At 71.6% G+C, this 56,048-nt stretch carries 51 protein-coding genes (2 of these 51 only partly in view); 24 read left to right on the top strand and 27 right to left on the bottom strand.

What is annotated here, in order from left to right:
• The 5 genes in view from kdpC to ASG45_RS16040 are tightly spaced (at most 13 nt apart) and all read right to left on the bottom strand, a layout consistent with a single transcriptional unit that may run on beyond the window.
• Window positions 1–558: the 5' portion of a potassium-transporting ATPase subunit KdpC gene (kdpC, locus tag ASG45_RS00985; RefSeq protein WP_055832137.1), read on the bottom strand. The gene continues 27 nt to the left of window position 1, outside the view; the window shows 558 of its 585 coding nt (coding positions 1–558); its start codon is at window positions 556–558; the stop codon falls past the left edge of the window.
• A gap of 11 nt (window positions 559–569) precedes the next feature.
• A complete protein-coding gene (gene kdpB, locus ASG45_RS00980) occupies window positions 570–2,705 on the bottom strand; it encodes a potassium-transporting ATPase subunit KdpB (RefSeq protein WP_055832135.1) in 2,136 nt (711 codons plus the stop codon).
• The gene (gene kdpA / locus ASG45_RS00975) at window positions 2,705–4,378 is read right to left on the bottom strand and encodes a potassium-transporting ATPase subunit KdpA (protein WP_235561537.1); all 1,674 of its coding nucleotides are present in this window, start codon (window positions 4,376–4,378) and stop codon (window positions 2,705–2,707) included. Before kdpA ends, kdpB begins: the two co-directional genes overlap by 1 nt.
• Window positions 4,379–4,391: 13 nt before the next feature.
• Entirely contained in the window at window positions 4,392–4,478 is an 87-nt protein-coding gene (gene kdpF, locus ASG45_RS16045) for a K(+)-transporting ATPase subunit F (protein ID WP_191916518.1), read from the bottom strand.
• Window positions 4,478–4,642 (bottom strand): hypothetical protein, encoded by a 165-nt coding sequence (locus ASG45_RS16040; RefSeq protein ID WP_156459319.1) that lies wholly within the window; start codon window positions 4,640–4,642, stop codon window positions 4,478–4,480. The genes kdpF and ASG45_RS16040 overlap by 1 nt, the downstream gene beginning before the upstream one ends.
• A gap of 265 nt (window positions 4,643–4,907) precedes the next feature.
• Here ASG45_RS16040 and arfB point away from each other — a divergent pair, with 265 nt between their 5' ends.
• The gene (arfB, locus tag ASG45_RS00970) at window positions 4,908–5,345 is read left to right on the top strand and encodes an alternative ribosome rescue aminoacyl-tRNA hydrolase ArfB (protein WP_055832130.1); all 438 of its coding nucleotides are present in this window, start codon (window positions 4,908–4,910) and stop codon (window positions 5,343–5,345) included.
• A 32-nt stretch (window positions 5,346–5,377) separates the two neighbouring features.
• On the opposite strand, the gene ASG45_RS00965 is transcribed toward arfB, so the two are convergent.
• The 3 genes from ASG45_RS00965 to ASG45_RS00955 all read right to left on the bottom strand — a co-directional run bounded on the left by ASG45_RS00965 (window position 5,378) and on the right by ASG45_RS00955 (window position 8,912).
• Window positions 5,378–5,746, bottom strand: coding sequence for a PLD nuclease N-terminal domain-containing protein (locus ASG45_RS00965; protein ID WP_055832128.1), 369 nt, complete (start codon window positions 5,744–5,746; stop codon window positions 5,378–5,380).
• 102 nt (window positions 5,747–5,848) lie between these two features.
• Entirely contained in the window at window positions 5,849–7,891 is a 2,043-nt protein-coding gene (locus ASG45_RS00960; protein ID WP_156459362.1) for an APC family permease, read from the bottom strand.
• A 166-nt stretch (window positions 7,892–8,057) separates the two neighbouring features.
• Entirely contained in the window at window positions 8,058–8,912 is an 855-nt protein-coding gene (locus ASG45_RS00955) for a serine hydrolase domain-containing protein (RefSeq protein ID WP_055832123.1), read from the bottom strand.
• A 79-nt stretch (window positions 8,913–8,991) separates the two neighbouring features.
• Between ASG45_RS00955 and ASG45_RS00950 the strand changes: the two genes are divergently transcribed.
• Window positions 8,992–10,080, top strand: a complete 1,089-nt coding sequence (locus ASG45_RS00950) for a VanZ family protein (protein WP_055832120.1) — start codon at window positions 8,992–8,994, stop codon at window positions 10,078–10,080.
• 121 nt (window positions 10,081–10,201) lie between these two features.
• Window positions 10,202–11,455: a wax ester/triacylglycerol synthase domain-containing protein gene (locus ASG45_RS00945; protein ID WP_055832118.1), complete on the top strand. Its 1,254-nt coding sequence runs from the start codon at window positions 10,202–10,204 to the stop codon at window positions 11,453–11,455.
• Window positions 11,456–11,468: 13 nt separating this feature from the next.
• Here the strand turns inward: ASG45_RS00945 and ASG45_RS00940 are convergent, their stop codons facing one another.
• Window positions 11,469–12,881 carry an alpha/beta hydrolase gene (locus ASG45_RS00940; RefSeq protein ID WP_055832116.1) on the bottom strand — a complete coding sequence of 471 codons (1,413 nt, stop codon included), beginning with the start codon at window positions 12,879–12,881 and terminating at the stop codon, window positions 11,469–11,471.
• A gap of 71 nt (window positions 12,882–12,952) precedes the next feature.
• Between ASG45_RS00940 and ASG45_RS16425 the strand changes: the two genes are divergently transcribed.
• Window positions 12,953–13,552, top strand: coding sequence for a TetR/AcrR family transcriptional regulator (locus ASG45_RS16425; protein ID WP_082516402.1), 600 nt, complete (start codon window positions 12,953–12,955; stop codon window positions 13,550–13,552).
• Here the strand turns inward: ASG45_RS16425 and ASG45_RS00930 are convergent.
• Window positions 13,549–14,592: a LacI family DNA-binding transcriptional regulator gene (locus ASG45_RS00930; protein ID WP_055832112.1), complete on the bottom strand. Its 1,044-nt coding sequence runs from the start codon at window positions 14,590–14,592 to the stop codon at window positions 13,549–13,551. The two genes, ASG45_RS16425 and ASG45_RS00930, sit on opposite strands and share 4 nt — an antisense overlap.
• A gap of 111 nt (window positions 14,593–14,703) precedes the next feature.
• On the opposite strand from ASG45_RS00930, the gene ASG45_RS00925 reads away from it, so the two are divergent.
• From ASG45_RS00925 to ASG45_RS00895, 7 genes are all read left to right on the top strand, one after another.
• Window positions 14,704–16,044: an MFS transporter gene (locus tag ASG45_RS00925; protein WP_055832110.1), complete on the top strand. Its 1,341-nt coding sequence runs from the start codon at window positions 14,704–14,706 to the stop codon at window positions 16,042–16,044.
• A 52-nt stretch (window positions 16,045–16,096) separates the two neighbouring features.
• Window positions 16,097–17,242, top strand: coding sequence for a serine hydrolase domain-containing protein (locus ASG45_RS00920; protein ID WP_055832108.1), 1,146 nt, complete (start codon window positions 16,097–16,099; stop codon window positions 17,240–17,242).
• 73 nt (window positions 17,243–17,315) lie between these two features.
• A complete protein-coding gene (locus ASG45_RS00915) occupies window positions 17,316–18,278 on the top strand; it encodes an alpha/beta hydrolase (protein ID WP_055832106.1) in 963 nt (320 codons plus the stop codon).
• A 30-nt stretch (window positions 18,279–18,308) separates the two neighbouring features.
• Window positions 18,309–19,259, top strand: coding sequence for a glycoside hydrolase family 68 protein (locus ASG45_RS00910; RefSeq protein WP_055832104.1), 951 nt, complete (start codon window positions 18,309–18,311; stop codon window positions 19,257–19,259).
• Window positions 19,260–19,498: 239 nt separating this feature from the next.
• A complete protein-coding gene (locus ASG45_RS00905) occupies window positions 19,499–20,098 on the top strand; it encodes a hypothetical protein (protein ID WP_055832102.1) in 600 nt (199 codons plus the stop codon).
• Between the two features lie 65 nt (window positions 20,099–20,163).
• Window positions 20,164–20,910 (top strand): YcnI family copper-binding membrane protein, encoded by a 747-nt coding sequence (locus tag ASG45_RS00900; protein WP_055832100.1) that lies wholly within the window; start codon window positions 20,164–20,166, stop codon window positions 20,908–20,910.
• Between the two features lie 2 nt (window positions 20,911–20,912).
• A complete protein-coding gene (locus ASG45_RS00895) occupies window positions 20,913–21,488 on the top strand; it encodes a copper resistance CopC family protein (RefSeq protein ID WP_055832098.1) in 576 nt (191 codons plus the stop codon).
• 87 nt (window positions 21,489–21,575) lie between these two features.
• On the opposite strand, the gene ypfJ is transcribed toward ASG45_RS00895, so the two are convergent.
• The 3 genes from ypfJ to ASG45_RS16540 form a co-directional block, all read right to left on the bottom strand.
• Window positions 21,576–22,451, bottom strand: a complete 876-nt coding sequence (ypfJ, locus tag ASG45_RS00890; protein WP_055832096.1) for a KPN_02809 family neutral zinc metallopeptidase — start codon at window positions 22,449–22,451, stop codon at window positions 21,576–21,578.
• Between the two features lie 130 nt (window positions 22,452–22,581).
• A complete protein-coding gene (locus tag ASG45_RS00885) occupies window positions 22,582–23,619 on the bottom strand; it encodes a LacI family DNA-binding transcriptional regulator (RefSeq protein ID WP_055832094.1) in 1,038 nt (345 codons plus the stop codon).
• A 29-nt stretch (window positions 23,620–23,648) separates the two neighbouring features.
• Window positions 23,649–24,074, bottom strand: coding sequence for a hypothetical protein (locus ASG45_RS16540; protein ID WP_235560509.1), 426 nt, complete (start codon window positions 24,072–24,074; stop codon window positions 23,649–23,651).
• On the opposite strand from ASG45_RS16540, the gene ASG45_RS00875 reads away from it, so the two are divergent.
• Window positions 24,067–24,537 carry a hypothetical protein gene (locus ASG45_RS00875; protein WP_156459318.1) on the top strand — a complete coding sequence of 157 codons (471 nt, stop codon included), beginning with the start codon at window positions 24,067–24,069 and terminating at the stop codon, window positions 24,535–24,537. The two genes, ASG45_RS16540 and ASG45_RS00875, sit on opposite strands and share 8 nt — an antisense overlap.
• A 205-nt stretch (window positions 24,538–24,742) precedes the next feature.
• On the opposite strand, the gene ASG45_RS00870 is transcribed toward ASG45_RS00875, so the two are convergent.
• The 4 genes from ASG45_RS00870 to ASG45_RS00855 are packed head-to-tail and all read right to left on the bottom strand — an operon-like array spanning window position 24,743 to window position 29,829.
• Window positions 24,743–26,668 carry a glycoside hydrolase family 127 protein gene (locus tag ASG45_RS00870; protein WP_055832088.1) on the bottom strand — a complete coding sequence of 642 codons (1,926 nt, stop codon included), beginning with the start codon at window positions 26,666–26,668 and terminating at the stop codon, window positions 24,743–24,745.
• A 3-nt stretch (window positions 26,669–26,671) separates the two neighbouring features.
• The gene (locus ASG45_RS00865) at window positions 26,672–27,574 is read right to left on the bottom strand and encodes a carbohydrate ABC transporter permease (protein WP_156459317.1); all 903 of its coding nucleotides are present in this window, start codon (window positions 27,572–27,574) and stop codon (window positions 26,672–26,674) included.
• A gap of 1 nt (window position 27,575) precedes the next feature.
• On the bottom strand, window positions 27,576–28,481 hold the full coding sequence (locus tag ASG45_RS00860) for a carbohydrate ABC transporter permease (protein WP_235560510.1): 906 nt from the start codon (window positions 28,479–28,481) through the stop codon (window positions 27,576–27,578).
• Window positions 28,482–28,536: 55 nt separating this feature from the next.
• On the bottom strand, window positions 28,537–29,829 hold the full coding sequence (locus tag ASG45_RS00855; RefSeq protein WP_055832086.1) for an ABC transporter substrate-binding protein: 1,293 nt from the start codon (window positions 29,827–29,829) through the stop codon (window positions 28,537–28,539).
• Window positions 29,830–29,985: 156 nt separating this feature from the next.
• On the opposite strand from ASG45_RS00855, the gene ASG45_RS00850 reads away from it, so the two are divergent.
• On the top strand, window positions 29,986–31,005 hold the full coding sequence (locus tag ASG45_RS00850) for a LacI family DNA-binding transcriptional regulator (RefSeq protein ID WP_055832084.1): 1,020 nt from the start codon (window positions 29,986–29,988) through the stop codon (window positions 31,003–31,005).
• 94 nt (window positions 31,006–31,099) lie between these two features.
• A complete protein-coding gene (locus ASG45_RS00845; protein WP_055833115.1) occupies window positions 31,100–31,738 on the top strand; it encodes an isochorismatase family protein in 639 nt (212 codons plus the stop codon).
• 15 nt (window positions 31,739–31,753) lie between these two features.
• Here the strand turns inward: ASG45_RS00845 and ASG45_RS00840 are convergent, their stop codons facing one another.
• Window positions 31,754–32,968: an amidohydrolase gene (locus ASG45_RS00840; RefSeq protein WP_055832082.1), complete on the bottom strand. Its 1,215-nt coding sequence runs from the start codon at window positions 32,966–32,968 to the stop codon at window positions 31,754–31,756.
• A gap of 402 nt (window positions 32,969–33,370) precedes the next feature.
• Between ASG45_RS00840 and ASG45_RS00835 the strand changes: the two genes are divergently transcribed.
• Window positions 33,371–34,564: an NAD(P)/FAD-dependent oxidoreductase gene (locus ASG45_RS00835; protein WP_055833112.1), complete on the top strand. Its 1,194-nt coding sequence runs from the start codon at window positions 33,371–33,373 to the stop codon at window positions 34,562–34,564.
• Window positions 34,565–34,695: 131 nt separating this feature from the next.
• On the top strand, window positions 34,696–35,889 hold the full coding sequence (locus ASG45_RS00830) for a DUF4190 domain-containing protein (RefSeq protein ID WP_055832080.1): 1,194 nt from the start codon (window positions 34,696–34,698) through the stop codon (window positions 35,887–35,889).
• Window positions 35,890–36,154: 265 nt separating this feature from the next.
• Here the strand turns inward: ASG45_RS00830 and ASG45_RS00825 are convergent, their stop codons facing one another.
• Both ASG45_RS00825 and ASG45_RS00820 read right to left on the bottom strand, forming a co-directional pair.
• A complete protein-coding gene (locus tag ASG45_RS00825; RefSeq protein ID WP_055832077.1) occupies window positions 36,155–37,171 on the bottom strand; it encodes a LacI family DNA-binding transcriptional regulator in 1,017 nt (338 codons plus the stop codon).
• Between the two features lie 42 nt (window positions 37,172–37,213).
• Window positions 37,214–38,893: a glycoside hydrolase family 13 protein gene (locus ASG45_RS00820; protein ID WP_055832074.1), complete on the bottom strand. Its 1,680-nt coding sequence runs from the start codon at window positions 38,891–38,893 to the stop codon at window positions 37,214–37,216.
• A 350-nt stretch (window positions 38,894–39,243) separates the two neighbouring features.
• Between ASG45_RS00820 and ASG45_RS00815 the strand changes: the two genes are divergently transcribed.
• On the top strand, window positions 39,244–39,768 hold the full coding sequence (locus ASG45_RS00815) for an adenine phosphoribosyltransferase (RefSeq protein WP_055832072.1): 525 nt from the start codon (window positions 39,244–39,246) through the stop codon (window positions 39,766–39,768).
• A 92-nt stretch (window positions 39,769–39,860) separates the two neighbouring features.
• On the opposite strand, the gene ASG45_RS00810 is transcribed toward ASG45_RS00815, so the two are convergent.
• From ASG45_RS00810 to ASG45_RS00800, 3 genes are read right to left on the bottom strand one after another with little or no spacing between them, the layout of a single operon-like run.
• Window positions 39,861–41,771 carry an FAD/NAD(P)-binding protein gene (locus ASG45_RS00810; protein ID WP_055832070.1) on the bottom strand — a complete coding sequence of 637 codons (1,911 nt, stop codon included), beginning with the start codon at window positions 41,769–41,771 and terminating at the stop codon, window positions 39,861–39,863.
• Window positions 41,768–43,156: an NtaA/DmoA family FMN-dependent monooxygenase gene (locus tag ASG45_RS00805; RefSeq protein ID WP_055832069.1), complete on the bottom strand. Its 1,389-nt coding sequence runs from the start codon at window positions 43,154–43,156 to the stop codon at window positions 41,768–41,770. Before ASG45_RS00805 ends, ASG45_RS00810 begins: the two co-directional genes overlap by 4 nt.
• Window positions 43,153–44,358: an LLM class flavin-dependent oxidoreductase gene (locus ASG45_RS00800; RefSeq protein ID WP_055832066.1), complete on the bottom strand. Its 1,206-nt coding sequence runs from the start codon at window positions 44,356–44,358 to the stop codon at window positions 43,153–43,155. Before ASG45_RS00800 ends, ASG45_RS00805 begins: the two co-directional genes overlap by 4 nt.
• A gap of 357 nt (window positions 44,359–44,715) precedes the next feature.
• On the opposite strand from ASG45_RS00800, the gene ASG45_RS00795 reads away from it, so the two are divergent.
• From ASG45_RS00795 to ASG45_RS00770, 6 genes are all read left to right on the top strand, one after another.
• On the top strand, window positions 44,716–46,131 hold the full coding sequence (locus tag ASG45_RS00795) for an FAD-binding oxidoreductase (RefSeq protein WP_055832065.1): 1,416 nt from the start codon (window positions 44,716–44,718) through the stop codon (window positions 46,129–46,131).
• 27 nt (window positions 46,132–46,158) lie between these two features.
• A complete protein-coding gene (locus ASG45_RS00790; protein WP_055832063.1) occupies window positions 46,159–47,814 on the top strand; it encodes an ABC transporter substrate-binding protein in 1,656 nt (551 codons plus the stop codon).
• Between the two features lie 64 nt (window positions 47,815–47,878).
• Window positions 47,879–48,895 carry an ABC transporter permease gene (locus ASG45_RS00785; RefSeq protein WP_055832061.1) on the top strand — a complete coding sequence of 339 codons (1,017 nt, stop codon included), beginning with the start codon at window positions 47,879–47,881 and terminating at the stop codon, window positions 48,893–48,895.
• Complete coding sequence (locus tag ASG45_RS00780; protein ID WP_055832059.1) at window positions 48,892–49,740, top strand: ABC transporter permease; 849 nt, start codon at window positions 48,892–48,894, stop codon at window positions 49,738–49,740. Before ASG45_RS00785 ends, ASG45_RS00780 begins: the two co-directional genes overlap by 4 nt.
• Window positions 49,737–51,410: a dipeptide ABC transporter ATP-binding protein gene (locus ASG45_RS00775; RefSeq protein WP_156459316.1), complete on the top strand. Its 1,674-nt coding sequence runs from the start codon at window positions 49,737–49,739 to the stop codon at window positions 51,408–51,410. The genes ASG45_RS00780 and ASG45_RS00775 overlap by 4 nt, the downstream gene beginning before the upstream one ends.
• The gene (locus ASG45_RS00770; protein WP_055832057.1) at window positions 51,407–52,597 is read left to right on the top strand and encodes an aminotransferase-like domain-containing protein; all 1,191 of its coding nucleotides are present in this window, start codon (window positions 51,407–51,409) and stop codon (window positions 52,595–52,597) included. Before ASG45_RS00775 ends, ASG45_RS00770 begins: the two co-directional genes overlap by 4 nt.
• A gap of 171 nt (window positions 52,598–52,768) precedes the next feature.
• Here ASG45_RS00770 and ASG45_RS00765 read toward each other — a convergent pair whose 3' ends face one another.
• Window positions 52,769–53,779 (bottom strand): LLM class flavin-dependent oxidoreductase, encoded by a 1,011-nt coding sequence (locus ASG45_RS00765; protein ID WP_055832055.1) that lies wholly within the window; start codon window positions 53,777–53,779, stop codon window positions 52,769–52,771.
• Window positions 53,776–54,492: a GNAT family N-acetyltransferase gene (locus ASG45_RS00760; protein ID WP_055832053.1), complete on the bottom strand. Its 717-nt coding sequence runs from the start codon at window positions 54,490–54,492 to the stop codon at window positions 53,776–53,778. The genes ASG45_RS00765 and ASG45_RS00760 overlap by 4 nt, the downstream gene beginning before the upstream one ends.
• A 204-nt stretch (window positions 54,493–54,696) precedes the next feature.
• On the opposite strand from ASG45_RS00760, the gene ASG45_RS00755 reads away from it, so the two are divergent.
• Window positions 54,697–55,215, top strand: coding sequence for a GNAT family N-acetyltransferase (locus ASG45_RS00755; protein WP_055832051.1), 519 nt, complete (start codon window positions 54,697–54,699; stop codon window positions 55,213–55,215).
• A 158-nt stretch (window positions 55,216–55,373) separates the two neighbouring features.
• Here ASG45_RS00755 and ASG45_RS00750 read toward each other — a convergent pair whose 3' ends face one another.
• Together ASG45_RS00750 and ASG45_RS00745 are read right to left on the bottom strand one after the other, a co-directional pair.
• Complete coding sequence (locus tag ASG45_RS00750; protein WP_082516396.1) at window positions 55,374–55,949, bottom strand: GNAT family N-acetyltransferase; 576 nt, start codon at window positions 55,947–55,949, stop codon at window positions 55,374–55,376.
• Window positions 55,950–56,008: 59 nt separating this feature from the next.
• Window positions 56,009–56,048, bottom strand: the 3' portion of a protein-coding gene (locus ASG45_RS00745) for an ABC transporter substrate-binding protein (protein ID WP_055832049.1). The gene runs 938 nt beyond the window's last position; 40 of the gene's 978 nt are visible here — the last part of the coding sequence; its start codon lies beyond the right edge, outside the window; the stop codon is at window positions 56,009–56,011.

The following is a 56,048-nucleotide window of genomic DNA, read 5'->3' as shown; positions in this document are numbered from 1 at the left end:
CTCGACGACGTTGACGCGCGGGTCGCCGAGGTATCCGAGATCGCGGGGCAGGGTGTGCTCCGCGACGAGGGTCGACACCTCCGATGCCGGGATGCCGCGGGCCTCGGCGACCCGCTCGACCTGGCGCTGCGCGTTCGCGACCGAGATGTCGGGATCCAGTCCCGAGCCCGAGGCGGTCACCGCGTCGGCGGGGATCGTGCCGGCACCGTTCAGGTCGTCGAACGCCGCCTGGTGTTCCTGGATCGAGGCGATGAGGTCGCTGTTCTCCGGCCCGAGGTTCGACCCCGTCGAGGCCGAGGAGTCGTACCCCGCGGCAGAGGGACGCGACTGGAAGTACTGCGGCAGGGCGGTGCCGTCGGCATCCTGGAACGACTGGCCGACCAGCTGCGAGCCCTGGACGCTCCCGTCGGCCGAGCGGATGAGCGACCCGTTCGCCGCGAACGGCAGGGCGACCTGGCCGATCGCGGTGATGAGCAGCATGTAGCCGACGCCGAGGACGGCGGTGAAGACGAGCATCGCGCGGACGGCGACGCCGGTGGTCCGCAGGGTGGTGCGCATGACGGGGCCTTTCAGAAACCGGGGAGCAGGCTCACGACGAGGTCGATGAGCTTGATGCCGATGAAGGGGACGAGGACGCCGCCGAGCCCGTACACGAGCAGGTTGCGGCTGAGGATGCTCGAGGCGCTGGCCGCGCGGTATTTCACTCCACGCAGCGCCAGGGGGATGAGCACGATGATGACCACGGCGTTGAAGATGATCGCGCTGAGCACGGCCGAGGCCGGCGACGACAGCTGCATGACGTTCAGCACCGCGAGGCCCGGGAACACGCCCATGAACATCGCCGGGATGATCGCGAAGTACTTCGCGATGTCGTTGGCGAGCGAGAACGTCGTCAGCGCGCCGCGCGTGATGAGCAGCTGCTTGCCGATGCGCACGATGTCGATGAGCTTGGTCGGGTCGCTGTCGAGGTCGACCATGTTGCCGGCCTCCTTCGCGGCCGAAGTGCCCGTGTTCATCGCGACGCCCACGTCGGCCTGAGCCAGCGCCGGGGCGTCGTTCGTGCCGTCGCCGGTCATCGCGACGAGGTTGCCGCCCTGCTGCTCGCGCTGGATGAGCGCGAGCTTGTCTTCGGGCGTGGCCTCGGCGAGGAAGTCGTCGACCCCGGCCTCGGCGGCGATCGCCTTGGCGGTGAGGGGGTTGTCGCCCGTGATCATCACGGTGCGGATGCCCATGGCCCGCAGCTCGCCGAACCGCTCGCGCAGCCCGTCCTTGACGACGTCCTTGAGGTGGATGACGCCGAGTACGCGGCCGACGCCCGACGAGAGCGTCGCGACGACCAGCGGCGTTCCGCCCGACTGCGAGATGGCGTCGGTCTCGCTCTGCAGCTTCGCGCGCAACGCCTCGGCGACGGGGGCTCCGGATGCCGCGAGCCAGGCCACGACGGCGGACGCGGCGCCCTTGCGCACCTGCGTGCCGTCGACCAGGTCGAGGCCGCTCATGCGGGTCTGCGCCGTGAAGGGCACGGGTTCCGCACCCCGGGGCAGGTCGGCGACGATCCCCTGGGCTGCCGCGAGCTCGACGACCGACACGCCCTCGGGCGTGGGGTCGGCCTGCGACGACAGCGAGGCGTACTCCGCGAGCTCCGGCCCGCCGACGCCCGTCAGGGCGACGAACGCCGACGCGCGACGGTTGCCGTAGGTGATGGTGCCGGTCTTGTCGAGCAGCAGGGTGGTGACGTCTCCCGCGGCCTCGACGGCGCGGCCCGACATGGCGAGCACGTTGCGCTGCACCAGGCGGTCCATGCCCGCGATGCCGATGGCGCTCAGCAGGGCGCCGATGGTCGTGGGGATCAGGCAGACGAGCAGCGCGACGAGCACGGGGATCGAGACGGGGGATGCCGCGTACGAGGCGATGGGGTTCAGCACCAGCACGACGATCACGAACACGATCGACAGGCTCGCGAGCAGGATGTTCAGCGCGATCTCGTTGGGGGTGCGCTGACGCGAAGCGCCCTCGACGAGCGCGATCATGCGATCGACGAACGTCTCACCGGGCTTCGAGGTGATCTTCACGACGATGCGGTCGCTGAGCACGCGGGTGCCGCCGGTGACGGCGCTGCGGTCGCCGCCCGACTCGCGCACGACCGGGGCGGATTCGCCGGTGATCGCCGACTCGTCGACCGTGGCGATGCCGTGCACGATGTCGCCGTCGCCGGGGATGAGCTCGCCCGTCTCGACGAGCACGACGTCGCCGAGGCGCAGGTCGCCCGAGGGGACGTCTTCGGTTGCGGCGGCGGATGCCGAGGGGTCTTCGGCGGAGTACGAGACGACGCGGCGGGCCGAGGTGGTCGTGCGGGTCTTGCGCAGCGTCGCCGCCTGCGCCTTGCCGCGGCCCTCGGCGACCGACTCGGCGATGTTCGCGAAGAACACGGTGAGCCAGAGCCAGACGGCGATACCCCAGGTGAAACCGGCGGGGAGCGTGGTGTCGCCGCCTCCGAGGAACGGCTCGGCGAGAGCGATGAGCGTGGTCAGAGCCGCGCCCACCCAGACGAGGAACATCACGGGGTTGCGCCACTGCGCCGCGGGGTTGAGCTTCTTGGCCGCCCCCGGAAGGGCGGCGACGACCTGGGCGGCGCTGAACGCACGCCGCGGGGTGGGCTGCTCGGGATCGGCGGCGGGGGCCGGAGCGTGGGTGAGGGTGGACATCAGCGGGCAAGTCCTTCGGCGAGGGGTCCGAGAGTGAGGACCGGGAAGTAGGTGAGCGCCGTGACGATCACGGCGACGCCGGCGAGCAGACCCGCGAACTGCGGGCGATGCGTCGGCAGGGTTCCGGCGGTGGCGGGCACGGCATCCTGTGCCGCGAGGGCACCGGCCAGCGCCAGCACGAACACGATCGGCAGGAAGCGTCCGAGCAGCATCGCCACGCCGAGCGCGGTGTTGAACCACGGGGTGTTGGCGGTGAGGCCGGCGAAGGCCGAGCCGTTGTTGTTCGCCGCCGAGGTGAAGGCGTAGAGCACTTCGCTCAGACCGTGCACGCCCGGGTTGAGGATCGAGGTCGACTCCACGTCGTCCCGGATGCCGGGAACCCCGAAGCTCAGCGCGGTCCCGGCCAGCACCAGGGTGGGCGTGACGAGGATGTACAGGCTCGCGAGCTTGATCTCGCGCGGCCCGATCTTCTTGCCCAGGTATTCGGGGGTGCGGCCGATCAGCAGCCCGCCGACGAACACCGCGATCACGGCGAGGATCAGCATTCCGTAGAGCCCCGAGCCGACGCCGCCGGGGGCGACCTCGCCGAGCATCATGTTGATCATCGGCATCATGCCGCCGAGGGCCGTGTTGCTGTCGTGCATCGAGTTGACCGCGCCGGTCGAGGTCAGCGTGCTCGTCGACGAGAAGAGCGTCGAACCGAAGATGCCGAAGCGCACCTCCTTGCCCTCGAGCGAGCCGCCCGCGAGCTGGGGAGCGGTGCCGGCGCCGGCGAGCTCGGCCCACGTCATCAGGGCGGTGGAGGCCACGAAGATCGCCCCCATCACGCCCAGGATCATGTATCCCTGACGGTTGTCGCCGACGATGCGCCCGAAGGCGCGGGGCAGCGAGAACGGGATCACCAGCATGAGGAAGATCTCGAACAGGTTCGTCCACGGCGTCGGGTTCTCGAACGGGTGGGCGGAGTTGGTGTTGAAGAACCCGCCGCCGTTGGTGCCGAGGAGCTTGATCGCCTCCTGCGAGGCCACCGGCCCACCCGGGATCGACTGGGCGGCTCCCGTGAGGGTCGTGGCATCGGTGAAGCCGTTGAGGTTCTGGATGACGCCGCCCGCGAGCAGCACGACGGCCGCGACGATCGAGAACGGCAGCAGCAGGCGGTACGTGCCGCGCACCAGGTCGACCCAGAAGTTGCCGATCACGCCGCTGCGGCGATACGCGAACCCGCGCACCAGGGCGACGGCGACGGCGATGCCCACGGCGGCGCTCACGAAGTTCTGCACGGTCAACGCCGCGAACTGCACGGTGTAGCCGAGCGTCGTCTCGCCCGAGTAGGACTGCCAGTTGGTGTTCGCGACGAACGACGCCGCGGTGTTGAACGACAGTGCCTCGCCCGGTGCCTCGAGACCCAGCGAGAAGGGCAGCACGGTCTGCAACCGCATGATCGCGTAGACGAGGACGACGCCCACGAACGAGAACAGCAGCACCGAGCGCAGGTAGGCCTGCCAGGTCTGCGCGCTGCGGGGGTCCACGCCGATCAGGCGGTAGGTGCCCCGCTCGACGGCGAGGTCGCGCGCGCCGGTGTAGATGCGGGCGATGTAGTCGCCGAGGGGGCGGTACGCCAGTCCCAGGGCGACGATGAGGGTGAGGCTGGTCAACACGATGGACCAGATCATTCCGGCGTCCATGTCAGAACTTCTCGGGGCGGACGAGGGCGACCACGAGGTAGACGACGGCGGCGGCCGCGAGCACGGCGGCGAGGATCGTGAAGAACATCACGGCCGGTCCCCGCTGTTCTCGCGGGCTGTCGGGGCAGACGGCGGGGTGGGGCGAGGAGACGAGGCGCGGACCTCGGGGCCCAGCTTCTCGACCCCCTTCGCGACGAGGGCGACCAGCGCGAAGATCGCGACGGTCGCGGCGAGGAAGACGGCATCGAGCACGACGACTCCAGGATCGAGAACAGAACCGCGGGCGGACCGCGGGCGCCGCGGGGCGGCACGTGTTCCGATACAACCGGCGGGAGGTTCGGCATCCGGGCGTCCTCACGGTTTCCCTACGGGTGTGCGGCGGACGCATACGGCGCGCTTACGCGGGGGCTGCACGACTCCGGCAGAACGCGGTGTCGGGGCTCGCGGCCGCGCGGTGGGGTGGGGGTTGCAGGAGTCGTGCGCGCGCAGCGCAGTAGCCCGGGCGCATGATGGAGTCATGCTCGCGTCCGACGGTCCCGGTGTCGCGGTCACGGCGACGCTCGTGATCCCCGCGTCCGAGCTGTCGTGGCGGTTCTCGCGCTCGTCGGGCCCCGGCGGGCAGGGAGTGAACACCGCCGACTCTCGGGTGGAGGTGATGTGGGATGCCGTGGCCTCGACCGCTCTGTCGCGCGCGCAGCGCGAGCGGGTCCTGGACCGCCTGGGGAACCGCCTCGTCGACGGCGTGCTGACCATCGCGGCGTCGGAGCACCGCGCGCAGGCGCGCAACCGCGACGCCGCGCGCGACCGGCTCGCCGCGATCCTCGCCGAGGCGGTGCGGCCGCCCGCCCCTCCCCGCCGCGCGACGAAGCCGACGCGGGGCTCGAAGGAGCGCCGCCTTCAGGCCAAGCAGCGCCGCACCGACGTGAAGCGGATGCGTCGGCGACCGACCGACTGAGGTCGGAGGGCCGGCCCGGCCGCTCCGCCGCGTCAGCCGGCGGCGCCCCCGGAGCCGCCCTCGGCGCGGCGGCGGCGCACCTGCTCCTCGAGGTCGGCGAGGTGCATCTCGCGCTCGAGGTCGGCGATCTGCTGCTCGGTGGTGCGGGTCGCGCTCGGCGCCGCCGGCGCGGGCGTGTCCTTCTGCCAGCGGCGCGGGTCGCCGAACGACATCGGTGCGGAGCGCGCCTCGTACTCGCGACCGAGCGCGAACCACAGGATCGAGCCGATCAGCGGCAGCAGCACGATGAAGAAGATCCACGCGAACTTCGGCAGATGTTTCACCTGGTCGTCGCGCCGGGTGATGACGTCGATCAGGGCGATCACCAGGACGGCGACGGTCAGCAGGGCGAGTACTGGCATGGCATCCACCCTGTCGCAGAGTCGCGGCCGCGTCCACCGACGTGTCGCGGGCGGGCCGAACTCCGACGCCCCCACCACGAGGGCGGGGGCGTCGGACGGGACTCAGGATGCCGAGGGGGGCGGCGCCTTGCGCGAACGCGGCGTCGGGGTGTTGTCCACCGGCTGGCCGCCGCGCTGCTGGCCCGGCAGGGGGCGGGAGCGGCGACCGTAGATGACCTCCGACGAGTCGAGCAGCCACGGCACGAGGGTGATCGAGACGCCGTGCACGAGCATGAGCTGGTGCGCCAGGCGGCGCGAGCGCCGGTTGTGCAGGATCGACTCCCACCAGTGCCCCACGATGTACTGCGGCAGGTAGACGGTGACGATGGCCGAGCCGTTCTTCTCGCGGTACTTCTTGATGAACGTCGACACCGGCGAGGTGTACGTGCGGTACGGCGAGTCGATGATCACGAGGGGGATGGGCACCTCGTGCTCGGCCCAGTCGCGCTGCAGCCTCGCCGACTCCTCTTCGGTGATCGCGACGTGCACGGCGAGGGTCTTGTCGTGGTTGGCGGCCAGGGCGTAGTCGATCGCCTTCGACGTGGGCTTCTGCAGGCGGTTCACCAGCACGATCGCCACGTCGCCCGACGAGCCGAAGTGCACCGTGTCGTCCATCTGGATCTCGTGCTCGACGTCGCGGTAGTACCGGTTCACGCCGATCATCAGCACGGCGAGGATCGGGATGGCGATGAACACCAGCCAGGCGCCGTGCGTGAACTTCGTGACCGTGACGATCAGCAGCACGAGCACCGTCATCGCGGCGCCGACGGAGTTGATCCACAGGCCCGAGATCGCGGAGCGGCGCTCGATGGCCGCGGACTGCTGTTTCGCCGCCTCGGCGGGCAGCAGCGCGAAGGCGCGCAGAGCGCGCCGCCAGTGCCGCACCATTCCGATCTGCCCGAGCGAGAACGACACGAACACGCCGATGATGTAGAGCTGGATCAGCGTGGTGAGGTTGGCCTGGTACACGATCAGCACGCCGATGGCGACGATGCCGAGGATGATCATGCCGTTCGAGTACACGAGGCGGTCGCCGCGGGTGTTGAGCGCCTTCGGGGCGTAGCCGTCGCGGGCCAGGACCGCGCCCAGCAGCGGGAAGCCGTTGAAGGCCGTGTTGGCGGCCAGCAGCAGCACGCACGCGGTGGCGGCCTGGATGATGAAGAACGGGATGCTGCCCATGCCGAAGGTCGCCGCGGCCACCTGCGCCATGAGGCTCGGCTGCGGGTTGTTGGCGCAGTCGAAGCCGATGAGGTGGCAGGGGTTCTCGGCGTAGTGCACGCCCGAGATCAGCGCGAGAGCGGTGAGACCCGCGAAGAGCACGATGGCGATGCCGCCCATGAGGCTCAACGTCGTCTGCGCGTTGCGGATCTTGGGCTTGCGGAACGCGGGGACGCCGTTCGACACCGCCTCCACCCCGGTCAGCGCCGAGCAGCCGCTCGAGAAGGCGCGCAGCACGAGCAGGATGAGCGCCGCCTGGGTGAGCGACTCGGCCTGCACGGCGTAGTTGGCGCTCGAGGCCTCGGGAGCGTCGCCGAGGAACGTGCGGGCGAGGCCCACGACGATCATCACGCCGACCGACCCGATGAACAGGTAGGTGGGGATCGCGAAGACGCTCGATGCCTCGCGCACGCCGCGGAGGTTCACGATCACGATGAGGATCACGAAGCCGACGGCGATCTCGACGCGGAACGGGTTGAGTTCCGGCAGCGCCGAGATGATGTTGTCGACCCCGGATGCCACCGACACGGCCACCGTGAGCACGTAGTCCACGAGCAGGGCCGCGGCCACGACCACGCCGGGCACTTCGCCCAGGTTCTTGCTGGCGACCTCGTAGTCGCCACCGCCCGAGGGGTAGGCCTTGATGAGCTGCCGGTAGCTCAGCACCACCACGATGAGGAGCACCACGACGGCGACCGCGACCCACGGGCTGAGGGTCAGCAGGGCCGTTCCGCCGATGAGCAGGATCATCAGGAGCTCCTGCGGGGCGTACGCCACCGAGGAGAGCGCGTCGGAGGCGAAGATAGGCAGCGCCATCTTCTTGGGCAGGAGCTGGTCGTCGAGTTTTTCCGACGTCAAAGGCTCGCCGATAAGGATGCGCTTGGCCATCGGCGTCTCGACGCCGGGCTCGCGACTTTCTTCAGTCACGGCGCGTGACACTACGCGCACTGGACGGGCGGCGCAATCCGACGCGCACGTCGTTCATCGCATGGCAGTCAGACCGTGATCAACGCGACAACACGGTGCCGGGTCGGCTCGAGGCGCGAACCGTGGGTCAGGCCGGGGCGGCCGCCTCGGCGATGAACGCCGCGACCGCGTCGGCGCCGGCGTGGTCGTCGGCGCTGATGGTCACGACGGCGTCGCCGGCGAACACGACCATCTGCCCGTACGCCCCGTGCAGCCGCCACGCCGCGCCGGGTCCGTCCCACCCGGCCAGGGCGTACCGGCGGTACCCGTCGCCCGCGCTGCCGGTGTCGATCCAGGCCGAGTGCAGGGCGTCCACCGTCTCGGCCGGGACGAGTCGTTCGCCCTGCCAGACGCCGCGGTCGCGCAGCAGCAGGCCGAGGCGCGCCATCTCGTCGGTGCGCAGGGCGAGGCCCTCGCCGGCGAGGATGCGCCCGGTGCGACAGCGCTCCCAGGCGAGGTCGGCGAGGCCGAGCGGGGCGAACAGCCGGGGGCGCAGGTACTCCTCGACGTCGCCCGTGCGGTGGGCCAGCACGTGCATCGCGGTGTACGTGCTGGCGTTCGAGTACTGGAACACGCGGCCGCGCGACGGGCGCGAGAGGAACTCGGCGGCGAGGTCGGGCCAGTCGGTCATCATCGTCGGCGACCACGGCAGGTCGATGCCGCTCGACATCGACAGCAGGTGGCGCACGGTCACGTCCGGCACGGCGGTGGGGACGATGCCCGCGACGGGCTCGTCGAGATCGAGCAGCCCGTCCGCGGCGGCGATGCCCGCCGCGAGCACGCACACGGCCTTCGCGACCGAGTGGATCTCTTCGCGCTCGTCGGGCGTCCAGCGGTGCTCGGCGACGTCGTCGCCCACGCGCACGTGCAGCCCGTGGGCGCCGAAGCCGGTGTCGTCGATGTGGCGCACGAGCGCCGCGCGCAGGTCGTGGGCCGGGGTCATCCCCCCAGGCTACGGGCGGGCCGTGTCAACCCGCGGGGTCGTCGGGCGGCGACGCCGCACTGGTCTCTAGGATCGCGGGGTGAACGACATCGTGGGCTCGGGGCTGCTCGCCGTCATCGCGGGCGGGGTGGTCGCCGTGCTCGCCCTCGTGCCGTTCGTCGCCGTGAGCTACCGGCGCCGCGGGGGTCTGACGCTCTGGCGCACGCTGCTCTGGGCGGGGGCGGCGGTGTACTTCTGGGCGATCTGGACGTACACGCTCATTCCTCTGCCCGACGACGACCTCTACCGCTGCGCGGGAGTCAACCTGCGGCCGTTCGAGTTCGTCGACGACATCCGCGCCGCCGTCGCCGTGTCGGGGCGCTACCTGACCGATCCGACGGTGCTGCAGGTGGCGTTGAACGTGCTGCTCTTCCTGCCGCTGGGCTTCTTCCTGCGGGTGCTCGGGGGTCGCGGCATCCTGGTCGCCGGTCTCGTGGGACTCGCGACCTCGGCACTCATCGAGACGACGCAGCTGACGGGCGTGTGGGGCCTCTTCCCCTGCGCGTACCGCGTGTTCGACGTCGACGACCTGATCGTGAACACCTCGGGGGCCCTGCTCGGCTCGCTGGTCGCCTTCGCGGTGCCCGCGGCGCACCGAGGGGTGGCGAAGAGCCCGGATGCCGAGGTGCCCCGCCCCGTGACCCGCCGCCGCCGTCTGCTGGGACTGGTCTGCGACGTCGTGGGCATCTCGCTCGTCGGCGTCGCGGTGTCGGTTTTCGTGCAAGCGGTCACGGTGCTGCTGCTCGGCGAGTCGGCCACCCTCGCGACCGACGAGGCGGCCTCGTGGGCCGGGACGGTGGCGGGCGCGGCGCTCTGGCTGGGGGTCGTGCTGGTGACCGGCCGGTCGATCGGCGACCTCGCGACGCGCGTGCGGTTCACCAACGGCATCCTGCCGGTCTGGGTCGCCCGCCCGCTGCGATTCCTCACCGGGGCGGGCGCCTACGCGGTGCTCGCGGCGCTGCCGGCGCCGTGGTCGATCGCGGCGTTCCTGCTGGCGCTGGTGACCGGCGCACTTCTCGTGGTCTGGCCCGACGGCCGCGGCCTCACCGGCTGGATCGGTCGCCGGCGCCTGGTCGACGATCGGGCGGGCGTGGTGAGTCCCTCGGTCGACACGAGCGCATCCGGGTGACCCGGCTCGGTCTGTGCGGCGTCGACGACGGCGTGCGCGTGCACCGGGTTCCGCCCCCTCGGCGGGACACGGGCGAGGCCGCGCCGACCGACGCCGCGGACCGCCCGCTACCGTAGGCCGCATGGGGGAGCCGCTGTCGGCCGCGGATGCACGCATCCTGGCGCTGGAGTCCGATGTCGTGCGCGGGCATGCGCTGAAGCTGCTCGTGCTCGAGCCCGGCGAGGCCCTCGATCTCGAGGCGGTGCGCGAAAGCGTCGCCGCCCGACTGCCGGCCTTCCCGCGCGGGCTCCAGGTGATCGTCGACGACGGCGACGGACCGGCGTGGATCGAGGCGACCGACGTCGATGTCTCGCAGCACGTGCGCCGTCACGCGGCCGACGACCCCGCGGCGCTGCGCGCGGTCGTGGGCCGGCTCATGTCGGAGCCCCTCGACCGCTCGCGCCCGTTGTGGAGCGTCGACCTCGTCGGCCCCCTCGCCGATGGTCGAGAGGCGGTGGCGGTGCGCCTGCACCACGCCCTCGCCGACGGGCTCACGGCCGTGCGCTTCCTCGAGGCGGTGATCTTCGAGCCGCACGACGCCCCGGCGCACGAGGTCGGCCTGCGCGATCCCGACGCCCGCCCGACGCGGTGGAGCGAATGGGAACGGATGCCGATGACCCTTGCCCGCGAGCTCGCTCACCCCGGCTCGCACTCCCCGTTCGACCGCCCGATCAGCGCGCGCCGCGCCCTCGCCTTCGTCGACGTGCCGCTCGCCGAGGCACGCGCCGTCGGCGCCTCGCGCGCCGACCACGCCACGATCAACGACGTGCTGCTCACGGTCATCGCCGGGGCCCTGCGGCGGCGCCTCGTGCACCACGGGCACGTGCCGCGGCTCAACGCCCAGGTGCCCGTGAGCCTGCACGAACGCGGCGAGGACGCCGCGGCATCCGGCAATCGCGACTCGTTCGTCGACGTCGGCCTGCACCTCGACGAGCCCGACGACCTGCGTCGGCTCGACCTGCTCAGCGCCCAGACCCGCGCCCGCAAGCACGCCCACGACGCGCGCGCCCTCGACGAGCTGTTCCACGCGCTCGCCGCGGCCGGGTCGGCCGGCGCGCTGCTGCGCGGTCTCGCCGACGACCCGCGCGAGTTCGCTCTCGCCATCTCGAACGTGCCCGGGCCGCGCGTGGCGGTGTCGGTCGCCGGCCGCCGGGTGGGCCACGTGTACACGTCGTCGGAACCGGGGCCGAGGCACGCCCTGCGCGTGGCCGCGATCTCGAACGACCGCTGGCTCGGAGTGGGGTTCTGCGTCGACCCCGAGGCCGTGCCCGACGTGGAGCTGCTGGCCGATGCCGCTCACGACGCGTGGGAGTCGCTCCGCGCCGGGGACGCCTGAGACGCGCCCGGGGCTACAGCCCGAGGGAGGCCAGGAACTCCAGCTTCTTCGCGTTGTACGCGTCGGTCCAGCTGCCCGCGGCACCCATGAAGCCGTGCCCCAACGTTGCCTCCTCGGCGGAGGGGAGGAACACGGCGTTCGAGACGCCGAGCTCGTCGAGGCGATCGTGCAGGGCGGATGCCTGATCGGGGAAGGTGCCGTCGTTGCCGTCGGCGATGAAGGCCGGCGGGAAGTCCGCCGTCACGTGATCCGTGACCGACGCTTCGACCATCGCGGATTCGGAGGTCCCGACGAAGGCGCGTGCGGAGACCCCGAAGAGGAAGTCGTTCAGGGGGACGGGCGCTTGGGTCTCACCGGCTTTGTCGAGCTCGAGGGCGGCACTGTCGAGGACGACGGCCTTCAGCGCGCTCTCGAGGACGGGATCGACGCCGATGCGCTCCGCATACGCGGCGTTGGTCTGGACATTGGCGAACTGTCCCGCGAGTTGTCCGCCGGCGCTGCCCCCGCCGACCACGACGTCGTTCATGTCGAGGCCGAGTCGCTCGGCGTTGTCCTGGAGGAACGAGACCGCTTGGGAGATCTGCTCGATCATCTCGGTGTCACTCGCCGTCGGGGCGAGGGCGTAGTCGAGGCTCACGAAGTTGTACCCCGCGTCGGTGACCGGGTCGGCGATGACCGAGAAGCCCCCGCCCGGCGCGTTCGGGTCGCCCGTCGACTTCGATCCTGCGACCCAGCCGCCGCCGTGGATGTAGACGTACGTGGGGCGAGCGATCGAGGGGTCGTCGTCGGCGATGTAGAGGTCGAGGAAGCTGTTCGGATACTCGCTTCCGTACGAGATGTCGCTGGTGAGGCGGTCTCCGTTGTCGGTCACCGTGGTCGCGCCCTCCGGTCCTCTCGGGGTGAACGAGGAGGTCTGGCCGGCGAGCGATTGCAGGGTGACCCCGAGGCTGGCCGGAACGACGGAGATCGTGATGAGGGCGAGTGACACGATCGTCGCGACCGTCAGGAGGCCCGCGGTGGCGGTCGAACGGAGGAGGCGACGGCCACGGGTCGAGCGATCCGCTCCCTCGGCGCCGCGCGCGGCCCTTCGCGAACGACGGCCGAGGAAGCAGGCGAATGCGACGACGGCGGTGGACACCTGGGCGATCACGGCGGCCGGGTACCAGTGCGCGAGCATCCAGCCGAGCTGACCCACGACGCCCAGAGCCGCCACGACCGCCACGGCGACCGCGGCACGCGGGGTGCGGAAGGTCCGCCGGATGAGGATCGAGCAGAAGAGGACGACGATCACGAGACCGCCGTACACGGGCCAACGCAAGAAGAAGAGCTGCCCCCAGGCGGCGAACAGCGCGAGGATGCCGACGAAGAGCGGGGCCCACCGGGCCCATCGGGCGCGGAACGGGGAAGCGGGGACGGGGGAAGTCATGGGGCTCCTTAATTGCACTTGGCTGCAACTATACAGAGTAATGCAGTTATGCCGTTCGCTACCATCGACGAATGGATGCCGTTTCCCTTCGCGAGCGCTCTAAAGAGCGCCGTTATCGTGCGATTCTGCTGGCGGGAATGAGGCTCTTCGCCGAGCAGGGCTACGAAGCCACCACCGTCGCGCAGATCGCGAGGGAGGCGGAGGTGTCCACTCGTTCGGTGTCGGCGTACTTCCCGACCAAGCTCCACATCGCGACCGCGTCATCGGCGGCGGCGGCTCACCGTCTGATGGGCGCGTTCTCTTCGTGGGGCCCGGGTTCCTCCCTCGTCGACCTCGTCGACCGGTGGCTGCGTGACGAGCCGTCCTTCGTCCCCGACGAGGAGTGGCGGACGCGTGCCGCCATGCTGCAGCGGAACCCCGTTCTGCACGGAGCCGGTACAGACGAAACCGCACCGCTCGCGGCCGCGGCCGCGACGGCGATCGCCGACGAGCTGGACGTCGATCCCGACGACCCCGCTGTCCACGTCGTCCTCGGGATCATCTCCGGGGTCGTGTTGCGGTTCGAATTGATGACGGGATACGACCGCGAGAGCGGCGACGCGCTCGTGCTCGTTCGCGCAGCGCTGTCCGGGGCCCTCACTGCGCTCCGACGCGTGCGAGAGGACCGCTAGGCGGGTCGCTCGTCGCGGGAGCCCGCCGCCGGCCGTGAGGCGGAGGGGGCGGTCGAGGAGCGGGGGATCACCTCGACGATGCCGGAGTCCGTCGGCCCGGGAGGGATCCTCAGCCCGATGCTGTTCCCCACCCTCGCGGCGATCCCGCGGCCTTCGGCCTGGAGGTTGAAGCGCACACTGCTGAGCGGGGGGCTGCTGAAGGCGGCCACCGTGGTGTCGTCTCCGCCGATCACTCCCAGATCCTCCGGTGAGCGCAGTCCCATCGACGCGGCAGCCGTGAGGACGCCCAGGGCGGTGATGTCGTTCCACGAGGCGACGCCCCAGGGGCCGGGCGCCTTCGTCGTCCACGTTCGCAGGACGTCCTCGATCTGTCGGACGTCGCGCTCCACGACGGCGACCGCGGATCCGTCCACCCCCCGCTCCCGGCAGAACGCGCGGAACGCGGCGACTCGCGACGCGACGAAGGGGCGGCCGCGCGGCTCCTCGATCGCCAGGTACGCGATGCGCTCATAGCCCTGCTCGAGAAGGTGCGTCAGCTGGGCCTCCACGATGTCTGCTTGTCCGATCGCCGTCGCGCGAGTGCGATCGGTGCGGTCGAGGATCCACGCACCGACCTCGGGCACGCCCGCGGCCCGAAGGGCGCCGGCGTCGACGTCGCCCAGGGGGTCGAAGGTCACGACGCAGGCGGCTTCGACCTTGCCCAGCAGGCGGTCGAGAGCGCCTTGCCAGTGGGGTCCTTCGTACCGGACGGCGACGAGGCCGTACTGGCTGACGAGTTGCCCGATCTCCTCGAGAAGGAGTTCCAGTTGGCCGCCGACCTCCCAGTCGGGAACGAGGAGGAGGACGACGTCGCCCCGACCTCTCCGGAGCGCGTTGGCCGCCGGCGAGCTGATGTAGCCGAGCCGTCTCGCGACCTCGCGGACGTGGTCTCGAGTGGACTCGCTCACCTGAGCGTCGCGGCGGTCGTTCAGGACATAGCTCACGGTCGCGCGCGAGACACCCGCCTCGCGAGCGATGTCGACAGTCCGGATCCTCGCCACGGGTGTCCAGTGTAGTAGACACGTGTCGATTCTGAGTTGACACGTGTCTACCGAACCCATTAGCGTGACCTCCGCGCATGTCGTAGACACGTGTAAATCGAGGAGGATTTCATGTCACCGTCGTTCGATGCCGCGGCCGGCCACGCCGCTCCCGCAGAATCCCCGCCACGGCCGTGGCGGGTGGCCATTATCGCCGGGCTGGCGTCGTTCGTCGACGGTGCGGCGCTGAGCGTCAACGGGATCGCGCTCGTGATCTACCAGCAGACCATCGGCTTGACGCCCGAACAGGTGGGCCTGTTGACCGCTGTGGTGACCGTCGGCACGGCGATCGGAGCCCTGATCGGGGGTCGTCTCGGTGATCTCTACGGACGCCGGAAGGTGTTCATCGTCACGATGGCGATGGTCGTCGTCGGCACGCTGGGCCCCATCTTCTCGGGCGACTTCTGGCTGCTGTTCGTCGGGCTCGGGCTCGTGGGGCTGGGGGTGGGCGCGGATCTGCCGGTGTCGCTAGCCACCATCGCGGAGGCTGCCACCGAGAAGAACCGTGGGGCGATGCTCGTCTTCACGCAGGTCTTGTGGATCGCCGCGTCGCTCCTCGTCGTCATCCTCGCCGCCGCCATCGGTGGTCAGGGGCGGATCGCGGGGCAGATCCTCTACGGGATGGTCGCACTCGTCGGAGTCGTCGGGCTCGTCCTCCGCCTGACGCTCCCGGAGTCGGCGAGCTGGCTCGCCTCGCGAGAGGAACGTCGTCACGACCGGCGTGCGATCCACGTCGTGGGTTCTCGCCTCTCCGACCTCCTGTCGCCGCCGCTTCGTCGGCCGCTCCTGGTGCTCACCGCGTTCTACGCCCTCGTGAGCATTCCCGCGGGGATGCTCGCGTCCTACATCACCTACATCGCCGTGAACGTCGCCGGAGTTCCCGTCGAGCAGTTCGTCGCCTACACCGCGATCGCCTTCCCCGTGGGATTCCTCGCCCTCTTCGTCTTCATGAAGATCGTCGACACTCGATTGCGTCGGCCCTTCGTCTACGGGTGCGGCCTCTTGACGGTCGTCGTGCTGATCGTCCCCGTCGTCTTCGGGCTCAGCATCGTCTCGCTCCTCGTCGTCTTCACGCTCATCGGAGGGATCGGGGCGATCTGCGGCGAGCCCATCACGCGCGTGTGGTCGAACGAGTCGTTCCCCACGATGCTCCGTTCCACGGCCCAGGGGTTCATCCTGACCGTCGGCCGCCTTCTCCTGGCCGCCTCACTGACGATCGGCCCCGCTCTGATCGCGTTCTCCATCACCGGCTTCTTCGTCGCCCTCGCGGTCGTGCAACTCCTCGCCGTCGCCGTCGCGTACGTGGGCTTTCGAGGGGGACGCATTCAGAACGCCTTCACCGCCTCGAACGAGTCGTACGCCGACGTGGCATCCGTTCCCGTGGAAGGAGAGCGTCATGCTCCTCTCGTCTGATGAAAGTGTCGAGGCCAAGCCCGCTGGGCGGGGAGAGCGAACCTCCGCAAGGATGCCGCGAGGGTTCGCGGAGCCCGGCTACGGAGCGGTCGCCGACGCGTTCGCCGACGCTGCCGCCGCCAGCCCGCGCGGTGGCGCGGCGCTGACGATCATGGTCGACGGGCGTACGGTCGTCGATCTCCAGGCGGGGTTCGCGGACGCCGCAACTCACCGTCCGTGGACTCGGGACACCCCCACCGTCGTGTTCTCGTGCAGCAAAGGCCTGCTCGCCGCCCTCGTCTCCCGGCTGGTCATGGACGGGCTGCTCGATCTCGACCGTCCGGTGGCGAGCTACTGGCCGGAATTCGCGCAGGCCGGCAAAGGTGGCATCCCCGTGCGGTGGCTGCTGACCCACCAGGCCGGCCTCTCCTACCCGGTCGAGAACGTCAGCAAGGCCGACGTGGTGGCGTGGACCCCCGTGGCCGACAAGCTCGCGGCACAGCGGCCGCTGTGGGAGCCCGGCACCGGATGGGCTTACCACGCCCTCACGATGGGGTGGCTCATCGGAGAGGTCGTCCGGCGGGTCACCGGCCGCTCGGTCGGCGAAGCGTTCCGTGATCACCTGTGCGATCCGATCGGCGTCTCCGCATCGTTGGGAGCCCCGTTCGGGAGCAGGGTCGCGGTCGCCGACATGGCCGCCATCCCCGGATTTTCTCGTGACTCGCTGGCCGGTGTCGTCGGCGCCGAAGACATCGCGCGGTCGTTCACGCTCGGCGGCGCCTTCCCGATCGAGCTCGTCGGTCCGGGAGTGGGTTTCAACGATCCCGATCTGCAGAAGGCCGAGATCGCCGCCGGCGGAGTCATCGCGACCGCGGCGGATCTCGCGTCGCTCTGGTCGTCGGCGATCCTCCCGACGGCGGGAAGCACACCGATCGACCCGGCGGTCCTCTCCGACATGACCGCCCGGCGCACCTTCGGAGGGCCCGTCTTCGGTATCGCCGGGTCACCGACGCCGCGCTGGGGCACCGGCTTCATGATCGACTCGCCGGAACGGCCCCTGCTGAGCCCGTCGTCCTTCGGGCACGACGGCGCCGGGGGACAACTCGCTTTCGCGGACAGCGACAACGGGATCGGGTTCGGGTTCGTCACGAACGACCTCCGCGGCGACGGCGATACGCGCTCCCTCGACATCCTCACTGCGCTTCGAGCCACTCTCTGAGCGCGTGGCATCTCCGGAACGACGCTTCGTCTTCCGGTCGCAACTCCCATTCCCTTTCGAAAGGATTCCGGCCATGCCGATTCTCCCCGCCCTCCAGGCCGCCCTCGAGACCCTCCCACCGAGCTCGATCGATCTGAACGACATCCCGTCCGTTCGTTCCGAGGCCCTCGCCGCATCGGCCGGCTTCGCCGCGATGGTCGCCGAACCCGGCCCGGAGGTCGGCGCCGTGACCACCGCTCAGGTGGAGGTCGCCGATGGCACCATCGACGTGCGCATCTACCAGCCCTCGTCTCCCGGGCCGCACCCCCTCCACATCTACTTCCACGGGGGCGGGTGGATCGCCGGCGGCATCGACGACGCTTTCACCGACATCGTCGGGCGCGAGCGCGCCGGACTCGCCGGATACGTCACCGTCACGGTCGACTACCGGCTCGCGCCCGAAGTGACCTTCCCGATCCCCGTCGACGATTCCTACGCGGCGCTCCTGTGGGCGGTCGAGCACGCCGGCGACTTCGACGCGGACCCCCGTCAGGTGACGCTCGGCGGCGGCTCCGCCGGTGCGAACATCGCGGCGGCGGTGGCCCTGCGTGCGGCGAACGAAGGGGGACCCGCGATCTCGTTCCAGGTTCTCGAGGTTCCCGCACTCGACCTCACCTGCAGCAGCGACTCCTTCACTGCCTACGGTGGCGGTGAGTATCCGCTCTCCGCGGAAGAGATCCGTACCTACATCGGTCTGTATCTCGCGGGGCCCCTCGATGCCCTCAACGAGTACGCCTCCCCGCTTCTCGCGGAGGATCCGACGCGGTTCCCCCCGACGCATGTCACCAGTTCCGAGTTCGACCCGCTGCAGGACGACGGTCGACGTTTCGTGGAAATGCTTTCGGCGGCCGGCGTGGAGGCGACCTTCACCCTCGGCGAGGGGCAGGTGCACGGATCGTCTGGCTTCACCCGGATGCTTCCCGAGTCGGCGGCGTGGCGGGACGAGATCATCGCGCTCCTTGTGGCGCACGATGCTCGACGGGCGTGGACGGCCTGATGCGCCCCCCGCTTCGCACGGACGCGCACCGTGCTTGATCCCGCCGACCGGTGGGTCTGGGACTTCTGGCACGTCCGGGACGGCCCGACGCACCACCTGTACTACCTGCAGGCGCCCCGATCGCTCCGTGACCCCCACCTGAGGCACCGCAACGCCACCGTCGGTCACGCGACGTCGGAGGATCTCGTGAACTGGACCGAACACGGTACGGTCCTCCGCCCGGGCGGGCCGGGTGCACCCGACGCGACCGCGACCTGGACGGGTTGTGTCGTACGGGCGGAGGACGGGCGCTGGCGCATGTTCTACACCGGCGCCACGTTCCTGTCTTCGGACGGGGACGCCAACGTCGAGGTCATCCTCAGCGCCGTCTCCGACGATCTGCATCACTGGCGGAAGGACGTCTCCGTCGCTCTGCAGGCCGATGCGCGCTGGTACGAGACCCTCGGATCCTCGAGCTGGCCGGAGGAGGCCTGGCGCGACCCCTGGGTCTACCGCGGAGACGACGGACTGTGGCACATGCTCGTGACCGCTCGCGCCCGCCACGGTCGCGTCGACGACAGAGGGGTCGTGGGTCACGCGACGTCCGAGGACCTCCGTTCCTGGCACGTCCAACCGCCGCTCACCGCTCCAGGCGAGGGATTCGCCCACCTCGAGGTCGTCCAGCGAATCGTTCTCGGGGGGCGGCCGATGATCGTGTTCTCCGCGCACTCCGCCGTGATCTCCGCGGAACGTCTCTCCGCCGGAGCGCGGACGGGAGTGTGGACTGCGCCGTGGGACGCCTCGATCGACCTTCGCGATGCGCAGAACGTCGACGCCCCCGACCTCTACAGCGGTCGGATCATTTCGACGCCCGACGGCCCCGTGCTCTTGGGCTTCCTGCTCGATACCGACGGGATGACGCCCCGTGGCATATCCGATCCCATGCGGCTCGACGGCGCCCTGTTCGCCGGATCGAGCGAAGAGACCGCCCTCCGCCCTTGATCGCGGTGCGCGCCCCCGCGGTACCGCGTTGCGGGAGCGGATCTTCCCGATCCGCGTGAACCGCGGCCAGCCGGTCGGGCGCGTGCGTGTGCACGACCGTGGAGAGTTTCGTCGACACGCCGGTGCGGGATGCCGCGGGCGGGGGTGTCCGTGACGCCGCCGGCCACCGTGTCTCGACGGCGGAGCACCTGGCCCAACGGGCGCTGGGCCGCCGCCTAGGCTGGGACGGAAGGAGTCGCATGTCGTCGAGAGCAGGTCGCGCCGCCCGCGCGGGGCGCGGTGTCGCCGCCGCGGCCGTGGCGACCTTCCTCGCGACCGTGTCGCACGCCTCGGTCGGGTCGCAGCTGCCGCCCGCGCTGAACGTCGGCATCGCACTGTTCCTGGCGGCGCCCGTGTGCGTGCTGCTGGCCGGACGCGCGACGTCGTGGTGGCGTCTGTCGGCGGCGGTTGCGTTCAGCCAGGCGCTGTTCCACGGCATCCTGACCCTCGACCTGCGGGGCGACGGCGTCGCCGCCGGCGGCGGGCACCACGGGGGAGCGGCCGCGCTCTTCGACGCCACAGCCATCCACGGGGCCGCAGCTCACGCGTCGCACTCGCCGTGGATGTGGGCCGTGCACGCCCTCGCCGCGGTGGTGACGATCGTGGCGCTCGGCCGCGGGGAGCGGGTCGTGCAGGCGATCGCGCGCTTCGTTATCGCGGCGCTGTCGGTGCTGCGCCCGCTGCGCGGCCTCGGTCCGCGGGCGGATGCCGTTCCCACGGTGCCCGCGCCGCTGCTGCTGACGACGCCGATGACGGTGTTGTCGCCGATGAGGCACCGGGGTCCGCCGCTCGCGGCCTGACCTCGACCCCTCATTTCGCGCGTGAAGCGCCACTTCGGCGTGCGCACTCTGCAGAAAGCAGCACCATGTCCCGTACCCCCTTCCTTCGTCGTGCCCTCGTCGGCCTCGCCGCCGGCGCGGCCCTCGCGATCGCGGTCCCCCTCGCGGCATCCGCGCACGTCACCGTCAACCCCGACACCGCCACCCCGGGCAGCTACGCCACGGTCAACTTCCGCGTTCCCACCGAGTCCGAGACGGCGTCGACCGTCAAGCTCGAGGTCACCCTGCCCACCGACACACCGCTGAGCGCCGTGCTCGTGCAGCCCGTCCCGGGCTGGACGGCCACGGTCGAGAAGGGCGCCCTGCCCGCGCCCGTCGAGGTCGACGGCAACACCCTCACCGACGCCGCGCTGAAGATCGTGTGGCAGGCCGACCCCGGCGTCGGCATCGGCCAGGACCAGTTCCAGGTCTTCTCGGCCGTGCTGGGACCCGTGCCTGACACCGGTCACGTGGTGCTGCCCGCCGCGCAGACCTACTCCGACGGATCGGTCGTCGACTGGGCCGCGACGCCCGACGAGGTCGCCGCCGATGACACGCTCGAGCCGGCTCCGGTGCTCTACATCAACGACACCCCTCCCACGGGCGCGCACAGCCACGGCACGGCGTCCGCCGCGCCGTCGCACGAGCACGACGCCGGTGAGGCGTCGGCCTCGGGCTCGGCATCCGACTCGTCGGGTGTGGCGCTGGGACTCAGCATCGCCGCGCTGATCGTCGCCGCCGCCGGAGCGGTGCTCGGCGCCCTCGCCCTGTCGCGTCGCCCGAAGCGCAGCTGACCGTGCGGGCACCGCGCGCCCTCGGGCGCTCCCTGGCGGTCGCGGCGATCGCGCTGGGCGCCGTGCTCGGCGGGGCTCAGGCCGCGTCGGCGCACGACAGCCTGGTCTCGACCTCGCCCGCCTCCGGCGACACGGTGTCGACGGTGTCGGAGGTCACCCTCGACTTCAGCGCCAATCTGCTGGGGTACGACGGCGGCAACATCGTCGTCGTGCTGGGACCCGACGGCCGGCACTACGAGGCCGACTGCGTCGCGCTCGCCGGGCCCACGCTGAGCGTGCCCGTCGAGCTGGGGGCACCCGGCGACTACACGGTCGAGTGGCGCGCGGTGTCGTCCGACGGGCACCCGGTCTCGGGGACCTTCCCGTTCACCTCCACCGCCGCGGGCACGTCCGTGGGGTCGGACGACTCGCCCTGTGCGAGCGCCGTCGGCTCCGCGGCTGCGCCGGCCGAGTCCGCGTCATCCGAGACCGGCGGACCGTCGGGCCTCACGGTGGGGCTCCTGGTCGGCGGCGGCGTCGTGGTTCTGGTGGGCGTGCTGGTCGTCGTCATCGTGCGCACGCGTCCGCGGGAGGAGTGAGCCGGTGGCCGGGGAGCGCTGCTCCCCGGCCACCGTTCGCGGAAACGTGTCGAGTGGGATGCCGCACGCGGGCGCCGGGGGCGCGACCTACAGGCTCTGCCCCGGCACCGAGAACGTGTCGCAGGCGTTCACGCCGCCCTCACGCCCGGTGTCGAACCAGCGCTGACGTTGCTCGCTCGAGCCGTGCGTCCAGCTCTCGGGGTTGATCGCCCCGCCCGATTCCGCCTGGATGTGGTCGTCGCCGACGGCCGAGGCCGCGGCCAGCGCATCCGTGATCTGCTGCTGCGTGGGCGGCTCGAGGTACGGGGTGCCGTCCTCGTCGACCTGCTCGCCCACCGCGGCCACCCAGGCCCCCGCGTAGCAGTCGGCCTGCAGCTCGGTGCGCACGCCGTTGCTGTCGGGACCTGTGCCGTCGTTCGGGTACTGCTCCATGACGCCGGTGAGGTTCTGCACGTGGTGGCCGTACTCGTGGGCGAGCACGTACAGCTGGGCCAGCGGGCCCGCCGTGGTGTCGTACTGCTCGCGCAGCAGGGCGAAGAACGTGGGGTCGACGTAGACCGTCTGCTCCGGCGGACAGTAGAAGGGCCCGGTGGCGTTCGAGGCCGTGCCGCACTGCGTCGAGGTCGCACCGTCGACGATGATCAGCTGCGGCGGGGTGTACCCGTCGAGGCGCTCCTGCCAGAACTGGTCGACGCTGAGCGAGGCGGCCGCCAGTCGACACGAGTCGTCGGTGTTGGCATCCTGGCCCGTCTGACAGCTCGTCAGGGCCTCACCCCCACCCGCGGGGGCCGCGGGCGCCTGGCCGCCGCCGATGAGCCCGGTCAGGTCGGTGCCGGTGAACAGCGAGAAGAGCAGCACCACGATGGCCCCGAGGCCGACCGTTCCACCGCCCACCGCGGCGATCGTGCCGCCGCGGCGCTTGGCGGTGTTGTTGCCGACGCGGGCGTTGTCGTTGAAGGTCACGTCCGTCACCGTAACCGGGGTGGGGCCCACGCCGGCAGGGGCTGGACTTCTCGGCCGCCCCTGCTTCCGCGTGCGGGCGTCGCGCGCCGAGGGCGTCGAGCCCACGGGAGTCGTCAGAACCCGGGGGGCCTCAGACGATGCGTCGCACCGCCGCGTCGGCGGGCGGGGGTGCGGTGCTCTCGCGCACGACGAGCTGGGGCCGCTCCGATGAGAAGCGACGCCCGGTCTCGCCGGCGATCTCGTTGAGCAGCAGTTGCAGGCCGCGGCGGCCGAGGCCGGCGAAGTCCTGGTCCACCGTCGTGAGCGGCGGCGTCCACAGCGCGGAGAGCGGGTGGTCGTCGAAACCCGCCACCGAGATGTCGTCGGGAACCCGGCGGCCCGAGGCCACGATCCCGCGGATGACGCCCATGGCGATCTCGTCGTTGCCGCAGAACACGGCGGTGACCGAGGGATCCTCGGCGAGCCGCCGACCGATCTCGATCCCGGACCGCGGGTCCCAGGTCGCGTCGCTGAGCGCGGGGATGACCGCGCCGCGACGTTTGAGGGCTCGTCGCCAGCCGGTCGTGCGTCCGTCCTCGCGCCGCGACGGCGGCACGCGCACGTGGTGCACGGTGGCGTGCCCCAGATCGAGCAGGTGGTCGGTGAGTTCTTCGGCCGCGCGCGACTCGTCGAGCACCGCCTGCCGCAGACCCGACTCGCGCACCCCCGACAGCGCGACCAGCGGCAACGACGCCGGGATGCGGTGCAGGGCGGCGACACCGGGCGGGTCGAACTTGAGCACGCAGACGCCCGCGAGCGGCTGGGCCAGGGTCGCGGCGATCGCCCGGTCGATCTCGCCCTCGTCGGTGCTCTCGACGACGGTGATCATGACCGTGTAGTCCTCGGCGCGGGCGGCCTCTTCGATACCGCGGATGGTCTCGGCGTAGCCGTACTGCGACGTGTCTCCGGCGATGACCGCGATGACCTGGGCCTTGCGCGACGCCAGCACCCGGGCGGCGGCACTGGGGCGGAAGTCGAGGGCCGCGATGGCCGCCTCGACGGCCTCGCGCTTCGACGTGCTCACTTTCGCCGCGCCCGTGAGCACCCGCGAGACCGTGGGAACGGACACCCCCGCGCGCGCAGCCACGTCGGCGATCGTCGCCGCCTTCGTGCGGGGGGGGGGGGCCATCGTGCTCCGTCGGTGTGGAGCGGCGAAGGTCATTTGACGGCGCCGCTGGTGATGCCCGAGATGATCTTGCGCTGGGCCACCATGAAGGTGATCAGCAGAGGCAGGCTCATCAGAATGATGTAGGCGAAGATCAGATGCCAATTCTGAAGGTACAGACCGGCGCTCGCCACCTGGTACAGGTTCAGCGGGAGCGTGTCGAGCCGGCCGCCCACCACGAACAGCGCGTAGAAGACGTCGTTCCAGTCGTCCGGTCCATTCGGTGTGCTCGGTACCCGCGTTGCCCTGGCGGCTCTGCCTGAGTTCGCGCCGGGCGAGACGCGATCGATCAGCGCGACCGTACACGACGTGTGGCCCACTTTTGCCACCGAGGTGCAGACACGTTTCGACCCCGTGGCCATCGATACCTCAGGCATCTCGGGGGCACCGGCTGTGCGGCAGACGACCACGATGAGCATCCCGTGGTCTCAGCTCGGAATGCTCGCGGTACTCGTGCTCGCGGCCGTGCTTCTCATGTGGCGCGGCCGAGCGAAGAAGGCGTCCGTGCAGCGGATGATCGAGAACGCCCGCGAGGAAGGCCGACGTCAGGGTCCTCCCACGCTGCGGGGGTCGCTCCTGATCGTCGGCGTTCTGGCTGCCGGTATCCTCTCCTCGCCTCCCGCGCCGAGCTGGGCGGACACGCCCGCGGGCGAGGTCTCGGTGCACGTCGACGTGACGCCGCTCCCAACGCCCCTGCCCTCGCTGCCGATGCCTTCGCCGACGCCCACGAATGCCGGATCCTCTCGCTCACCCTCCGGCTCGCTCGCCGAGAGCGGCAACGCGGCCGAACCGTGGCTCGCCGTCGCTGCGTCCGGGGGGCTCCTGCTCGGGGTCGGCGGCGTGTGGACCGCCGCACGCGCACGGGTCCACGACCCGCGCTGACCGATCGCCGGCGGGTGCGGCGACGCAGCGATGAGGGGCCCACTCCCGGAGTCGTCGTTTCGCCACCGACCGGACGGCGGCACTCCTCGGCGCGGTATCCGCGAGAAACCCCGCCCCCTCCGAACCGCCGAGGAGGACGGGGCCCGGAGAGGGGCGGGGCAGGGAGTTCGCCGGGACACCCCCACGGCATCCCGGCGAACGGTGGTCAGGCGGTGGGTATCCACACGCGCATCGCCGCCGGTCCCCGCTGAGCCCACTGGTGGTACGGGACGAGGGGCACGGTGTGATGCGGGTGGTCCGCCGGAGGAGGGAACGAGCCGTACGGCCAGGCGGCATCGTGGACCGGCTGCTCGACAGCGGTGACCCACAGCCGGCCGTCGTGCTCGTGCACACCGTCGGCGACGTCGACTCGCACGGTGTCGAACTCGGCGGTGGGCACGTCGACGGACTCGAGCGCGTACACCTCGGGTCCGCGCTCCACGGCGACGCACCCGCGCACGGCGTCGATCCGCGAGTCGGCCGAGCGGAAGCGCGCCGTCATCGGCAGCGTCAACTCCACGACGTCGCCGGCGCGGAAGGCCCGACGCACGGTGACCGTGCCGGTGCTCGCCTCGCGGCTCTCGTCGGCCGTGGCGGTGACGAGGCGCACGGTCGCGCCCGCGGCCCATGCCGGCACCCGCAGCGAGAGGGCCCAGGGGTGCGCGGTATCTTCCGTGATCCGCACGCGGACCGTTCCATCGAGCGGGTAGGCCGTCTCGATGTCGAAGGCCACGCGCTGGCCGTCGGCGAGCATCGTGCGCACCTCCGCCGGGGCGTACTGGTGCACCTGGATGCCGTCGGCGTCGGCGGTGGCGATGTAGGCGTCGAGGCTCGCGAACGTGCGGGCCACGTTCGGCGGGCAGCACGACACCTCGAACCAGGGCGCGCGAAGCGACGACGAGGCACGGAGGGACGTGCCGTTCGGATCGGCCGGGATGCCGGGAACGCGCTGGTGCAGCGTGTTCGAGTAGTAGAACGACTTCCCGTCCTCGCTCGGCGAGGTGGCCACCACGTTGAACAGCGTGCGTTCGATGAGATCGGCGTACTTGGCGTCGCCCTCGGCGAGCAGGAGGCGCCACGAGAACATGATCGACCCGATGCCCGCGCAGGTCTCCGAGTAGGCGCGATCCGGCGGCAGCTCCCAGTCGTCGCCGAAGGCCTCGTCCTGGTGATGCGAACCCTGTCCGCCCGTGATGTACGTGCGGCGCGCCACGGTGATCTCCCACTGATGCCGCAGCGAACCGAGCAGATCCGCGTCGTCGCGTTCGACGGCGATGTCGACGGCTCCCGCGGCGAGGTAGTTGGCCCGCACCGCGTGACCATGCAGCACCGTGGTCTCGCGCACCGGGACGTCGTCCTGGAAATAGGACCGCCCCCACTCGATGTCCTCGAGCGTGCGGCGGCCGCGACGGTCGACGAACAGGTCGGCCTGTTCGAGGTAGCGCGGCTCTCCGGTCACCCGGGAGAGCTCGGCCAGGCCCACCTCGACCTCCGGGTGTCCGCAGACCTCGGCACGCCCGTTCGGGCCGAACCTCTCGTAGACGAGGTCGGCGGCACGACGCGCGACGCCGAGCAGACCGTCGTCGGAGCCTGGCCGGGTGCGCTCGCGCGCGACGGCGGCCTGGAAGAGGTGGCCCAGGCAGTACAGCTCGTGCCCCCACTCCAGGTCGGACCAGCGATCGCCCTGACCGGTGCGGCCGAACCTCGTGTTGAGGTAGCCGTCGGGCTCCTGTGCGGCGGCGACGCGGGCGACGACGGCGCGGAACGTGCGCTCGAGGTGGGCGTCGTCCCCACGCCCGATCTCCCAGGCTGCGGCTTCGAGGTACTTGTACACCTCGGAGTCGGAGAACTCCCGGCCGCGGCGGCCCGCGGGCAGGGTTCCGGCCGCGGCGCGATCGAAGTTGGGCAGCCAGCCCTCGGATTCGAGGCGACCGAGCACGTGTCCCAGGGTCGCGGCGGCGTTGATCCGCTGACGCTCGCCCCAGAAACCTCCGGTGATGCGGACCTCGTCGAGGCCGAGCGGACGCAGCGTGCCGCGGCTGGGCGAGACGGGTGCGACGGGTTGCACGAGTGGGGGGGTGGTGATGGTCATTCTTTATCCCTTGAAGGCGCCCGACATGAAGCCGCGCACGTAGTGACGTTGAAGGATCAGGAACAGCACGATGCAGGGCAGCGCGAGCACCACGACTCCGGCTTCGGTGACGCCGTAGTCGATGACGCCCATCGTCTGGCCGCGGAGATTCGCCACGGCCAGCGGGAGCGTGATGCGGGACTGGTCGTTGATCAGGATGAGGGGGGCGATGAAGTCGTTCCACGCCGTGAGGAAGGCGAACAGCCCCACGGTGATGAGCCCGGGCTTGACCGCGGGCAGCAGCACCCGCCAGAGGGCCGAGAAGCTCGTGCAGCCGTCGACCAGGGCCGCCTCGTCGAGCTCGCGCGGCACGGACTCGAACGAGATGCGCATCATGAACATCGAGAACGGCAGCTGGAACATCGTCAGCACCAGGGCGACACCGACGAGCGAGTTCTGCAGGCCGACCGCGTTCAGGATGACGTACAGCGGAATGAGCAGCGTGGCGTAGGGGACCATGAGGATCGCCAGCACCGACAGGAACAACAGGTTCTTCCCGGGGAACTGGAAGCGTGCGAAGGCGTAGCCGCCGAGGAACGACACGACCAGGGTCAACACGACCGTGAGCACCGAGACGAAGAGCGAGTTGCCCAGGTAGACCCAGATGCCCGACTGGAAGTTGGCGAGGGTCGCGTAGTTCGCGAAGCCCCAGCCGTCGGACTGGCTCGTGCCGGCCTGCGGGCTGACCGAGGCGACCCCGGTCCACACCAGCGGGTACAGGAAGATGATCGCGACGGCGCCGGTGAAGATCTTCGACGGCAGACCCCACAGCAGGGCTCCCGACGGTCGGCGTCGATCCCGTGAACCAGGGGCCACGATGGCCCGCGTGCTGGCAGTGGCGGCGGGGGAGGGAGTGGTCAGGGCCATGTCAGGCCTCCTCGGGACGACGGAACGCGCGCAACTGCACGGCATTGATGACGACCAGGGCGAGCAGGATGATCACCGACAGCGCAGCGGCGACGCCGAGGCTGTTCTGGCCTTGGAAGGCGATGTTGTAGATCAACTGGACGACCGTCATGGTGCTGTTGTCCGGTCCGCCCTTGGTGAGGATGTAGAACTGGTCGAACGCCAGCAGCGACCCCGTGACGCACATCACCGTGGTCAGCGCGAAGGTGGGGCGCAGCAGCGGCACGGTGATGTCGCGGAAGATCTGCCAGCGGGAGCCGCCGTCGATGCGGGCAGCCTCGTAGATGTCCTCCGGGATGCCCTGGAGCCCGACGAGCAGCAGCAGCATGTAGAAGCCCGCGAAGCGCCAGACGATCAAGAAGACCGTCGACCACAGGGCCCCTTCGGGGGTGCCGAGGAACGTGACGCCCCACGACTCCATCAGGCCCGAGAACGGACCGGCGATGGGGGAGTACAGCACGTAGAAGAGCAGGGATGCCGAGGCGAGACCGAGCGCGCTGGGCAACAGGAACGCGGTGCGGAGGAATCCCTTCCACGCGGTCGATTCCTGCACGAGCAGGGCGAGGCCGAGCCCGAGACCGATCAGCAGCACCGTCGTGATCAGCGTGTAGAGCACGGTGAAGCGCACCGAGTCCCAGAACAGTCGATGATCGAGCGCCTCGACGAAGTTCTCGGGGAAGTTCGGACCCATGTTGCCGCGCAGGAGCGGCCAGTCCGAGCCGGACATCTGCAGCACCAGCAGCAGAGGGATGACGAAGAGGGCGATGATGAACAACGCCGTGGGGGCGGCGTACAGCCACCCCTGGACAGGTCCTCCGAGCGCGGAGCGCTGGTAACGCGAGCGCCGGGGAGTAAGAGTGCGGGCCACGATCTTCCTTCCGGGGGTGTGGGGGTGCCGTTCGGGCGACACCCCCACAGATGGGTTACTGCGAGAGGATCGCGGTGATCTCTTCGTTGTCGGCTTCGACCGAGTCGCCGTCGTTCAGCACGGCGTTTCGGACCAGGGTCAGCCAGGGGCTTCCGGGCGCGTTGAACGCCTGCTGGAAGTTCAGCGCCACGGGGGTCTTGCCCTCGCCGGCGACCTCGTTGATGGCCACCTGGCGGGGGTCCTTCGACGAGAATTCGTTGTCGGCCAGATCCGAGCGGGCGACCGTGCTGCCGTCCTTTGCCAGCACGCCGACCTGCGCGTCCTCCGACGTGAGCCACGACAGGAAGTTCCACGCCTGCGGGGACTGCTTCGAGTCCTTGGAGATGCCGATGCCGTCACCGCCCACGAAGGTGGATGCGCCGCCGTCGACGCCCGGGATGCCCGAGACGCCCGCGTCGAACTCGAGTCCCGACAGCAGGGTGGCGGGGAACGGCATGATGCCGACGTTGCCCTCCTGGAAGCCGGCGACCCACGTCGCACCGGTCTCATCGGCCGAGCCGGGAGCGACGGCGCCGGAGGACTCGAGGTCCTTCCACGTGGAGTAGACCTCCTGCGCGGCGTCGCCGGCGAGCAGCGACTCCGTGCCGTCGGCGTTCAGGACGTCCTCACCGGAGGCCCAGACCGACGGGAACCAGGTGAACAGAAGGCATCCACCGCAGTTCAGGCCCGTGGAGGTGCCGGACACGCCCGGCTTGCCGAGGGCCTGCACGGCCTTCGCAGTGGCGGCGAAGTCGGCCAGGGTCTCCGGCGCCTTCTCCGGGTCGAGGCCGGCCTCGGCGACGAGTTCCTTGTTCCACATCATCACCGAGAGGTCGAGCACGAACGGTAGAACGTGCTCCTTACCGTCGAGGGTTCCCGCGCTCAGGTGGCCCTTGTTGATCGAGTCCTTGTACGAGAGTCCGTCGATCTGGGCGGTCACGTCCTGGAACAGGCCCTGCTCGACCCAGTTGGGCACGTAGACGATGTCGGCGGCGAAGAGGTCGGGCAGGCCGCCGGAACCGGCTGCGGCACCCACCTTCGCCACGTAGTCGTCGTTGGGGACGACGGTCAGTTCGACCTGGTTCTCGTGGCTGGAGTTGTAGGCCTCCACCAGCTGCTTGGCCTGCTTCTCGAGCGGCGCGCGCGTCCACAGGGTCAGCGAGGTGCCGTCGTCCACGCCTTCGGCGGGGATGTCGGCGGGGACGGCGTTCGTGGAGGGGGCGGAGCAGCCGGTGAGGGCGAGCGCTCCTGCCAGCACGGCGGCAGCGCCTCCCCGCCAGAGAATGGTGCGACGTCGGGTAGTGGTCATTGCGGGTCTCCTTGGCTCATCGGTGAGCGGCCTCGCGCAGGCGTCCGTGCCCACGGCTCCCGCTTCGAAATCTTCGAAAGCGGTTTCGCCATTCTGTCCCCGACGTGGGCGGCTCGTCAACTGCGCTCCGATAACCTTTTAGCAACGGGAGGCGCGATGTCGAAGAGAAAAAGCGGGGTACCGACGCTCAGTGACGTCGCCGAAGCGGCCGGAGTGTCTCTGTCTACCGCGTCGAAAGCGTTGAACGGTCGAGGCGATGTCGCCGCCGCCACCCGTGCGCGGGTCGAAAGTGCCGCTTTCGAGCTGCGGTTCACCCCGAACCCCCTCGCGCGGGGATTGCTGGCCAGCAGGTCGGGCACGGTCGGTCTGCTGACCAACGACCTGGAGGGCCGTTTCGTGCTGCCCATCCTCGCCGGAGCAGAAGACGCCCTCGGCGCGGGCAGCGTCAACGTGTTCCTTTGCGACGCGCAGGGTGACGCCGTGCGCGAGCAGCATCATCTCCGCGCGCTGTTGAGTCGCCGGGTCGACGGCATCATCGTCGTGGGCAGCCGCACCGACGCCCGTCGCTCCCTCGGACAAGAACTCTCCGTCCCGGTCGTCTACGTGTACAGCCCCTCCGATGACGATCGAGACCTCTCTCTCACGCCCGACAACCTCACCGGCGGTCAGCTGGCCATCGAGCATCTGGTCAGCTGCGGCCGCAAGCGCATCGCCTTCATCGCGGGGGATCAGAGCTACCGGGCGGCGACGGATCGGTGGGAGGGCGCCCAGGCGGCGCTGCGTGCGGCCGACCTTGAGCTCGTCGGCGCACCGATGTACTCCGAGTGGTCCGAGCACTGGGGCCGCGACGCCGCGGCCACGCTGCTCGAGCGCTACCCCGAGATCGACGCCATCTTCTGCGCCTCCGACCAGTTGGCCCGCGGGGCGATCGACACGGCTCGGGAGCTCGGCCGCCGCGTTCCGGAAGACCTCGCCATCATCGGGTACGACAACTGGCTCCCCCTCGCCGCGAACTCACGGCCGGGACTCACGAGCATCGACGCCAACCTGGGAGAGCTGGGCAAGCAGGCCGCGGAGCGGATCTTCCAGGCGATCGACGGTGTCGAGATACCGCACGGCGTGCACCACCTCCCGGTGCGTCTCGTCATCCGGGGTTCCACGATCGCCCGCCGGTAGACGCCCTCGAGGGCGTCCGCCATCGGAGCGGGGCTGGGCCATCCTGGGGGGAGGCAGCCGAAGCGCTGCGACGACACCCCAGGAGCACATGAACATGAACACCCCCCGCCGCGCACTGATCCTCGTCGACGTGCAGCAGGACTACTTCTCGGGTCCGCTCGAGATCCGCTTCCCCCCGCACGCGCAGTCCCTGCCGCAGATCACCGCCGCGATCGAGGCTGCCACCGCCACAGGCATCCCCGTCGCCGCCATCCAGCACCTCGCCCGAGAGGGCGCTCCGGTCTTCGACCCCACGACGGACGGCTTCGCGCTGCACCCCGCGGTGGAAAGCCGTCTGGGACCGGATGCCAAACGCCTCACCAAGCGGTACGGCACGGTGTTCGCGGGCACCGACCTGCTCGACTGGCTGCGGGCGCACGAGGTCGACACGATCACGTTGGTCGGGTACATGACGAACAACTGCATCATCGCGTCGGCCGCCGAGGCCGAGACGCACGGCCTCGCCGCGGAGGTGCTGTCGGATGCCACGGGGGCGATCCACCTCGCGAACACCGCCGGCTTCGCCGATGCCGAGACCGTCCACACGACGCTGATGACGCTTCTGCACTCGAACTTCGCCGCGGTGGCGTCGACGGCGCAATGGCTCGATGCCGTCACCGATGGCACGGTCCTCACGAGCGACAACCTCGCGCAGTCCGCCATCGCGGGAGCTGAACGCGCCGCTCGGCGGTGACCCCGGTGCCGGGGCTCAGCCCAGGAACTCCCGCGCCGCCACGACCAGGTTCTCGACGCCACGGTCGATGGTCGGCTGCATGACGGGGGCGAAGTACGGCGAGTGGTTCGTCGGGATGTCGCGCTCGATGGTGCCGCCGGCCAGGGCATCGGCGAAGGCCTGCGGGTCGACGCCGCCCCAGAACCAGAACACCAGCGGAGCGCCCGACTCTCGCGCGAACCACGACACGTCCTCGCTGCCGGTGAACATGCCCGGGTCGACGACGCCGGCCTCGCCGAACGCGCGGTGGAATGCTCCGGTGAGCCGGGCCGTGGCATCCGGATCGTTGATCGTGGGGGGAAGGGTGTGGTCGGTCGAGATGGTGGGGGTCTGCTCGGCTCCGGATGCCTCGGCCTCGGCGCGGATGATGCGCTCGACCTTGCTCATCACGCGCGCGCGGGCGGCGTCGTCGGGGTAGCGCAGGCTGAGTTCGAGCTTCGCCTCGGCCGGGATGATGTTGTTCTTCAGCCCCGCGTGGATCGAGCCGACGGTGACGACGGCGACGTCGCGCGGGTCGACCTCGCGCGAGACGACGGTCTGCAGGCGCATGACGGTGGCCGCGGCCATGACGACGGGGTCGATCGTGGAGTGCGGGCGCGAGCCGTGGCCGCCGCGACCGTGCAGCACCACGGTGAGGCCGTCCGAGGCCGCCATCTGCGTACCCGGGCGCACGCCGATGACGCCGGCGGGCAGGGGGGTGACGTGCTGACCGAGCACGATGTCGGGCTTCGGGTAGCGCTCGAGCACGCCGTCGGCGATCATCGCCTGCGAGCCGGCGCCGTACTCCTCGGCGGGCTGGAACACGGCGACGACGGTGCCCGACCACTCGTCGGTCGTGGCGACGAGGCGTTCGAGGGCGCCGATGAGCGCGGTGACGTGCATGTCGTGCCCGCACGCGTGCATGACGGGAACGGCGTTGCCGGCCGGGTCGGTGCCGCGCGCGGTGCTGGCGTAGGCGAGGCCCGTCTGCTCCTCGACGGGCAGGCCGTCCATGTCGGCGCGGAGCCACACGACGGGGCCGTCGCCGTTGCGGATCGTCGTGACCACGCCCGTGCGCCCCACGCCCTCTTCGACCTCGAGGCCGAGGTCGGCGAGGTGGCGCGCGATGACGCCGGCGGTGCGCGTCTCTTGGAACGACAGCTCGGGGTGCGCGTGCAGGTCGGTGTACAGGCTTTCGAGGTCGACGCTCATGGATCGAGCCTAGTTCGCGCCTGCCCGCCCGTGTGGGGCCCCCGCACGCGCCGTGCTCCGGCCCCGCCGTGCCCGGCGCTATGCCGTGCCCCGCCCCGCCGTGCCCCGCCCCGCCGTGCGACGCGCCGAACACAGGTCCGGCGCCCCCCAACCGTTGAGTGTCCAAGACACGCCGCGTGTGCGGGGGCGGGTGCGGCGTTTCTTGGACCCTCGACGCAGCTTCGTCTCCGGGGGATGCGGCGCTACCCCCCCCTGTTGAGTGTCCAGAACACGCCGTGTGTGCGGGGGCGGGTGCGGCGTGTCTTGGACACTCAACAGGGGTTCGCGGGGGCGGCGATACCGGATGCCGTGGGGCCCCGCAAGCCGTCCGGTCCGGCCGAGTGCGACGGCGAGGCTGATCGCATGACCACCACACACTTCGACTACCTCATCGTCGGCGGCGGAATGGTCGCCGACACCGCCGCCCGCGGCATCCGCGAGATCGACCGCGACGGGTCGATCGGCATCCTGAGCGACGACGTCGACGAGCCGTACACGCGCCCGGCCCTGAGCAAGAAGCTGTGGACCGACGACGAGTTCACGTGGGACAAGGTGCCGCTGGGCACCGCCGACGACACCGGCGCCGACATCCGTCTGCGCACGCGCGCGACGGCGATCCGCCCCGACGCGCACGAAGTGGATGCCGACGGCGAGACCTTCGCGTACGGCAAGCTGCTCGTCGCGACCGGCGGAAAGCCGGTGCCCCTCCCCGTCGAGGACCGGTCGAACGGCGAGCGGGTGCTGTCGTTCCGCACCGCCGAGGATTACCGCCGCCTGCGGTCTCTGGCGCAGGACGTCGACCGTATCGCCGTCGTCGGCGGCGGGTACATCGGCTCCGAGCTGGCCGCGGCCCTCGTGCAGAACGGCGTCGACACCGTGCTCATCCACACCGGGGCCGTGCTGGGCGACGCGGTGTTCCCCGCCGCGCTGGCGGAGCGCTTCGAGAAGCTCTTCCGCGACGCGGGGGTCGAGATCGTCGCCGGCTCCAAGGTCGAGGGCGGAGAGGCGGATGCCGCGGGCGTGCGGCTCTCGCTCGAGAACGGCGACGAGGTGCGCGCCGACGCCGTGGTGAGCGGCCTGGGCATCGATGTCGCGACCGACCTCGCCGAAGGCGCGGGGCTCACGGTCGACGACGGCGTCGTGGTCGACGCGCAGCTGCGGTCGTCGGCCGACGACATCTGGGCCGCGGGCGACGTGGCCAGCTACCCCGATCGACTGCTCGGACGCCGCCGTGTCGAGCACGTCGACAACGCCAACGCGCAGGGCACGGCCGCGGGTCGCAACCTCGCGGGTGCCGCCGAGTCCTACACGCACACGCCCTACTATTACTCGGCCGTCTTCGGCATCCGGTACGAAGCGGTCGGAACCCTGGATGCCGAACTCGAGACCGTCGAGGACTGGATCGACACCGAACGGGGCGTCGTCTACTACCTCGACGACGGCCGTGTCGTGGGCGTTCTGCTGTGGAACGTCGAAGAGGCCCGCGATGCCGCTCGAGCGGTGCTCGCCGACGCCGACACCCTCACGCGCGACGACCTCGTGGGGCGCATCCGCTGACGGTGGCGCGGGCCACGGGGCTTTCGGCCCGTGGTCTGCTCGGCGGCGGCGTATCCGCGCGGCGCGGGTCGTCGCTAATGTGAACGCGTGCCGTGAGCCTGATCGCGATGCCACTCACCCGGGAGCTCTCTATGTCGTCTGCCCTGATCCATCTCTCCGTTCCCGTCGACGCGGCGCGCGACGCGGTCGCCGCCGCCCTCGGTGAGCAGGGCTTCCGCGTGCAGCCCACCGCGTCGGGCTCGCTCGACGTGTCGCGGGGGAGCCTCGGCACCACTCTCGTCGCCGGGGCGTTCGCCGGGCAGGACATGCACGTGCGGTTCGATGTGCACTTCGCGCCGGAGCAGGGCGGGGCGACGGCCGCGTTCGAGCACTCCGCCGCCGGCGGCTTCTTCAAGGGCGGGGCGATCGGCGCGGCGAAGTCGGGTGACGTCGTGAGCGAAGCGGCGCACGCCGTCGGTGTGCGCCTCGCGCAGCAGGGCCTCGTCGTCGGTGCCGTGCCCGCCCCGTCCGACGTGGCGGGCGACCCCGCCGCCGCCGACCCCGCTTCCGCCGACCCGGCGCTCGCCACCGCCTCCGGGTACCCGGGCTATCCCGGTGCCGCGGCGCCGTCGGCCGGATACACGGCCGGCGGGTACCCCGCCGGAGCGATCCCGCCGCCCGTCGACTACGCGAACCGCACCAACGTCGTCTCGATCGTCGCCATCGTTCTCGGCTTCGTCGTTCCCCTCGGCGGCATCATCGCCGGAGCCGTCGGCCTCGCGCAGATCAAGCGCACCGGCGAGAAAGGACGCGGCCTCGCCCTCACCGGCATCATCGCTGGCTCCGTCCTCACGGTGCTGACGACCCTCGGCGTGATCGCCCTGATCGTCTTCGCCGTCTTCGCCGAGAGCCAGTCCTCCGCCGACCCGTTCGTGCCGCCGTCGACGTCGGAAGACGGCGGAGTCACCATCGCCCCCGGCGAGCCGACGCCCGACGACGTCTACGTCCTCGCCGTCGGGGAGTGCCTCGACGCCCTGCCGAGCGGGTACGTCAGCGACGACAGCTTCGTCGACTGCGCGACGCCGCACAGCTACGAGGTGTTCGCCGCGTCCTCGCTCGCCGACGGACCCTTCCCGGGAGATGACGCCATCACCGCCCAGGCCGAAGCCGTCTGCGACGCGGAGTTCGCGAGCTTCATCGGACTCTCGTTCGCCGACTCGACCCTCAACGTCGACTACTTCGCCCCCGTGGGCGAGACGTGGGCCGAAGGAGACCGCGCCGTGTCGTGCCTGGTGTCCGATCCGGCCGGCGAGGTCTCGGGCAGCCTGGCGGGTTCCGCGCGCTGATCGCGGGGCGGGGGTTCCGCGCGGCAGAAGGCCGCGCGGGCCACGTGCGCGGCAGGACTCCGGCTCAGCGGCCGTTCTCCGGGCCGCGGAGCCCCGCACGCCCGGTTCTGCAGGAGGTGTGCGTCACACGGGCGCGGCGGGCGCCGCGGACCTCCGGGAACCTCCCTCCGGTCCTCGTGCGCAGTCACGCCCCGCAGAAAGCAACCGCCCTCGCCCGTAGCTCCGGGGTGGCACGTGGGCCCGGCGACCTGACCGGCCGCGGGGCTCAGCGCCCCGACTGAGCCGACGACGGTGGCGCCGTCGAACCGCGGTCGACGAGCTCGAACGGTAACGTGCCGCGACCCGGAGCGGGGTCGGCTCCCTCGAGCGCGGCGAGCACTGCTTCGGCGGCGCGCGCGCCCTGCCCCCGCGCGAATTGATCGACCGTGGTCAGGCTGAACCAGCGCCCCAGCTCGTGACCGTCGACGCCGATGACCGACACGTCCTCGGGCACGCGCAGGCCGAGCTCGCGCGCCGCGAGGATCGCCCCGATCGCCATCTCGTCCGAGGCCGCGAACACGGCGGTCGGTCGCTCCGCCGTCGCCAATACCCGCGTCGCCGCCGCCGACCCGCCCTCGATGGTGAAGTCGGCCGGTTCGACCCGCGGTGCCGACAGGCCCACGTCGGCGAGAGCGGATTCGAAACCCCGCCGACGCAGTCCCGGCACCGACGACGCGGCGTCGGTGGTCACGTCCGCGCCGATGTGCACGAGCCGGCGATGCCCGAGCTCGAGCAGGTGCGTCGTGGCCAGGCGCCCGACCGCGAGGTCGTCGACGGTCAGGGTGGTCAGCTGCGGGTGGGGCCCGGCGATGGCGACGATCGGAACGCCGAGGCCGCGAAGAGACGCCGACTCCTCGGCATCCACCTCGATCGCGATCGTGATCACGGCGTCGATGCGCCGGCGGCGCAGGTGATCGTCGAACACGCGGCGACGTTCGGTCGGGTCGGCGCTCACGCTGTACAGCGTGATGTCGAAGCCCTCGCGCACGAGGGCGTCGGAGATGCCGGCGAGTACCGTGCTGAAGAACCAGCGGTCGAGGAATGGCACGACCACCCCGACCGCCCGCGCCCGTCCCGTGGCGAGGCTCGACGCCGCGGCCGACACGACGTAGCCCAGTCGCTCGGCCGCGGCGAGCACGCGGTCGCGGGTCGATGTCGAGACGGGGCCGCGTCCGCTCAACGCACGCGAAACCGTGGCCGTCGACACCCCCGCCGCGCGGGCGACGTCGTCGATTCCGGCCACGGTCTCGCGTTGTCTCGTCGGATCGGTGCGGATGCGGGCGGCTCAGGCCGCCGCGATCCACACGGTCGTGTCGGTGGGCAGGCGCTCGCCGTCGAGGGGACCGCTCGCGATGAGCACCTCGCCCGCGGGCAGCTCGACCGGGGAGTCACCGAGGTTGGCGATCACGGTGAGCGTGCCGTTGCGCAGCGCCACGACGTCGTCGCCGTAGCCGTCGAGCCACTCGATGTCGCCCGCACCCAGGCCGCGCGCGCGGCGCTCGGCGAGCAGCGCGCGGTAGAGCGTGAGGGTGGAGGAGGGGTCGTCGACCTGCACGTCATGCGCGAGCTCGGCCCACTCGGCGGGCTGCGGCAGCCAGGCCTCGCCGGTGGTGTTGAAGCCGTACGCGGGGGCGTCGGCGGTCCACGGGATCGGCACGCGGCATCCGTCGCGTCCGTAGCGCTCGCCGTTCGTGCGGAACCAGGTCGGGTCCTGTCGGGCGTCGTCGGGCAGGTCGATGACCTCGGGCAGGCCCAGCTCTTCTCCCTGGTAGAGGTACGACGAGCCCGGCAGGGCCAGCATGAGCGAGGTGGCGGCGCGGGCGCGGCGCAGGCCCTTCACCGGGTCGGGCTTGCCGGGGGACTTCGGGCCGATGCCGGCGCCCTGCGGGTTCTCGGCCGTCAGCGCCAAGCGCGAGGCGTGGCGCACGACGTCGTGGTTCGAGAGCACCCAGGTGCTCGGGGCGCCCACGGCGGTGTACTCCGCGATCGACTCCGTGACCACGTCGCGCAGGGCCGCGGCATCCCACTTCGTTTCGAGGTAGTGGAAGTTGAACGCCTGATGCATCTCGTCGGGACGCACCCACAGCGCCGTCTGCTTCACCGTCGGCAGCCACGCCTCGGCGCAGAGCGCGCGGTCGCCGTCGTACTCGGCGAGCACCTCGTGCCAATCGCGCCAGACGTCGTGCACGCCCGGCTGGCCCCAGTACGGCACCTCGGCGGCGTCGCCGCCCATCGAGCCGCCCTCGGGGTCGGGCGTGAAGTCGGGCAGGCCCTCGGCCTTGATGAGGCCGTGCGCCACGTCGACGCGGAAACCGTCGATGCCGCGGTCGAGCCAGAAGCGCAGGATGTCGCGGAACTCCGCGCGCACCTCGTCGTTCGTCCAGTCGAAGTCGGGCTGGCTCTCGTCGAAGATGTGCAGGTACCACTGGCCCGGCGTGCCGTCGGCCTCGGTCACGCGCTTCCACATGCCGCCGCCGAAGACGGACTCCCAGTTGTTCGGCGGCAGGTCTCCGTTCTCGCCCTTGCCCTCGCGGAAGATGTAGCGCGCCCGCTCGGGGCTGCCCGGCGCCGCCTTCAGCGCCTCTTGGAACCACACGTGCTGATCGCTGGAGTGGTTGGGCACGAGGTCGACGATGACCCGGATGCCGCGCTCGTGCGCACCCGCGAGCATCGCGTCGAAGTCGGCGAGGGTTCCGAAGATCGGGTCGACGTCGCGGTAGTCGGCGACGTCGTAGCCCGCGTCCTTCTGCGGTGACCGCTGGAAGGGGCTGAGCCAGATGGCATCCACCCCCAGGTCGTGCAGGTCGTCGAGGTGAGCGGTGACGCCGGGCAGGTCGCCCAGGCCGTCGCCCGACGCATCCGCGAACGAGCGCGGGTAGATCTGGTAGATGACGGCGGTGCGCCACCACTCCGCGCCGGGCGCCGAGGCGAGGTCGGAGCGCGCGTCTTCCTGCGTGAAAGTCATGCGACCACGTTAGTGCAAGCGCTTGCAGTCGCGTGTCTCGACGGTGTCCCCGCGCCCCTTGCTCGTTGAGTGTCCGGAACACGCCGTAGTCGTCGGGCCGTACGCGGCGTGTCGTGGACACTCGACAGGGATGTCGCGCGGGGCGGCCGGCGCGCGTCGTGCGGGCGGCGGGGGTGGGCGTCGTACGGGCGGTGCTCGGCGCGTGCGCCCAGCGCCCTGCGCCCGCGCCCGGCGCCCGGCGCCGGGTGTTGAGTGTCCGAGACATGCCGCTCGCGGCGGGGCATGCGCGGCGTGTCCTGGACACTCAACGGGGAAGGGCGGGGGTGGAGCGCCGCGATTAGGCTGGGGCGGTGCCCGACGCCTCTGCTCTCGCCCGCGCTGAATCGCTCATCACGAGCATCCCCGACTACCCGAAGCCGGGGATCGTGTTCCGCGACATCACGCCGCTGCTGACGGATGCCGCGGCCCTGCGCACCGTCGTCGAGGCGTTGATCGAACCCTTCGCCGGCCGCTTCGACGCCGTCGCGGGGGTCGAGGCGCGCGGCTTCCTGCTCGCCGGCGCTGCGGCGATCGTCGCGAACGTGGGGCTGATGCCCATCCGCAAGGCCGGGAAGCTCCCCCGACCCGCCGCCGCGGTCGAGTACGACCTCGAGTACGGCTCGGCGACCATCGAGATGCACGACGACAATGCCGCGGGCGCCCGCGTGCTGCTTCTCGACGACGTGCTCGCCACGGGCGGAACGCTCGCCGCCGGCCGCGAGCTGCTGCAGACGGTGGGCAGCGAGGTCATCGGCATCGCGACGCTGCTCGAGATCGACGGCCTCGGCGGCCGCGAGGTGCTCGGCGGCGACGTGCACGCGGTCTTCCACGTCTGACGCCGCCTTCGCCCCGCCTCGTACCCGCCCCCAGCGTCGAGTGTCCACAACACGCCGCGCGGCCCATCGCACGCGCGGCGTGTCTTGGACACTCAACGAGAGGGGGCCGTCGCGCGCCGCGCAACGCGCACCGACGCCACGGCATCCGCCACCGCTCCCGCGACCCGGTCGGTCTGGCGCAGGGGCAGGGCGTTCGAGTGGGGCCGCGTGAACGCCCCGGCCTCCATGGCCGAGGTGAAGGGGCCGAGGGCGAAGAGCGTGGGGTGGGCGGAGCCGTCGCGGGCGATCACCCGGCCGTCGGCGTCGACGTCGATGCGGCCGAGCGAGCCGGTGAACGTCGCGTCGCTGACGTGCACCTCTCGGCCGTGGCGCGTCGCGAGTTCGCGGAGCGCGGGGTTCTCGCTCGAGGCGGCCCCCATCCCCGGAAGCCAGGCGTCGATGAGCGACCCCGCCCGCACCTCGCCGGGAACGCGGGGAGAGGATGCCACGAAGCGGCCGTCCGCGATCCGAACGGCGACCTCGGGGCCGAGGAAGCGAACGACCCCGGCGTCGGCGAGGGCGCCGATCTCTTCCAGGCGGTGCGCGGGCGGGCCCGAGGCGACGTAGCTGAAGAACGTGTGCCAGGTCACGGGCAGGTCGACGGCCCGCGAACGCGCGCTCCACCGCTCGGTGGGGATGTCGGCCAGGGCCAGGAACGACAGCAGGATCGTGAGGAACAGCGCCTGCGCGGTGCTGCGTTCCTGCGTCGCGCGCAGCTGCAGGTCGTCGGCGATGTGGCGGCGCACGCGCCGGTGCACGTCGGCGGCGTCGACGAACGCCTCGTCGCCGAGCGGCACGTCGAGTGCGGGCACGTCGAAACGGTCGAGCGGGTCGGGCACGACGGCGGCGACCGCGCGGCGGAGGGCGGCCGTGTTCCCGTCGACTTCGCGCAGGATCGCGCGGAAGGCCGCCCACGTCGTCGTCACCCGCTCGGGGTGGCCGGTGAACAGCTCGCGGTAGTGCCCCCACACGAGCTCCCGCGCGACGAGCGGCCACACGTCGTCGAGGAAGTCGATCGTGCCCGGACGGGCGAGAAGATCGGCGATCGCGGCCGGGGTCAGCACCTCGCGCGTCGGCGGTTCGCCCTGTACCTGGGATGACACCTTCGAGCGGTACGGCACCCCGCGGCGGGAGCCGAGGTGCAGCCGCGGCTCCCGCCCCGACGGCTCGTACCGCAGCCGGCCGTCGGCGGTACGCGCGAAGCGGCCGCCGCGTCCTTCGGCCAGCAGCACGACGGCATCCACCGCAGCCAGGCCCATTCCGCGCACGATGACGTCGTCGCCGGGGCGGAGCACCGAGAGGTCGGCGTCGGCGGTGAACGACGGCGGCACGTAGGTCAGCCCGGTGTCGGCGGCCGCGAGGAGCAGGTCGCGGGTCTGACCGTCGGGATCGCGTCCGTTGTGACCCAGGGCGTACACGACGATGTCGGCGGGTAGACGGATGCCGTCGGCCAACGCCACCTCGTACCCGTCGACCGTGTCGTCGACCCACTGCACGGCGCCGCGGTGCCACCGCACCTCGACGCCCGGGGGCGCGATGGCGACCGTGCGCCGCCAGAACCAGTCGAGGTACACGCTCTGCAGCCGGCGCGTGGGGAAGCTGTCGCCGCGGAGCGCCTGCAGCTCGGCCGCGAGGTCGGGATCGTCGATCTCGACGTCGGGCAGCGAGCCCGCGCGGACGCGCTCGGCCCACTCGATGAGCGACGGTCCCGAGCGCACCGGCCCCGCGATCGTGCACGACTCGTCGGTGAACACCGTCACGTCGCGCGCCATCGAGTTGAGCTTGAGCAGGGGCGACTGCTCCCGCCGCCAGATGCGGCCGGCACCGGGCGGGTGCGGGTCGACGAGGGTGACGTGCAGCGCCGGGGTCGCGGCTTTCGTGCGCCGGGCGAGCAGGCGCTCGACGAGCATCACGGCGCGGGGTCCCGCGCCGACGATGACGAGCCGCGCCGCCCGGTCGCTCATCGCGCGGCGGCCGTCGCGGTGTCGTGCGGCCCGGGGGTGTCCGGAGCGCCCGCGACCACCGGCGGCAGTCCCAGCAGGTCGTGCAGGGTCGCGCCCTCGTCGTACGAGCGGCGGTACGACCCGCGCTCCTGCAGCAGGGGCACGACCTTCTCGGTGAACTCGTCGAGGCCGTGCGGGGTGACGTGCCCGACGACCGTGAAGCCGTCGGTCGCGCGCTCCTGCACGTACCGGTCGATCTCGGATGCCACGTGCTCGGGCGTTCCGACGAAGGTGTGGTTCGCCGTCAGGCGGATGACGAGCTCGCGGATGCTGAGGTTCTCGGCCGTCGCCTGCGCGCGCAACTGACCCACCCGGGCGCGGATCGCCGCGTGGCGCCCGGCGAAGCCCTGCGCCGTCTCGACGCCCGTGTCGGGTTCGACGTCGGGCAGGGGGCCGTCGGCGTCGTACCCGCTCAGGTCGCGGTTCCAGATCTGCTCGAGATAGGTGATCGCGGTCTGCGGCCGCACCTGGGCGAGCGCGATCTCGCGCGAGTGCTCGCGGGCCTCGGCCTCGGTGTCGCCGAGCACGAAGGTCGCCGCGGGCAGGATCTTCAGCGAGTCCTCGTCGCGGCCGTGGGCGGCGAGGCGACCCTTCACATCGCGGTAGAACTGCTGCGCGTCGTCGAACGCGGTGTGCAGCGAGAAGATCACGTCGGCGTGGGCGGTGGCGAAGTCGCGGCCGTCGGGGGAGTCGCCGGCCTGCACGATCACCGGCCGGCCCTGCGGGGAGCGGGGGACGTCGAACACCGCGTCGACGTCGAACAACCGCGTCTCGTGCCGTACCCGCGCGATGGCGTCATCGCGCAGGAACGCCCCGGTGTCGGCATCCGCCACGATCGCGTCGTCGCGCCACGACGACCACAGCGCTTTCGAGAGTTCGGCGAACTCGGAGGCCCGCACGTACCGGTCGGCGTGGTCGAGGTAGCCGCCGCGGCGGAAGTTCGCCCCGTGGAACGCGTCGGAACTGGTCACGGCGTTCCACCCCGCGCGACCGCCCGAGAGCAGGTCGAGGGTGCCGAGCTGTCGGGCGAGCTCGTACGGCTCGTTGAACGTCGTGTTGAGCGTGCCGACCAGGCCGATGTGCTCGGTGACGGCGGCCAGGGCGGTGAGGATCGCGAGGGTGTTCGGGCGTCCCGCCACGTCGAGGTCGTGCAGCTGCCCGCGGTGCTCGCGCAGTCGCAGCCCCTCGGCGAGGAACAGGTAGTCGAAGAAGCCGCGCTCGGCGGTGCGGGCGAAGTGCTCGAACGACGAGAAGTCGATCTGACTGCCCGCGGCCGGGTCGGTCCAGACGGTCGTGTTGTTCACCCCGGGGAAGTGGGCGGCGAGATGGATCCGGCGGCGGGTCATGCGCCGACCTCCTGACGGGCGTAGCGGCTGGCGAGACGGGGGAGTCCGACGCGCTCGCGCAGCGTGGGCGCGCCGTCGTCGGGGAGCAGGATGCCGGCGCTCGCCGCCCGCGGGATGACCCGGTCGGCGATGGCCTCGAGGTCGGCCGGAAGGCGGGCGGGACGCAGGCGCACACCGTCGACCCCGGCGTCGGCGAGGGCGCGGATCTCGTCCACGACGTCGTCGGCGGTGCCCACGACCACGCGGGCGTCGGTGGTGAGCGGCGCGCGCTCCTGCAGGCGGTTCCAGACCGCGGCGGCCGCGGCGGGGGTCTCTTCGACGAGGACGAGCAGGTCGGCGAAGACGCGCAGGGGCTCGTCGAGCGCGCGCGCCGCGTCGGCGGCCTCGGCCAGCTCGCTCCGGATGCCGTCGACCGCGGCCGCATCGGCGGGCGTGACGAACACGAGGTCGGCGTGCTCCGCGGCGAAGCGGTAGGGCACGCTCTGGTGGGCAAGCGCGGTGACGAGAGGCTGTCCCTGGGGGGAGCGCGGCACGATCGAGGCGCCTGTGATGGAAAAGAACTCGCCCTCGAACGCGACGTTGTGAACGCGGTCCCGGTCGAGGAACTTCCCCGACGCGAGGTCGCGCACGATCGCGTCGTCTTCCCACGAGTCGGCGAGGCGGCGGATGACGTCGGCCACCTCGCCGGCCTCGCGGAAGGCCGCGAGCAGCGCCGGGTCGTCTTCGACGCGACCGGATGCCGGCAGCCCCGTGGGTCCGTCGGTGCGGCGCCCGAAGTTCGCGCGCTCCTGCACGGTGGAACCCGCGACCAGACGCACGCCCCCGCGGCCCCGGCTGACGTGGTCGAGGGTCTGCAGCCCCGTGGCGAGGTGGAACGGCTCGGGGTGCGCGGTGGTCGCCGTCGGCACGAGGCCGATGCGGCGCGTGACCGGTGCCAGGAACGACGCCACCAGCACCGCGTCGAGGCGCCCCCGCACGCGGTCGCGCCGGGTCTCGGCATCCGGCTCGAAGGAACGGCCGCCGAGGCTCAGCGCGTCTTCGATCGTCGCGAGCAGCAGGCCCGCGTCGTCGGCCGTGCGGGCGAGCGCGCGCCAGTACGCCGGCGACGTCAGCTCGGCGGGCCGCGCCGTGGGCTCGCGCCAGGCGGCCGGGTGCCAGCCGGCGCCGTCCAGGGCGACGGCGAGGTGGATGCGGTCCGACATCGGGGATTCCCTCCGCGGCGGGTCCGTCCCGCCGAGACGCCCACTGTGCCGCCGCGGCCCTGTCGACACAATCGGGCGCGTCACACAGCGCCGCGAGGCGTCATGTTACGAGCGCCGCGGGTTCGATCCCCCTCCGCTCCGCCTCGCGGCGGGGCGGACGGCGGTGAGGCGCGGAACCTACCGTCCGCGGCGCGCGAGCGCGCGCCGGGGCGGCGACTGTGTCGCCCCGCGACGTAGCGAGTCCGACGGTGACGTGTCGCTACGGCCCGTGTCGCCCGAGATGAGCGCGCGGCCGCGGCCGCCTAGCTTCGGCCGGAGCGTGCAGCATTCCCACCCCCCATCGAGAGAGGTCCGCCCATGAGCGCCCCCGCCGCGATCGCCCCCCTCACGGGGCTCTCCGCCCTGTTCGACGACGTGCGTCGCGAGGCGTCGCGCATCGACGTGCGACCGCCGTCGGTCGAGACGGCGGCGTTCGCCCACGACGCCGGCACGGCGCCGCGGCGCGGGACCGCTGTGCAGGACGGGCCGGCGGTCGCGTTCCCGGCCACCGTCGCCGAGGTGCAGCAGCTCGTGCGCCTCGCCGGCCGCCACGGCGTCAGCGTCGTGCCGCGCGGCGCGGGGACCGGCCTGTCGGGCGGTGCCGCGGCGGGCGCCGACCAGCTCGTGATCTCGACCGACCGACTCACCCGGATCGTCGAGGTGTCGCCCGCCGACGAGGTCGCCGTCGTGGAGCCGGGTGTGCTCAACTCCGCCCTCAACGAGCGCCTCGCCCCGCTCGGCCTCTTCTACGCCCCCGACCCCGCGAGCTGGCGCATCTCGAGCATCGGCGGCAACATCGCCACCAACGCCGGGGGCCTGCGGTGCGCGAAGTACGGCGTCACCCGCGAGTCGGTGCTGGCCCTCGACGTCGTGCTCGCCGACGGCAGCCTCGTCTCGATCGGACACCGCTCGATCAAGGGCGTCACCGGTCTCGACCTCGTCTCGCTGTTCGTGGGCTCCGAGGGCGTGCTCGGCATCGTCGTCGGCGCCACCGTGCGCATCCGTCCGCTCCCCGTCGCGCGGCGCACGGTGACGGCGTTCTTCGACTCCACGGCTGCGGGGGCTGCGGCGATCGGGGCGATCACGGCCTCGCGCGTGCGCCCCAGCGTCATCGAGTTCCTCGACCAGCCCACCCTCGAGGGCATCGACGCGGCGAACGACTCCGGGCTCCGCGCCCGCGGCGCGGCCCTGCTGCTGATCGAACTCGACGGGTTCGGCATCGACGAGCAGACGGCCGAGCTGACCGCCGCGCTCGAGGCCGTCGGCGCCCGCGTGCGGGTCGAGACCGACGACGATGCCGAGGGGCTCTGGGAACTGCGCCGCTCGGGCCGCCGCTTCGACGACGGCTCCTGGTTCGCCGGCGGCGACGTCGCCGTGCCGAAGTCGCGCATCGCCGAGATCTTCGCCGGCTTCCCCGAGATCGAGGCCCGCCACGGCGTGACCGTCAGCGCCGTCGCCCACGCGGGCGACGGCAACCTGCACCCGGTCGTCACCCTGCCCATCCCCGCCGACGCCGACCCGGCGGTCGTTCCCGCGGCGGTACACGACGCCGCCGACGACCTGGTGCGTGCCGCCCTCGCCGTGGGCGGCACGGTCAGCGGTGAGCACGGCATCGGCACGGTCAAGCGCGCGCTCGCCGCCGAAGAGCTCGCCGCGCGCGTGCGGGCGGCGCAGCGCGCGATCAAGGACGCGCTCGACCCGGCCGGCCTGTTCAACCCCGGAAAAGCCCTGTAACCCGTTCCCCACAGCTCGAGGATTCTCATGACCACTCGCATCCGCCCCCTTCGACGCCTGCTCGGCGTCGCCTCCGCCCTCACCGTCGGAGCAGTCCTGCTCAGCGGCTGCGGCGCGGGCTCGACCGCCGCCCCGTCCGCCGACGCCACCCCGAAGCCCGGCGGCGACCTGGTGTTCCTCATCGACTCGCTCGGTGCCACCTGGATCCCCAACAACAGCTCGATCTCGAGCTATCAGGGCAACATCTGGGGTCACCTGACCGACAAGCTCGTCTACGTCGACGCCGAGGGGGCCCTCAGCCCGTGGATCGCCGAGAGCTGGGACGAGAACGCCGACAAGACCCAGTTCACCCTCCATCTCAAAGAGGGCGTGACCTTCTCGGATGGCACGCCGCTGGATGCCGCCGCGGTCGTGGCGAACATCGACATCTGGGCGAAGGGCCGCCCCGACGAGGGCATCAACCGCATCGGCCTGTTCCCCTCGGCCAACTACCAGGGCGCGGAAGCCGTGGATGCCACCACGGTGACGGTGTCGTTCTCGGCGCCCACGCTGAGCTTCATCCCGACGCTGGCATACCACGGCTCGATCCTGCTGTCGCCGACGACGCTCGCCCTCCCCGCCGACCAGCAGGCCGACCTCACGAACGACATCGGCAGCGGCCCCTTCACCGTCGAGAAGGTCGCCGACGGCGACAGCGTCGTGCTGAAGAAGCGCGATGACTACGACTGGGGCCCCGAGGCGATCGGACACGACGGCCCGGCCTACCTCGACACCATCACGTACAAGCAGGTGGCTGAGCCCTCGCTGCGCACCGCCTCGGTCGAGTCGGGCCAGGCGCAGGTCGCGTACAACGCCAGCCCGCAGGACCTCGACGCGCTGAAGGGTGAGGGCCTGACCGTCGAGACGCCGCGCTACCTCGGCTTCGTCAACGGCTACGCGCTGAACACCACGGTGGCGCCGTTCGACGACGTGCGCGTGCGCCAGGCGGTGCAGCACGGCATCGACCGCGACGAGATCCTCTCGACCGTCTACACCGAGGACTGGCTCGGGGCCGAGTCCTTCATCCAGAGCACGGTCCCCGAGGCGACCGATCGCAGCGCCGACTTCGCCTACGACCCCGACGAGGCGGCATCCCTGCTGGACGCGGCGGGATGGGTGAAGGGCGCCGACGGCGTGCGCACGAAGGACGGCCAGAAGCTCTCCTTCACGCTGTACCCGAACCCCTACCTCCAGGCCTCGCAGTCGGTCGACGAACTCGTCGACCAGCAGCTGACGACCCTCGGCTTCGAGGTGAACCTCGAGACGTACGACGTGCCGACCTACGGCCAGAAGGTCATCGGCAACGCCGCCGTGCCGGCGACCGAGATCACCCGCAGTTTCGTCGACGTCGGAACCGTCGCCGGCGTGCTCACCTCGCAGAAGAAGGGAGACGAGGACTGGTTCAAGGTCGGCACCTCGGATGCCACGCTCAACGACCTCGCCACGCGCATCGCCACGGCCACCGACCGCGACGCCCGTGCCGCGGTGGCCGACGAGCTGCAGGGTTACGTGCTCGATCAAGGCTACTTCGTGCCGCTCACCCAGATCGTGCAGCGCGTCTACGTGCAGGCCCCCGACGTCAGCGGCGTCACCTACAACGGCCTCGCCTACGCGTACTACCTGGACGCCTGGCTGAACGACTGACCTCGGCCGCGGGGGCGGGTGCACGGCATCCCTCCCCGCGGCGTCAGACAGAGAGGAAGAGAACATGCTGCGCATCTACGGCCGTTTCGCCCTGCGGCGCACCGGTCAGGCGATCGTCGTCGTCGTGCTGGCGTACCTGTTCACGTTCGTCGTGATCAGCATCCTGCCCGGCGACCCCGTGACGAGCACGCTGAGAAACCCCGACAACGGGTTCACCGAGGACGACATCGCGCGCATCGTCGCCTACTACGGGCTCGATCAGCCCTGGTACGTGCAGCTGGGCTCGTCTCTCGGCCGGTTCGTGGTGGGCGATCTCGGCGTCTCGCTGCGGTCGAACCTGCCCGTCGGCACCCTGGTGTTCGACGCCCTGGGCTCCACGCTGAGCCTCGCGGCGGCCGCGCTCCTCGTCGCGATCGTGCTGGCCGTCGTCATCGCGTACGGGACGCAGTTCCTGCCCCCGCGCTTCGGTCAGGGCGTGCTCCGCTCGCTGCCGTCGCTGTTCCTGTCGGTGCCGAACTTCGTCATCGGCCTTCTGCTCATCCACGTCTTCGCCTTCGGCCTCGGACTGTTCAGCATGATCGACACCGAGACGCCGTGGGGCACCTTCTTCGCGGCGGTGGCGCTCGGCGTCCCCGTGTCGGCGCAACTGGCGGAGGTGCTCATCGCCTCGCTCGACCACGAGTCGCGCCAGGAGTACGTCGCCGTCGCGCGATCGCGGGGGCTGCGGTCGGGGGCGCTGTTCCTGCGGCACCTCGCCAAGCCGTCGGCGTTGCCGACGGTGACGGTGCTGGCGTTGATCGTCGGTGAACTGCTCGGCGGAGCCCTCATCACCGAGGCGATCTTCGGCCGCGTCGGCATCGGCACCCTTGTGGAGTCGGCCGTCGCGAGCCAGGACCTGCCGGTGCTGCAGGCGGTGGTGTCGCTCGCGGCCGTGGTGTTCGTCGTGGTGAACCTCGTCGCCGACCTCGCGTACCCCCTGCTCGATCCCCGCGTCTCGGTGGGTCCGTCCGGGCGCCCGGCCGTCAGCGCTTCGCGCGAGGACCCGGCGCCGCTGCTCCGCGAGGAGGTGGGGATCGTATGACCGCCGCATCGCTCCTCGCGCCGCGGGCGACGATCGCCCGGGTGCGCGGCATCCGTCTCTCCGTCCCGATCGGCGTGATCGTGTCGTTCGTCGTCGTGGCCGTCGTGCTCGCCTGGTCGCTCGCGCCCACGCTGTTCACGACCCAGAACCCGGCGCAGGGAGTCCCCGCCGACAAGCTGCAGGGCCCCAGCGCCGCGCACGTGCTCGGCACCGACCATCTCGGTCGCGACCTGTTCGCGCGCATCGTGTTCGGCGCGCAGTCGTCGGTGACCAGTGCCCTCGTGGCCGTGACGATCGGGGTGGTCGTCGGCGGACTGATCGGTCTGCTCGCCGGCTTCCTCGGGTCGTGGACCGACGTCGTGCTGGCGCGCTTCGTCGACGTGCTGCTGGCGATCCCCGCGTTCCTGCTCGCCGTCGTGATCGTCAGCTCGCTCGGCTTCCAGACCATCAACGCCGCGATCGCCACCGGGGTGTCGGCCGTCGCGGTGTTCGCGCGCGTCATGCGGGCGGAGGTGCTGCGGGTGCGCTCCTCGGTCTTCGTCGAGGCCGCGCGTCTGCAGGGCGGCTCGAACCTGCACGTGCTGTTCCGGCACGTGCTGCCCAACGCCTCGCGCTCGCTCGTTCCGCTCGCGGTGCTGCAGTTCGGCCTGTCGATCCTCGTCATCGCGGGGCTCGCCTTCCTCGGCTACGGCGATCCGCCCCCGGCATCCGACTGGGGTCTGCTCATCTCGGCCGGCAAGGACTACCCCCGGGCGCCGTGGCTGGTCGTCTGGCCCGCCCTGGTGACCGTGGCGACCGTGCTGTCGATCAACCGCATCAGCCGCTGGCTCCGGAGGACGTCATGACCACCACCCTCGCGCTTCACCCCGAGACGGTCGTGGCGACCCCGCCGCTGCTGCGCGTGCAGGATCTCTCGGTCTCGTACGGCCGCACCCCCGTGGTGCACGACGTGTCGTTCTCGATCCCGCGCGGCGGCAGCCTCGCCCTCATCGGGGAATCGGGCTCGGGCAAGTCGACCATCGCGCGCTCGGTGCTCCGGCTCCTCCCGCGCGGCACGGGCCGGGCACGGGGACGGGTCGCCTTCGCCGGCGACGACCTGCTCGATCTCTCCGAGGCGCGGTTCCGGCCGTACCGCGGGCGCCGGATCGGCTTCGTGCCGCAAGACCCCGCCCACGCGCTCAACCCCGTGCGCACGGTGGGGTCGCAAGCGCGCGAGGCGGCCGCCCTGGCCGGTCTCGCCGACGCCCGCGCGCAGCGCGCGGCGAGCCTCGACGTGTTCGCCCGCGTCGGCCTGCCCGATCCCGCCCGGGTGTACGACTCGTACCCGCACCAGTTGTCGGGCGGCATGCTGCAGCGCGTGCTCATCGGGCTCGCCGTGCTGCCGCGGCCCGAGCTGCTCGTCGCCGACGAGCCCACCAGCGCGCTCGACGTGACGATCCAGAAGCGCATCCTCGACCTGCTCGACGATCTGCGCACCGAGGACGGCATCGGTCTGCTGCTCATCACGCACGACCTGGCGATCGCCGCCGAGCGCACCGACGAGATCGTCGTACTCAAAGACGGCCGCGTGCAGGAGGCCGGCTCGACCCGCACCGTCTTCGCCGCGCCGACCTCGCCGTACACGGTGCAGCTGCAGGCCGATGCGCCCGCGCTGAACCCCGACCGCTACCGCGGTGATGTCGTCGACCGCGGGGTCGACGAGTGGACCACCGACACCGCGTCGGCCCGCATCCACGTCCGCGACGTGTCGAAGAGCTTCGTCGTCGACGGGACGCCGCGCCCCGCGGTGTCGGGGGTCTCGTTCCGCGTTCCGGCCGGAACGACCCATGCCCTCGTCGGAGAGTCCGGCTCCGGCAAGACCACGACGGTCCGCCTGCTCCTGGGGCTGGAGAGCCCCGACGCCGGGGAGATCCTCGTCGACGGGAAGGCGGTGACGGGCCGCACGGAGCAGGAGCTGCGCGGCATCCGTCGCCACCTGCAGCTGGTGTACCAGAACCCCTTCACCTCGCTCGACCCCACCTGGAGCGTCGCGCGCCTCGTGCGTGAACCGCTCGACCGCTACCGCATCGGCACGCGCGCGGAGCGCTCGACCAGGGTGGCTGAGGCTCTGGATGCCGTGGGCCTGCCGCCCGAGCTCGCTCGCCGTCGCCCCGACGCGCTGTCGGGCGGACAACGCCAGCGCGTGGCCATCGCCCGTGCCCTGGTGCTCGAGCCCGACGTCATCGTGCTCGACGAACCGACCTCGGCCCTCGACGTGACCGTGCAGGCCGGGGTGTTCGAGGTGCTCCGCCGCCTGCAGCGCGAGCGCGGTCTCACGTACCTCTTCGTCTCGCACGACCTCGCGCTCGTCCGGCAGATCGCCGACACCGTGTCGGTGCTCAAGGACGGTCGGGTCGTCGAGGCCGGCCGCGTCGCCGACGTGCTCTCGCACCCGCGCGAGCAGTACACGCGGGCGCTCGTCGAGGCCATTCCCCGTCCCCTGGCCGCCCTGGCCCGACCCTCGGAGTCGTCATGACCCTCCTCGTCCCGTCCCGCCCCGCTCTCATCGAGGCGTTCACCGTCCCGAAGGGCTTCGGCGACCAGACCCTGCGCGACCGTCGACCCGATGCGATCGAGCTGCTCGGCGGCATCCCGGATCCGTCGGTGCTGCCGACCGCCGAGCTCGCCGAGGCGACGGCCCGCGTGCTCGCCGCGCCCGGGGCGCCGTCGTTGCAGTACTCCCGCACCGAGGGCATTCCGGCGCTGCGGGAGTGGATCGCCGCGCGCGAGGGCGTCGCCGTCGAGCGGGTGCTCATCACCAACGGTGGCTTCCACGGCCTCGCTCTCGCGGTGCAGACCGTGCTCGAGCGCGGCGACCTCGTGGCCGTCGACAACCCGGTGTTCCCGCTGTTCCTGCGCGGCCTCGAGCTGGCCGACGCGCGGGTGCTGCCCATCCGTGTCGGGGCCGAGGGGCTCGACGTCGACGAGCTCGCCTCGCAGCTGCGCGACGGAGCGCGCCCCGCCGCGGTGTACACGGTGCCGGAGTTCCACAACCCGTCGCAGTCGTCGTTGCCGACCGAGCGCCGTCGCGAACTCGTGGCCCTGGCCGAGAGGTTCGGCTTCGTGGTCTTCGCCGACGACCCCTACCGCGAGCTGCGGTTCCACGGCGAGCCCGAGTCGGTCGCGCCCTTCCACGACTCCGACCACGTCATCCACGTCAACACCTTCACCAAGACGCTCGGCCCGGGGCTGCGCCTGGGGTGGGTCGTGCTGCCGGAGCGGTTGGTCCCGGATGCCGTGGCCCTGCGCAGCCGCCAGGACTCGCACTCGTCGACCTTCGTGCAGGCGGTGATCGCCGAGCTGCTCACCAGTGACGCGGGGTTGTTCGACCGCGTGCTCGGGCGGGCGCGGTCGCTGTACCGCTCGCGCGCCCGGGCGCTCGCCGATGCTCTGGAGGCCGAGGCCCCGGGGGTGTTCGACGTCACGGTGCCCGACGGCGGGCTGTTCCTCTGGCCGCGGCTGAATGATGAGGCGATCGATGCCGACCGGCTCGCGGCCGACGCGAGCGCCGAGGGCGTGGAGTACCAGCGCGGGTCGTTCTTCGCCTCCGGCCCCGGAACCGACGCCGACCGGCACCTGCGTCTGGCCTACGGCGACACCGACGAAGACGACCTGCGCACGGCCGCAGCGCGCCTCGCGCGGGCGGTGGCGCGGCAGCGCTGAGGCGGGGCGCACGGGTGCGCGCAGGGTCGGTGCCGGCGTCGCGCGAGGTGGCGCGGGGCGGCGCCGGCGGGTGTGCGCAGGGTCGGCGATGTGCACAACCTCCGTTCGGTTCGGGGGATGCCGGCTGAGGTTGTGCGTATCGCTGAGGTTATGCTCGCGGCGCGGCGGGGCTCACGGCGTCGGGCTCCACCCCAGCAGCGGCCCCAACCGCCCCGCGATGTCCTCGAGGATCTGCACGTAGTCGTCGGGTGCGAGGTCGAACGGCAGGGCGAAGGCCACCTCGTCGATCTCGGCGAACGACGCCGTCGCCTGCAGCTGCTCGGCGATCTGCTCCGAGGTGCCGACGAGGTCGGCGGCGAACAGCAGCCCGCGGGGACCCTGGGGGATCCCGACGCGCCCGCGCCGCGACTCGGCGTAGGCCTCGTATCGCCGACGCTGGTCGGGTGTGGCCGTGTCGGTGGGGACCACCACGAGACCCTGTGACACGCGGGCGTTCTCGCCGTCGGCGTGCGTGTCGCGGTACAGGCGGATCTGCGCGTACTGCTCGGTGTCGAAGTCGGTCGACGTCGTCGACTGGATGACGCTGCTGGTGAGCAGGTGGAAGCCGTTCTCGGCCGCCCAGGTCGTCGAGGTGGGGCTCCCGGCGCCGTACCAGAGCCGGTCGGCGAGGCCCGCGGAGTGCGGTTCGATGCGCTCGGAATACTCCTCGATGCCCTCGGTGCCCGCGAACGGGCTGACGGCCTCGCCCGCGAGGAAGCGGCGGAGCCGCGCGAGGCGCCCGTACCCGAAGTCCTCGTGGTCGGACGTGTCGGGGTACAGTGCGGCGGCGATCTCGTCGAGCCGGCGCGGCGGACCCACCGAGAAGCCCGGCTCGAGGCGTCCACCGCTGAGCACGTCGACGGTGGCCAGGTCTTCGGCGAGGCGGAACGGGTTCTCGTAGCCGAGCGGGATGACCGCGGTTCCGAGCCGGATGCGACTCGTGCGCTGGGATGCCGCGGCGAGCACCGCGACGGGGGAGGACAGGCCGTACTGCAGGTGCCGATCACGCAGCCACGCGCTGTCGAAGCCGAGGCGCTCGCCGCGCTCGATGATCGACAGGGTGGTCTCGTGCCCGGCGCGCGGGTCGTCGCGGTCGAAGAGGCCGATGGTGAGGAAGCCGAGGGAGCGGAGCGCGCGGGTCATGCCGGCGTCCGCACGGCCGCGAACCGGTTCCGCCGCCGCAGCGCGAAACCCAGGCGCTCGTACGCCGCGATCGCACCGACGTTCGTCGCCGCCGCGTGCAGCAGTGCGCGGTCACCGCGCTGCTGGATGTGGAACGCCACGTCGAGCACGAGGCGCGAGGCGAGGCCCTGGCGCCGGTGATCGGCATCCACCGCGACGGCACTGATCTCGGTCCACCCCGTGGGGTGGAGGCGCTCGCCGGCCATGGCCACCAGACGGCCTTCGCGACGGATGCCGATGTATCGACCGAGCTCGTAGGTGCGGGGCCGGAAGGGGCCGGGCTGATTGCGGTCGACGATCGCGATCATGTCGGCCGCGTCCGCGGCATCCAGTTCGATCGCTTCGTCATCGGGACGCGTCCGCAGGGCGTCGGTCTCGACGAGCTGCACCCCCTCGCCCCCGCCGAGGTACTCCCACCCCTCGGGGAAGCCGCCCTCGTAGCCCGACAGGCCGACGTCGGCGCCCGGTCCGACGAGGTCGCGCAGGGCGTCCCAGACCCCGGGTTCGTCCCACGTGCGCACGGCGACGAACGGCGCGACGTCCTCGGCATACCGGCGGACGAGGTCGCCGCCGATGGCGAACGAGGAGTGCGGGCCGGCCAGGGAGTGCCAGGCGGCGTTGTCGAGGACGGTGGCGTCGGCGTGGGGGATGTCGAGGAGCGATGCGGAGGTCACCGGGACACTCTGCGCCGGTCGCGGCGGCCGTGCAAGCCGGGGGTCACGAGACGCAACCGGACCACCCCACGATGACGGCGTGTGAAGACGTTCGACGCCCGGTGACGGTCGCCGACTCCGCGTTGCGAGTGGCGCCCGCCGAAGTGTTACCCGCGGTTTCCGGTGCCGGGGGAGAGTCGCGAGGAGCGGGGAGATACTGACGGGATGACGGCGGTGGACAGCACGTGGACGATCGAGCGGGTCGACTGGCACGACGAGCGGGCGGTGGCGTTGCGCGCCGCGATGGATGACGAGATCGGCCCGCGGTACGCCGATGCGTTCGCGGCGTTCGATGACGAGACGCGCGCCCTGCTGGCCGAGGACTTCGCGGTCGATCCCGCCACGATCGTCGACGTGCTGCTCGTGCACGACGGGTCCGGCGAGCCGGTCGGCCACGCGGCGCTCCGCGCCCTCGGCGGCGAGCTCGAGGTCAAGCGCGTCTTCGTCGATCGCCGCGCCCGCGGGCAGGGGGCGAGTCGCGCGCTCATGGCCGAGCTCGAGCGCATCGCGCGGCACCGGGGCGCGTCTCGGCTCATCCTGCAGACCGGCGACCGGCAGCCCGAGGCCATCGCGCTGTACGAGCGCATCGGGTACCACGCCATCGACACCTTCGCGCCGTACGTGCGGTTCCCCGCCTCGCGGTGCTTCGCGAAGCCGCTGGCCGCGGGATCGTCGGCCGCGTGACCGACGACATCCTCGACGTCGCCGTCATCGGCGCGAGCGCGAGGCGGCCCGCCCGAGCGCGGGGGTTCGGGGCGCGAAACGTGCGGTGGGGCGGACAATGACCGCCCCGCTGCACGAACCCCGCCCCGAACGGTGCAGGGCGGGTCGCACCAGCGCCGTCAGAGGTCGTACGCGAATGCCCGCAGGTCGAGGAAGCGACCGGGCTCGACCTCGACCGGATGCTCGCGCTCGGTCAGCCGGCGGAAGCCGAGCTTGAGGTACAGCGCGTGGGCGCCGAGCATCTCGGGGCCGCTGTTCATCACGACGCGCTCCGCCCCGCGCGCCCGGGCGAGCTCGATCACGTGACGGGTGAGAGCCTCGCCCACGCCGCGCCCCCGGGCCGTCGGCGCAACAGCGAGCTGACGGAAGTCGAGTTCACCCTCGACCGCGAGCGGCGACAGGCGCTCGCCGGGCCGGGGTGTCCAGACGGTGCCCACGATCTCGTCGCCGTCGAGGGCGACCCACACCTCGCCCTGCGCGACCCGGGTCGCAACGTCGGCGAGCGACGCGAGGTAGCCCGCGGTGAGTCCCTCGTAGCTGTGGCGGTAGGCGTCGGCGGTGAGGCGCCCGGCATCCGCGTGCTCGTCGGGCGCGACGAGGCGGATGGTCAGGGCGGGGGCGTCGGTGCGGGCTTCGGCCGGCGCGAGAGCGTCGCCGGCGCCCGCGGCGCGGTCGGCGGGGAGCGAGGTGGTCATGGCATCCCTTCGAGGAAGCGAGAACGCGGCCCGGTCTCGAGGACCGGGCCGCGTTCAGGTCAGGACTTCGGGAGTCCGGGCGGGTTGATCTGCGAGGTC

The organism is Microbacterium sp. Leaf436, from assembly GCF_001424715.1.
Taxonomy (GTDB): Bacteria; Actinomycetota; Actinomycetes; order Actinomycetales; family Microbacteriaceae; genus Microbacterium.
This window is presented reverse-complemented; position numbering and strand designations above follow the sequence as displayed.

What these genes read in the sequence shown, in the direction of transcription:
- kdpB (WP_055832135.1), bottom strand. Translation starts at nt 2,705, where the DNA reads ATGTCCACCCTCACCCACGCTCCGGCCCCCGCCGCCGATCCCGAGCAG.
- kdpA (WP_235561537.1), bottom strand. Translation starts at nt 4,378, where the DNA reads ATGATCTGGTCCATCGTGTTGACCAGCCTCACCCTCATCGTCGCCCTG.
- kdpF (WP_191916518.1), bottom strand. Translation starts at nt 4,478, where the DNA reads ATGTTCTTCACGATCCTCGCCGCCGTGCTCGCGGCCGCCGCCGTCGTC.
- arfB (WP_055832130.1), top strand. Translation starts at nt 4,908, where the DNA reads ATGCTCGCGTCCGACGGTCCCGGTGTCGCGGTCACGGCGACGCTCGTG.
- ASG45_RS00965 (WP_055832128.1), bottom strand. Translation starts at nt 5,746, where the DNA reads ATGCCAGTACTCGCCCTGCTGACCGTCGCCGTCCTGGTGATCGCCCTG.
- ASG45_RS00960 (WP_156459362.1), bottom strand. Translation starts at nt 7,891, where the DNA reads ATGGCCAAGCGCATCCTTATCGGCGAGCCTTTGACGTCGGAAAAACTC.
- ASG45_RS00955 (WP_055832123.1), bottom strand. Translation starts at nt 8,912, where the DNA reads ATGACCCCGGCCCACGACCTGCGCGCGGCGCTCGTGCGCCACATCGAC.
- ASG45_RS00945 (WP_055832118.1), top strand. Translation starts at nt 10,202, where the DNA reads ATGGGGGAGCCGCTGTCGGCCGCGGATGCACGCATCCTGGCGCTGGAG.
- ASG45_RS00940 (WP_055832116.1), bottom strand. Translation starts at nt 12,881, where the DNA reads ATGACTTCCCCCGTCCCCGCTTCCCCGTTCCGCGCCCGATGGGCCCGG.
- ASG45_RS16425 (WP_082516402.1), top strand. Translation starts at nt 12,953, where the DNA reads ATGGATGCCGTTTCCCTTCGCGAGCGCTCTAAAGAGCGCCGTTATCGT.
- ASG45_RS00925 (WP_055832110.1), top strand. Translation starts at nt 14,704, where the DNA reads ATGTCACCGTCGTTCGATGCCGCGGCCGGCCACGCCGCTCCCGCAGAA.
- ASG45_RS00920 (WP_055832108.1), top strand. Translation starts at nt 16,097, where the DNA reads ATGCCGCGAGGGTTCGCGGAGCCCGGCTACGGAGCGGTCGCCGACGCG.
- ASG45_RS00915 (WP_055832106.1), top strand. Translation starts at nt 17,316, where the DNA reads ATGCCGATTCTCCCCGCCCTCCAGGCCGCCCTCGAGACCCTCCCACCG.
- ASG45_RS00905 (WP_055832102.1), top strand. Translation starts at nt 19,499, where the DNA reads ATGTCGTCGAGAGCAGGTCGCGCCGCCCGCGCGGGGCGCGGTGTCGCC.
- ASG45_RS00900 (WP_055832100.1), top strand. Translation starts at nt 20,164, where the DNA reads ATGTCCCGTACCCCCTTCCTTCGTCGTGCCCTCGTCGGCCTCGCCGCC.
- ASG45_RS00885 (WP_055832094.1), bottom strand. Translation starts at nt 23,619, where the DNA reads ATGGCCCCCCCCCCCCGCACGAAGGCGGCGACGATCGCCGACGTGGCT.
- ASG45_RS00875 (WP_156459318.1), top strand. Translation starts at nt 24,067, where the DNA reads ATGAGCATCCCGTGGTCTCAGCTCGGAATGCTCGCGGTACTCGTGCTC.
- ASG45_RS16540 (WP_235560509.1), bottom strand. Translation starts at nt 24,074, where the DNA reads ATGCTCATCGTGGTCGTCTGCCGCACAGCCGGTGCCCCCGAGATGCCT.
- ASG45_RS00870 (WP_055832088.1), bottom strand. Translation starts at nt 26,668, where the DNA reads ATGACCATCACCACCCCCCCACTCGTGCAACCCGTCGCACCCGTCTCG.
- ASG45_RS00865 (WP_156459317.1), bottom strand. Translation starts at nt 27,574, where the DNA reads ATGGCCCTGACCACTCCCTCCCCCGCCGCCACTGCCAGCACGCGGGCC.
- ASG45_RS00855 (WP_055832086.1), bottom strand. Translation starts at nt 29,829, where the DNA reads ATGACCACTACCCGACGTCGCACCATTCTCTGGCGGGGAGGCGCTGCC.
- ASG45_RS00850 (WP_055832084.1), top strand. Translation starts at nt 29,986, where the DNA reads ATGTCGAAGAGAAAAAGCGGGGTACCGACGCTCAGTGACGTCGCCGAA.
- ASG45_RS00845 (WP_055833115.1), top strand. Translation starts at nt 31,100, where the DNA reads ATGAACACCCCCCGCCGCGCACTGATCCTCGTCGACGTGCAGCAGGAC.
- ASG45_RS00840 (WP_055832082.1), bottom strand. Translation starts at nt 32,968, where the DNA reads ATGAGCGTCGACCTCGAAAGCCTGTACACCGACCTGCACGCGCACCCC.
- ASG45_RS00835 (WP_055833112.1), top strand. Translation starts at nt 33,371, where the DNA reads ATGACCACCACACACTTCGACTACCTCATCGTCGGCGGCGGAATGGTC.
- ASG45_RS00830 (WP_055832080.1), top strand. Translation starts at nt 34,696, where the DNA reads ATGTCGTCTGCCCTGATCCATCTCTCCGTTCCCGTCGACGCGGCGCGC.
- ASG45_RS00820 (WP_055832074.1), bottom strand. Translation starts at nt 38,893, where the DNA reads ATGACTTTCACGCAGGAAGACGCGCGCTCCGACCTCGCCTCGGCGCCC.
- ASG45_RS00810 (WP_055832070.1), bottom strand. Translation starts at nt 41,771, where the DNA reads ATGAGCGACCGGGCGGCGCGGCTCGTCATCGTCGGCGCGGGACCCCGC.
- ASG45_RS00805 (WP_055832069.1), bottom strand. Translation starts at nt 43,156, where the DNA reads ATGACCCGCCGCCGGATCCATCTCGCCGCCCACTTCCCCGGGGTGAAC.
- ASG45_RS00800 (WP_055832066.1), bottom strand. Translation starts at nt 44,358, where the DNA reads ATGTCGGACCGCATCCACCTCGCCGTCGCCCTGGACGGCGCCGGCTGG.
- ASG45_RS00795 (WP_055832065.1), top strand. Translation starts at nt 44,716, where the DNA reads ATGAGCGCCCCCGCCGCGATCGCCCCCCTCACGGGGCTCTCCGCCCTG.
- ASG45_RS00790 (WP_055832063.1), top strand. Translation starts at nt 46,159, where the DNA reads ATGACCACTCGCATCCGCCCCCTTCGACGCCTGCTCGGCGTCGCCTCC.
- ASG45_RS00785 (WP_055832061.1), top strand. Translation starts at nt 47,879, where the DNA reads ATGCTGCGCATCTACGGCCGTTTCGCCCTGCGGCGCACCGGTCAGGCG.
- ASG45_RS00780 (WP_055832059.1), top strand. Translation starts at nt 48,892, where the DNA reads ATGACCGCCGCATCGCTCCTCGCGCCGCGGGCGACGATCGCCCGGGTG.
- ASG45_RS00775 (WP_156459316.1), top strand. Translation starts at nt 49,737, where the DNA reads ATGACCACCACCCTCGCGCTTCACCCCGAGACGGTCGTGGCGACCCCG.
- ASG45_RS00770 (WP_055832057.1), top strand. Translation starts at nt 51,407, where the DNA reads ATGACCCTCCTCGTCCCGTCCCGCCCCGCTCTCATCGAGGCGTTCACC.
- ASG45_RS00765 (WP_055832055.1), bottom strand. Translation starts at nt 53,779, where the DNA reads ATGACCCGCGCGCTCCGCTCCCTCGGCTTCCTCACCATCGGCCTCTTC.
- ASG45_RS00755 (WP_055832051.1), top strand. Translation starts at nt 54,697, where the DNA reads ATGACGGCGGTGGACAGCACGTGGACGATCGAGCGGGTCGACTGGCAC.
- ASG45_RS00750 (WP_082516396.1), bottom strand. Translation starts at nt 55,949, where the DNA reads ATGACCACCTCGCTCCCCGCCGACCGCGCCGCGGGCGCCGGCGACGCT.